General features: G+C 72.2%; 52 protein-coding genes and 1 pseudogene (1 of these 53 cut by a window edge). 28 read left to right on the top strand and 25 right to left on the bottom strand.

Annotation, left to right across the window (positions count from 1 at the left end):
* Window positions 1-1,232: the 3' portion of a sensor histidine kinase gene (locus tag ACIOD2_RS41400; protein WP_400550839.1), read on the top strand. 214 nt of this gene lie to the left of the window's left edge; the window shows 1,232 of its 1,446 coding nt (coding positions 215-1,446); its start codon lies beyond the left edge, outside the window; the stop codon is at window positions 1,230-1,232.
* Window positions 1,233-1,800: 568 nt separating this feature from the next.
* Here the strand turns inward: ACIOD2_RS41400 and ACIOD2_RS41395 are convergent.
* Window positions 1,801-3,030, bottom strand: coding sequence for a vanadium-dependent haloperoxidase (locus ACIOD2_RS41395; RefSeq protein ID WP_400550837.1), 1,230 nt, complete (start codon window positions 3,028-3,030; stop codon window positions 1,801-1,803).
* A 127-nt stretch (window positions 3,031-3,157) separates the two neighbouring features.
* Between ACIOD2_RS41395 and ACIOD2_RS41390 the strand changes: the two genes are divergently transcribed.
* Window positions 3,158-3,739, top strand: a complete 582-nt coding sequence (locus ACIOD2_RS41390) for an RNA polymerase sigma factor (RefSeq protein ID WP_400550835.1) — start codon at window positions 3,158-3,160, stop codon at window positions 3,737-3,739.
* Window positions 3,736-4,413, top strand: a complete 678-nt coding sequence (locus tag ACIOD2_RS41385; protein ID WP_400550833.1) for a ubiquinol-cytochrome c reductase iron-sulfur subunit — start codon at window positions 3,736-3,738, stop codon at window positions 4,411-4,413. Before ACIOD2_RS41390 ends, ACIOD2_RS41385 begins: the two co-directional genes overlap by 4 nt.
* A gap of 1 nt (window position 4,414) precedes the next feature.
* Here the strand turns inward: ACIOD2_RS41385 and ACIOD2_RS41380 are convergent, their stop codons facing one another.
* The gene (locus tag ACIOD2_RS41380; protein WP_400550831.1) at window positions 4,415-4,969 is read right to left on the bottom strand and encodes a TetR family transcriptional regulator; all 555 of its coding nucleotides are present in this window, start codon (window positions 4,967-4,969) and stop codon (window positions 4,415-4,417) included.
* A gap of 86 nt (window positions 4,970-5,055) precedes the next feature.
* On the opposite strand from ACIOD2_RS41380, the gene ACIOD2_RS41375 reads away from it, so the two are divergent.
* Genes ACIOD2_RS41375 through ACIOD2_RS41360 form a run of 4 tightly spaced genes read left to right on the top strand, consistent with a single transcriptional unit; the run spans window position 5,056 to window position 6,843 of the window.
* Entirely contained in the window at window positions 5,056-5,463 is a 408-nt protein-coding gene (locus ACIOD2_RS41375) for a nuclear transport factor 2 family protein (RefSeq protein ID WP_400550829.1), read from the top strand.
* A 50-nt stretch (window positions 5,464-5,513) separates the two neighbouring features.
* Window positions 5,514-5,852 carry a PadR family transcriptional regulator gene (locus tag ACIOD2_RS41370; RefSeq protein WP_400550827.1) on the top strand — a complete coding sequence of 113 codons (339 nt, stop codon included), beginning with the start codon at window positions 5,514-5,516 and terminating at the stop codon, window positions 5,850-5,852.
* Entirely contained in the window at window positions 5,849-6,562 is a 714-nt protein-coding gene (locus ACIOD2_RS41365) for a hypothetical protein (RefSeq protein ID WP_400550825.1), read from the top strand. The genes ACIOD2_RS41370 and ACIOD2_RS41365 overlap by 4 nt, the downstream gene beginning before the upstream one ends.
* Window positions 6,559-6,843, top strand: coding sequence for a hypothetical protein (locus ACIOD2_RS41360; RefSeq protein ID WP_400550823.1), 285 nt, complete (start codon window positions 6,559-6,561; stop codon window positions 6,841-6,843). The genes ACIOD2_RS41365 and ACIOD2_RS41360 overlap by 4 nt, the downstream gene beginning before the upstream one ends.
* Before the next feature lie 12 nt (window positions 6,844-6,855).
* Here the strand turns inward: ACIOD2_RS41360 and ACIOD2_RS41355 are convergent, their stop codons facing one another.
* The 5 genes from ACIOD2_RS41355 to ACIOD2_RS41335 form a co-directional block, all read right to left on the bottom strand.
* Window positions 6,856-7,176 (bottom strand): hypothetical protein, encoded by a 321-nt coding sequence (locus ACIOD2_RS41355; RefSeq protein ID WP_400550821.1) that lies wholly within the window; start codon window positions 7,174-7,176, stop codon window positions 6,856-6,858.
* 64 nt (window positions 7,177-7,240) lie between these two features.
* Complete coding sequence (locus ACIOD2_RS41350) at window positions 7,241-7,651, bottom strand: ankyrin repeat domain-containing protein (protein ID WP_400550819.1); 411 nt, start codon at window positions 7,649-7,651, stop codon at window positions 7,241-7,243.
* A gap of 12 nt (window positions 7,652-7,663) precedes the next feature.
* The gene (locus ACIOD2_RS41345) at window positions 7,664-9,694 is read right to left on the bottom strand and encodes a catalase (RefSeq protein ID WP_400551609.1); all 2,031 of its coding nucleotides are present in this window, start codon (window positions 9,692-9,694) and stop codon (window positions 7,664-7,666) included.
* 251 nt (window positions 9,695-9,945) lie between these two features.
* Window positions 9,946-10,734: a DUF1295 domain-containing protein gene (locus ACIOD2_RS41340; protein WP_400550817.1), complete on the bottom strand. Its 789-nt coding sequence runs from the start codon at window positions 10,732-10,734 to the stop codon at window positions 9,946-9,948.
* 33 nt (window positions 10,735-10,767) lie between these two features.
* Window positions 10,768-11,208, bottom strand: coding sequence for an SRPBCC family protein (locus tag ACIOD2_RS41335; RefSeq protein WP_400550815.1), 441 nt, complete (start codon window positions 11,206-11,208; stop codon window positions 10,768-10,770).
* 406 nt (window positions 11,209-11,614) lie between these two features.
* On the opposite strand from ACIOD2_RS41335, the gene ACIOD2_RS41330 reads away from it, so the two are divergent.
* Window positions 11,615-12,151 (top strand): EF-hand domain-containing protein, encoded by a 537-nt coding sequence (locus ACIOD2_RS41330; protein ID WP_400550813.1) that lies wholly within the window; start codon window positions 11,615-11,617, stop codon window positions 12,149-12,151.
* Here ACIOD2_RS41330 and ACIOD2_RS41325 read toward each other — a convergent pair.
* Together ACIOD2_RS41325 and ACIOD2_RS41320 are read right to left on the bottom strand one after the other, a co-directional pair.
* Window positions 12,118-12,681, bottom strand: coding sequence for a DUF4328 domain-containing protein (locus ACIOD2_RS41325; protein ID WP_400550811.1), 564 nt, complete (start codon window positions 12,679-12,681; stop codon window positions 12,118-12,120). The two genes, ACIOD2_RS41330 and ACIOD2_RS41325, sit on opposite strands and share 34 nt — an antisense overlap.
* A 179-nt stretch (window positions 12,682-12,860) precedes the next feature.
* Window positions 12,861-13,130 (bottom strand): hypothetical protein, encoded by a 270-nt coding sequence (locus ACIOD2_RS41320; protein ID WP_400550809.1) that lies wholly within the window; start codon window positions 13,128-13,130, stop codon window positions 12,861-12,863.
* A 176-nt stretch (window positions 13,131-13,306) separates the two neighbouring features.
* On the opposite strand from ACIOD2_RS41320, the gene ACIOD2_RS41315 reads away from it, so the two are divergent.
* Both ACIOD2_RS41315 and ACIOD2_RS41310 read left to right on the top strand, forming a co-directional pair.
* Window positions 13,307-17,056: a hypothetical protein gene (locus tag ACIOD2_RS41315; RefSeq protein WP_400550807.1), complete on the top strand. Its 3,750-nt coding sequence runs from the start codon at window positions 13,307-13,309 to the stop codon at window positions 17,054-17,056.
* Between the two features lie 130 nt (window positions 17,057-17,186).
* Window positions 17,187-18,041 carry a hypothetical protein gene (locus ACIOD2_RS41310; protein ID WP_400550805.1) on the top strand — a complete coding sequence of 285 codons (855 nt, stop codon included), beginning with the start codon at window positions 17,187-17,189 and terminating at the stop codon, window positions 18,039-18,041.
* Window positions 18,042-18,168: 127 nt separating this feature from the next.
* On the opposite strand, the gene ACIOD2_RS41305 is transcribed toward ACIOD2_RS41310, so the two are convergent.
* The gene (locus ACIOD2_RS41305; protein ID WP_392769023.1) at window positions 18,169-18,672 is read right to left on the bottom strand and encodes a MarR family winged helix-turn-helix transcriptional regulator; all 504 of its coding nucleotides are present in this window, start codon (window positions 18,670-18,672) and stop codon (window positions 18,169-18,171) included.
* Window positions 18,673-18,743: 71 nt separating this feature from the next.
* Between ACIOD2_RS41305 and ACIOD2_RS41300 the strand changes: the two genes are divergently transcribed.
* From ACIOD2_RS41300 to ACIOD2_RS41290, 3 genes are all read left to right on the top strand, one after another.
* Window positions 18,744-19,613, top strand: coding sequence for a helix-turn-helix domain-containing protein (locus tag ACIOD2_RS41300; RefSeq protein WP_400550802.1), 870 nt, complete (start codon window positions 18,744-18,746; stop codon window positions 19,611-19,613).
* 151 nt (window positions 19,614-19,764) lie between these two features.
* The gene (locus ACIOD2_RS41295) at window positions 19,765-20,703 is read left to right on the top strand and encodes an NADP-dependent oxidoreductase (protein ID WP_400550800.1); all 939 of its coding nucleotides are present in this window, start codon (window positions 19,765-19,767) and stop codon (window positions 20,701-20,703) included.
* Between the two features lie 100 nt (window positions 20,704-20,803).
* The gene (locus ACIOD2_RS41290) at window positions 20,804-21,580 is read left to right on the top strand and encodes a phosphatase PAP2 family protein (protein WP_400550798.1); all 777 of its coding nucleotides are present in this window, start codon (window positions 20,804-20,806) and stop codon (window positions 21,578-21,580) included.
* Here ACIOD2_RS41290 and ACIOD2_RS41285 read toward each other — a convergent pair.
* Genes ACIOD2_RS41285 through ACIOD2_RS41275 form a run of 3 tightly spaced genes read right to left on the bottom strand, consistent with a single transcriptional unit; the run spans window position 21,553 to window position 23,809 of the window.
* The gene (locus tag ACIOD2_RS41285; protein WP_400550796.1) at window positions 21,553-22,428 is read right to left on the bottom strand and encodes an ABC transporter substrate-binding protein; all 876 of its coding nucleotides are present in this window, start codon (window positions 22,426-22,428) and stop codon (window positions 21,553-21,555) included. The genes ACIOD2_RS41290 and ACIOD2_RS41285 overlap by 28 nt on opposite strands.
* A gap of 11 nt (window positions 22,429-22,439) precedes the next feature.
* Window positions 22,440-23,192, bottom strand: a complete 753-nt coding sequence (locus ACIOD2_RS41280; RefSeq protein ID WP_400550794.1) for an SDR family NAD(P)-dependent oxidoreductase — start codon at window positions 23,190-23,192, stop codon at window positions 22,440-22,442.
* Window positions 23,189-23,809 (bottom strand): TetR/AcrR family transcriptional regulator, encoded by a 621-nt coding sequence (locus ACIOD2_RS41275; RefSeq protein WP_400550792.1) that lies wholly within the window; start codon window positions 23,807-23,809, stop codon window positions 23,189-23,191. The genes ACIOD2_RS41280 and ACIOD2_RS41275 overlap by 4 nt, the downstream gene beginning before the upstream one ends.
* A gap of 194 nt (window positions 23,810-24,003) precedes the next feature.
* On the opposite strand from ACIOD2_RS41275, the gene ACIOD2_RS41270 reads away from it, so the two are divergent.
* Window positions 24,004-24,465, top strand: a complete 462-nt coding sequence (locus tag ACIOD2_RS41270) for a DUF2690 domain-containing protein (RefSeq protein ID WP_400550790.1) — start codon at window positions 24,004-24,006, stop codon at window positions 24,463-24,465.
* Between the two features lie 19 nt (window positions 24,466-24,484).
* Entirely contained in the window at window positions 24,485-24,907 is a 423-nt protein-coding gene (locus ACIOD2_RS41265; protein WP_400550788.1) for a hypothetical protein, read from the top strand.
* Here the strand turns inward: ACIOD2_RS41265 and ACIOD2_RS41260 are convergent.
* Window positions 24,901-25,515: an NAD(P)-dependent oxidoreductase gene (locus ACIOD2_RS41260; RefSeq protein ID WP_400550786.1), complete on the bottom strand. Its 615-nt coding sequence runs from the start codon at window positions 25,513-25,515 to the stop codon at window positions 24,901-24,903. The two genes, ACIOD2_RS41265 and ACIOD2_RS41260, sit on opposite strands and share 7 nt — an antisense overlap.
* A pseudogene (locus tag ACIOD2_RS41255) lies at window positions 25,512-26,403 on the bottom strand (EamA family transporter). Before ACIOD2_RS41255 ends, ACIOD2_RS41260 begins: the two are co-directional and overlap by 4 nt.
* Before the next feature lie 78 nt (window positions 26,404-26,481).
* On the opposite strand from ACIOD2_RS41255, the gene ACIOD2_RS41250 reads away from it, so the two are divergent.
* A complete protein-coding gene (locus ACIOD2_RS41250) occupies window positions 26,482-27,360 on the top strand; it encodes a LysR family transcriptional regulator (protein WP_400550784.1) in 879 nt (292 codons plus the stop codon).
* A gap of 1 nt (window position 27,361) precedes the next feature.
* Here the strand turns inward: ACIOD2_RS41250 and ACIOD2_RS41245 are convergent, their stop codons facing one another.
* Window positions 27,362-28,126 (bottom strand): SDR family oxidoreductase, encoded by a 765-nt coding sequence (locus ACIOD2_RS41245; RefSeq protein ID WP_400550782.1) that lies wholly within the window; start codon window positions 28,124-28,126, stop codon window positions 27,362-27,364.
* Window positions 28,127-28,224: 98 nt separating this feature from the next.
* Here ACIOD2_RS41245 and ACIOD2_RS41240 point away from each other — a divergent pair, with 98 nt between their 5' ends.
* From ACIOD2_RS41240 to ACIOD2_RS41230, 3 genes are all read left to right on the top strand, one after another.
* On the top strand, window positions 28,225-29,067 hold the full coding sequence (locus tag ACIOD2_RS41240) for a helix-turn-helix transcriptional regulator (RefSeq protein ID WP_400550780.1): 843 nt from the start codon (window positions 28,225-28,227) through the stop codon (window positions 29,065-29,067).
* 61 nt (window positions 29,068-29,128) lie between these two features.
* Window positions 29,129-29,875 (top strand): ANTAR domain-containing response regulator, encoded by a 747-nt coding sequence (locus ACIOD2_RS41235; protein WP_400550778.1) that lies wholly within the window; start codon window positions 29,129-29,131, stop codon window positions 29,873-29,875.
* Window positions 29,876-29,954: 79 nt separating this feature from the next.
* Window positions 29,955-31,196, top strand: coding sequence for a prolyl oligopeptidase family serine peptidase (locus ACIOD2_RS41230; RefSeq protein ID WP_400550776.1), 1,242 nt, complete (start codon window positions 29,955-29,957; stop codon window positions 31,194-31,196).
* Between the two features lie 9 nt (window positions 31,197-31,205).
* Here ACIOD2_RS41230 and ACIOD2_RS41225 read toward each other — a convergent pair whose 3' ends face one another.
* The 4 genes from ACIOD2_RS41225 to ACIOD2_RS41210 all read right to left on the bottom strand — a co-directional run bounded on the left by ACIOD2_RS41225 (window position 31,206) and on the right by ACIOD2_RS41210 (window position 37,710).
* Window positions 31,206-31,712 (bottom strand): RICIN domain-containing protein, encoded by a 507-nt coding sequence (locus ACIOD2_RS41225; RefSeq protein ID WP_400550774.1) that lies wholly within the window; start codon window positions 31,710-31,712, stop codon window positions 31,206-31,208.
* A gap of 165 nt (window positions 31,713-31,877) precedes the next feature.
* The gene (locus tag ACIOD2_RS41220) at window positions 31,878-33,800 is read right to left on the bottom strand and encodes a LamG-like jellyroll fold domain-containing protein (protein ID WP_400550773.1); all 1,923 of its coding nucleotides are present in this window, start codon (window positions 33,798-33,800) and stop codon (window positions 31,878-31,880) included.
* Between the two features lie 177 nt (window positions 33,801-33,977).
* Window positions 33,978-34,700, bottom strand: coding sequence for a hypothetical protein (locus ACIOD2_RS41215; protein ID WP_400550771.1), 723 nt, complete (start codon window positions 34,698-34,700; stop codon window positions 33,978-33,980).
* The gene (locus ACIOD2_RS41210; protein ID WP_400550769.1) at window positions 34,693-37,710 is read right to left on the bottom strand and encodes a DEAD/DEAH box helicase; all 3,018 of its coding nucleotides are present in this window, start codon (window positions 37,708-37,710) and stop codon (window positions 34,693-34,695) included. Before ACIOD2_RS41210 ends, ACIOD2_RS41215 begins: the two co-directional genes overlap by 8 nt.
* Window positions 37,711-37,858: 148 nt before the next feature.
* Between ACIOD2_RS41210 and ACIOD2_RS41205 the strand changes: the two genes are divergently transcribed.
* The 3 genes from ACIOD2_RS41205 (at window position 37,859) to ACIOD2_RS41195 (ending at window position 40,489) form a co-directional block, all read left to right on the top strand.
* Window positions 37,859-38,638: a hypothetical protein gene (locus ACIOD2_RS41205; RefSeq protein ID WP_400550767.1), complete on the top strand. Its 780-nt coding sequence runs from the start codon at window positions 37,859-37,861 to the stop codon at window positions 38,636-38,638.
* A gap of 81 nt (window positions 38,639-38,719) precedes the next feature.
* Window positions 38,720-39,487, top strand: coding sequence for a polysaccharide lyase family 7 protein (locus ACIOD2_RS41200; protein ID WP_400550765.1), 768 nt, complete (start codon window positions 38,720-38,722; stop codon window positions 39,485-39,487).
* Between the two features lie 9 nt (window positions 39,488-39,496).
* Window positions 39,497-40,489 (top strand): hypothetical protein, encoded by a 993-nt coding sequence (locus tag ACIOD2_RS41195; protein ID WP_400550763.1) that lies wholly within the window; start codon window positions 39,497-39,499, stop codon window positions 40,487-40,489.
* Here the strand turns inward: ACIOD2_RS41195 and ACIOD2_RS41190 are convergent.
* The 3 genes from ACIOD2_RS41190 to ACIOD2_RS41180 all read right to left on the bottom strand — a co-directional run bounded on the left by ACIOD2_RS41190 (window position 40,486) and on the right by ACIOD2_RS41180 (window position 43,506).
* A complete protein-coding gene (locus ACIOD2_RS41190; protein ID WP_400550761.1) occupies window positions 40,486-41,310 on the bottom strand; it encodes a phosphoenolpyruvate hydrolase family protein in 825 nt (274 codons plus the stop codon). The two genes, ACIOD2_RS41195 and ACIOD2_RS41190, sit on opposite strands and share 4 nt — an antisense overlap.
* A gap of 7 nt (window positions 41,311-41,317) precedes the next feature.
* Window positions 41,318-42,556 carry a Tm-1-like ATP-binding domain-containing protein gene (locus ACIOD2_RS41185; protein ID WP_400550759.1) on the bottom strand — a complete coding sequence of 413 codons (1,239 nt, stop codon included), beginning with the start codon at window positions 42,554-42,556 and terminating at the stop codon, window positions 41,318-41,320.
* 239 nt (window positions 42,557-42,795) lie between these two features.
* Window positions 42,796-43,506: a methyltransferase domain-containing protein gene (locus tag ACIOD2_RS41180; RefSeq protein WP_400550756.1), complete on the bottom strand. Its 711-nt coding sequence runs from the start codon at window positions 43,504-43,506 to the stop codon at window positions 42,796-42,798.
* A gap of 102 nt (window positions 43,507-43,608) precedes the next feature.
* On the opposite strand from ACIOD2_RS41180, the gene ACIOD2_RS41175 reads away from it, so the two are divergent.
* Genes ACIOD2_RS41175 through ACIOD2_RS41165 form a run of 3 tightly spaced genes read left to right on the top strand, consistent with a single transcriptional unit; the run spans window position 43,609 to window position 46,172 of the window.
* Window positions 43,609-44,598 carry an ABC transporter substrate-binding protein gene (locus ACIOD2_RS41175; RefSeq protein ID WP_400550754.1) on the top strand — a complete coding sequence of 330 codons (990 nt, stop codon included), beginning with the start codon at window positions 43,609-43,611 and terminating at the stop codon, window positions 44,596-44,598.
* A gap of 3 nt (window positions 44,599-44,601) precedes the next feature.
* Entirely contained in the window at window positions 44,602-45,363 is a 762-nt protein-coding gene (locus ACIOD2_RS41170; RefSeq protein ID WP_400550752.1) for an ABC transporter permease, read from the top strand.
* Window positions 45,360-46,172: an ABC transporter permease gene (locus ACIOD2_RS41165; protein WP_400550750.1), complete on the top strand. Its 813-nt coding sequence runs from the start codon at window positions 45,360-45,362 to the stop codon at window positions 46,170-46,172. Before ACIOD2_RS41170 ends, ACIOD2_RS41165 begins: the two co-directional genes overlap by 4 nt.
* A 1-nt stretch (window position 46,173) precedes the next feature.
* Here ACIOD2_RS41165 and ACIOD2_RS41160 read toward each other — a convergent pair whose 3' ends face one another.
* Window positions 46,174-46,755, bottom strand: a complete 582-nt coding sequence (locus ACIOD2_RS41160; protein WP_400550748.1) for a GNAT family N-acetyltransferase — start codon at window positions 46,753-46,755, stop codon at window positions 46,174-46,176.
* Window positions 46,756-46,927: 172 nt separating this feature from the next.
* Here ACIOD2_RS41160 and ACIOD2_RS41155 point away from each other — a divergent pair, with 172 nt between their 5' ends.
* The 3 genes from ACIOD2_RS41155 (at window position 46,928) to ACIOD2_RS41145 (ending at window position 54,291) form a co-directional block, all read left to right on the top strand.
* The gene (locus ACIOD2_RS41155; RefSeq protein ID WP_400550746.1) at window positions 46,928-49,792 is read left to right on the top strand and encodes an ATP-binding protein; all 2,865 of its coding nucleotides are present in this window, start codon (window positions 46,928-46,930) and stop codon (window positions 49,790-49,792) included.
* A 124-nt stretch (window positions 49,793-49,916) separates the two neighbouring features.
* Window positions 49,917-50,114, top strand: coding sequence for a hypothetical protein (locus ACIOD2_RS41150; protein ID WP_400550744.1), 198 nt, complete (start codon window positions 49,917-49,919; stop codon window positions 50,112-50,114).
* Window positions 50,115-50,142: 28 nt separating this feature from the next.
* On the top strand, window positions 50,143-54,291 hold the full coding sequence (locus ACIOD2_RS41145; RefSeq protein WP_400550742.1) for a carboxypeptidase regulatory-like domain-containing protein: 4,149 nt from the start codon (window positions 50,143-50,145) through the stop codon (window positions 54,289-54,291).
* A 48-nt stretch (window positions 54,292-54,339) separates the two neighbouring features.
* On the opposite strand, the gene ACIOD2_RS41140 is transcribed toward ACIOD2_RS41145, so the two are convergent.
* A complete protein-coding gene (locus tag ACIOD2_RS41140) occupies window positions 54,340-54,492 on the bottom strand; it encodes a hypothetical protein (protein ID WP_400550740.1) in 153 nt (50 codons plus the stop codon).
* Window positions 54,493-54,662: the final 170 nt, after the last annotated feature.

The following is a 54,662-nucleotide window of genomic DNA, read 5'->3' as shown; positions in this document are numbered from 1 at the left end:
TCCTCGATCCCGCCCTCGACCTGTTCGGCACGCCGTACCTGGTGTACCTGGGCGCCGACGGCTCGGTGGCGGGCGGCATCCACTCCTCCCGGCTCGACGCCGCCGCGCTGCCCGCCCCCGGCGCGCTGCGCACGGTCCCCGCCGACGGCACCGCGGCCGACCTGCCGGCCGCCGACGGCTCGGGACGCTGGCGCGCCGTCGCCCGGCCGACCGTCGGCTGGAACGGGACGGTGCTCGCGGCCGCGCCGCGCACCGAAGCCGACGCCACGATCGCCCAGCTCCGGTCGAGCAGCCTGATCGGCGGCGCCGTGCTGCTCGTCCTGCTGACCGCGGTCGGCTGGTTCGCCCTCGGCCGCGGCCTGCGGCCGCTGCGCCGGATCGAGCACACGGCGGCCGCGATCGCCGAGGGCGACCTGACCCGGCGCGTGCCCGTCCTCGCGTCGCCGGGGACGGAGATCGGGCACCTCGCGGCGTCGCTCAACACCATGCTCGGGCAGCTCGAACGCGCCTTCGCCGACCGGTCCGCGTCCGAGGCCCGGATGCGCGCGTTCGTCTCGGACGTCAGCCACGAGCTGCGGACGCCGTTGTTCGGCATCAAGGGCTCGACCGAGCTGTACCGGATGGGCGCGCTGCCCGAGCGGGCCGACGTCGACGAGGTGATGAGCCGCATCGACCGCGACGCCACCCGGCTCACGGCTCTCACCGAGGACCTGCTGCTGCTAGCCCAGCTCGACGAGGCACCGGAGGGACAGCTCGACCGGGCCCCGATGGACCTGCGCACCCTCGCCGGCGACGCCCGGCACGACCTGCGCGCCCTCGACCCGTCCCGCCCGGTCGAGCTCACCGGCCCGGGCGGCACCGGCCTGCCGGGCCCCGCACCGGTCGACGCCGACGAGGCGCGGCTGCGGCAGGTCGTCACCAACCTGGTGGGCAACGCCGCCGCCCACACCCCGCCGGGCACCCCGGTCCGCATCGGCGTCGGCACGGTCGGCGGCCGGGCCGTGCTCGAGGTGGCGGACCAGGGGCCGGGCCTGAGCGCCGCGCAGGCGGGGCGGGTTTTCGACCGCTTCTACCGCGCGGACCGAGCCCGGACGCGCTCGGGCGGCGCGGACGCCGGGCTCGGGCTGGCGATCGCGCGTTCGCTGGCCCGGGCCCACGGCGGTGACGTCGAGCTGGAGACCGCGCTGGGTGAGGGGGCGTGTTTCCGGCTCACTCTGGCCCGCGCCGAGTGAGCGCGGACCCGGCTAGGTCGAGCTGCACACCGCCCCGCGCTTTCCAGCTCACCCTGACCCGCGCCGAGTGAGCGCCGATCACGACCGCAGCACGAAACCGGCGAGGTCGAGCTGCATACCACCTTGCGCGAAGGCGCCTGCTTCCAACTCACCCTGACCCGCGCCGAGTAAGCGGCGATCCGGACCTCAGCACGAAACCGGCGAAGTCGAGTTGCACACCGCCCCGCGCAAAGGCGCCTGCTTCCAACTCACCCTGACCCGCGCCGAGTAACCTCGGATCGCGACACGAAACCGGCGAAGTCGAGCGGCATACCGCCCCGCACGAAGGCGCGTGCTTCCAACTCACCCCGGGTTCGCGCCGAGTAACCCCGGATCGCGACCGCAGCACGAACCCGCGCCGATCGGGGACGTCGAGCTGCACACCACCCCGCGCGAAGGCGCATGCTTCCAACTCACCCGGCCCGCACCGAGTAACCCCGAGAACTGGACCGCAACACGAACCCGGCGAGGTCGAGCTGCACACCGCCGTGGGCGAAGGCGCTTAACTCCGCCCCCTCCCCCGCCCGGATCACGAGCGCAGCACGAAACCCGCGACGTCAAGCCCCAGCTGCTGCCCGGCTTCATGGTCGATCCGGGTGTGCACACCCGCGAAGATCCGGCTCAGACCAGCCTCCGAAGCCACGTCGGCGAACGAGCCGAATCGCCGGACCACGCCCGGCAGTGCCTCGGACGTCACCGTGAGCGGGCGGTTCGGCCCGTACTCCTGGCGCAGCACCAGCGCTCCCGCCCGCGAGATCACGCTGTGCGCGCCCGGGTACGACGGGTCGGCCGGGGTGACCGCGAGGCTCGACCAGTCCGGCACTGTGAGGCGGATCGCCGTGATGGGCCGCCAGATCCGGTAGTGGTACTTGGCTTCGTAGAACGCGATGACCGCGTCGGCGAAGGCGAGGTTCAGCCGGGCGAACACCCGCGCGGCGACGACCAGGTTGCTGCGCGAACCGGCTACGACCGACTGCGTGATCTCGTTCCAGTAGTTCCAGATCGGCGCCGCCCAGAACCGCGCCTGCTCGGTCTGGTCGGCCGTGCGGGTGGTGCTCACATCCCGTCCGTACGCCTCGACCTCGCCCAGCGCGCCGGTCAGCGCGGGGTAGGGGCCGGGCCGGAACCGGTCGGCGCGGTCGAGCACGAACGGCGTCACGGCCGGCCAGTGCGTGAACACCGCGGCCGCGAACGCGGGCGGCGTCGGCCGGTACTGCCCGGGTGCCGTGCCCGGCGGGAGGACCGGCGGGACCGCGGCCGAGCCGTCGCCGGCGCGCAGCCCCAGCAGGAGCCGGGCGACCAGGCGGCCGGCCCGCACGCCCGCGTCGCGCTCCGCCGCCGACCTGACCGCGCCCAGCTGCCCGGTGAGCAGGGCGTCGAAGTCCGCGGTCCGGGTCGGGTAGAGCGCGGCCAGGACGTCGTGGCCGGCCTGCGCCGCGGCCGCCTCCGCCGACGCCGGATGCGAGACCTCGACGGTGAACAGGTACGGACGGCCGATCCCGGTCGTCGCGACGACGGCGTCGTGGATCGCCGCGTGCAGCAGCGCGAAACTCCGGGTCGGGTGCACGGTCGCGGGCTGCAGGCCGGCCGTGCGCACGATCGCCAGCAGCTCCCGGTTCCAGGCCAGGACGACGTCCCCGCCGCTCCGCACGGGCGCTGTCGTGGCCGCGGCGGCCGGGAGCCGGGTGGCGGCGAGCACGGCGGCGGCCGCCCCGCCCGTCACGAGCAGCAGTTGGCGGCGGGACACCGGTGTGGTCATGGGTGCGCTCCTCGGGTCTTCGAAGTGGTCACCCCGGATACGGTGGGCGGTTACAGCCCCCGGCCGGTGTAACCCGTGCGCGTATCCCTCAGGCAGCAGGAAAGAATCGGCGGGGAGAAGGCGGGCGGTGCCGGTGGCACAGCGGTTCCGGCGCAGGCGCGCCGAACGGGAGGACGCGGACGGGACACCGCCCGCGCGGCTGCACGTGGTCGGCGCGGACGCCTACCCGGACTGGGAAGCGGTCTACCGCGACAACGTCGACCGCGTCTTCCGGCTGATGTTCTCGAAGGTGGGCAACCGGCCCGACGCGGAGGACCTCACCACGGAGGTGTTCCTGACCGCGTTGCGGCCGTTGCGCGTCTCGGCGAGCGTCGGCGAGGTCCGGGCCTACCTGCTGGCGACCGCCCGGACGGTGCTCGCCGGCCACTGGCGGCGCACGCTCGGCCGGGAGATCACCACGCTCGACGAGGAACGCGACATCGCCGCGTTCGAGGCCGACGTCCCGGACCCGGGCACGCTGGCCCGGGCCGAGGCGATCCTCGCGCAGCTGCCGGAACGCTACGGCCGGATCCTGCGGCTGCGGTTCCTGCAGGCGTGCTCGCTCAAGGAGGCGGCGGCCGAGCTGGGCACGACGGTCGGCAACGCGAAAGTCCTGCAGCACCGCGCTTTGCGCCAGGCGGCGCAGCTGGCGGAAGGGATGGAGACGTGAGCACTCGGGGCGTCCGCCGGTTCGTCAAGGACCTCCTGCGCCGGCGCCGGCCGCACCCGTTCGCGGCCGGCCCGGGCGACGAGGCCGAGCTGCGGACGGCCGTGCTGCTGCGCGCCGCCCGCCCGGGTTCCGGGGCGGCGGGCGAGGAGTTCGTCGCCGATCTGCACCGGCGGCTCGCCGCGGAGCTGGGAGAGCCCGCGCGGCCCGCGCCGGGCGGCAACCGGCGCCGGTTCATCCAGGTCTCGTCGGCCGCCGCGGTGGCGGCCGCGGCGGGCGCGGGCGTCGAATACCTCGTGACGTCCGGTGCCGAACCAGCGGCGGCCCCGGACACCACGCTCCGGCCGGACGGCGGCGAGTGGCGCACCGTCGTCGCGGCGCACGACCTGCCCGAGGGAGCGGTGCTGCCGTTCGACTTCGGGGCCGTGGCGGGGTTCGTCCGGCGCTCCGGCGGGCAGGTGCTCGCGGTGTCGGCGACCTGCACGCACCTGGGCTGCCGGCTGAACCTGGACGCGCCCGCGCGGCAGCTGAACTGCCCGTGCCACCGGACGTCGTTCGCGGTCGACGGCGCGGTGCTGCGCCACCAGCTCCCGGTGAAACCCGCGGCACTGCCCCGGTTGGTCGTCCGGGAGTCCGGTGGTGTGGTCGAGGTGCTGGTGCCGCCGGCCGGGGCGTGACCTACTTTTCCGGCGGTGGCGTGGCCAGGCTCTGGAAGCACGGCCGCAGCAGGTCGACGATCTGCTCGGGCGACGCGTCCGCGAGGTGCGTGAGGCGCAGCAGGTAGCGCTCGGCGATCACGCCGTGGACGATCGCGCTGAGCAGGCTCGCGCGCAGGTCGGCGTCGGACGACGGGATCGCCTCGGTGAGCTGGTTGAGCTGCGGCTCCCCCGCGGCCCGGTAGCGATCGGCGGCGTCGGCGTTCGTGAGCATCGAGCGCAGCACCGCCAGTGACGCGGTCGGCTCGTCGGTGAGTCGCCGGCCCAGCGACGTGAGCAGCGCCTCGGCGACCTCGTCGGCCGTGCCGCCGGGCAGCTCGTCCGCGGGGATCTCGGAGGCGCGCGCGAAGAGCAGGTCCTTGCTGCCGAAGTAGTGCATGACCAGGCCGCCGTCGACCCCGGCGGCCGCCGCGACGGCCCGGATCGTGGTCCGGTCGTAGCCGAGCTCGGCGAAGATCCTGCGGGCCGCGGCGAGGATCCGCTCCTCGCTCTGGCGGCGCTGCTCTGCTCGGGTCACCCGTTCATTCTACGGGTGTTGACCCGGCGGACCAGTTCGTTCTACAGTCGTTCAATCAACGAGCGTTCAACGAACTGGGAGCAACCATGACCGCCACGTCACGCGAAGTCGTCGAGCAAGTCCTGCGCGCGGGCCTCGAAATGGACACCGACACGTTCGTCGGCCTGATCGCCCCGGACGGGTACATCGAGTGGCCGTACCACCCGGCCGGCGTCCCGGACCGCCTGGAGGGCCGCGAACAGATCCGCGAATTCCTTACGGCGCAAGCGAAAGGCCTCGTCAAGTTCGACGAGTACCGCAACACGGTGATCCACGAGACCACCGACCCGGAGGTCGTGATCGTCGAGTACGACGTCCACGGCACGGTCGTCCCCACGGGCGCACCCTTCCACCAGACGATCATCGCCGTGATCCGGATCCGGGACGGCCTGGTCGTCTCGTACCGCGACTACCTCAACCCGTTGGTACTGGCGGAAACCCTGGCCAGCGCTTAGTCACAACGGCGGGTACCCCTATATCGAGAACGAGTGCTATCGTTCACGACATGGCCGTCCGCATGACGCTCCAGACGCGTCTCGTCCTCCACGCACTCCTCCAAGTGCCGGAGAGCGAGCTCTACGGACTCGACCTGATCCGGGCGACCGGGCTGGGGCCGGGCACGGTCTACCCGATCCTGCAGCGCCTGGAACGCGCCGGCTGGCTGACGAGCCGGTGGGAGCGCGTGGATCCGTCGGACGAGGCGCGGCCGGCGCGGCGGTACTACGCCCTCACCGGCGAGGGCGTGCGAGACGGGCTTCGCGAACTCGCCGCGGCGGAGAGCCGGAGCGGCTCCCTGACCAACCTGCTCGGCTCCCTCCCCAAGGAAGCCAGAGGCCAGGCATGACCGGCCTGCCGCTGGTCTTCGCCGCCGTCGCGGCGACTCCGCTGCTCGTGCTGTTCCTGGCCGGCCGGCGACGGCGGCTGAGCGCATCCCGGCTCGACCTGTCCCTGCTCAGGGTCACCGAGGCGGACATCAACCGCTACTGGTGCCTGGCCCTGATCAGCACGCTGCTGCCGCCCGCGGAAGGGCCGGCCTGGTTCGCCAGCCACGTCGGTTACCTGTACGACCTGAAGGGCCGCGAGAAACGACGGCACCTGCTCAACCTGGTCGGCACCTTTCCCCGGCAGCTCGCGGTGAGCTGGTGCTTCGACGCCGAAACGCGGCGGTCGCTCGCCCCGCGCCGCCTGCTCGGCCGGTTGTCCTACGGCGGATTGCGCTGCGCCGAAGTGGTCCTGGGTTCGGCCGGCACAGTGATCTTCCTCGCCCTGCGCGTCGACCGCGGTCAGGCGCTGCGGCTGTGGTGCTGCCGCTGCGTCGTCGAGGAGCGCCACGGGGACGTGGTGCGGCGACGGACGGTGCGGCTGCGCGAGCTGCCGCACCACGAGCGGTTCGTCGCCGAGATCACGCGACCCGATCCGGGCCTGGCGTACGACTTCCTGCGGGGCGAGCGGGTCCTGGCCTATCCGGCGGCGCGGTCGTCGATCCCACCGCGCGGCAGGCACCGGATCGTGACGGTGCGGGTCGACAGCCGCGCGACCCGGAGGGATTCGTGACGTCCCGGCGCCCGCCCGTCAGGCAGGTACCACCCGGGGCCCTGCGCGAGGATCCGGCCGCCTGGCGGTTCGCGTTCCTCCTCGTGGAGACCGCGCGGCGCGACGACAGCGCCACGGTGAGACGCGTCCTGCTCGTCGCGTTCGCCACGATGCTGGCCGTGCTCGTCGTGGTCGCCGCCACCGTCGTGCTGATCCACCTGTTCGGCATCTGGCCGGCCGTGACGGCCACGGGCGTCGGGGCGGTGTCCCTCGGGACGGCCGCACTCAGGCGACGCCGCTGACCTGTCCGCCGGTCAGGCCGCGGGCACCGCGCCCGGCCGGGAGTCCATCAGGGACACGACCAAGCTCCGGACTTCCTCGGGCATCATCGCGTTGCCGCCGCTGGTCCGCACCAGCGGAAGCCGGAACCAGAACGCCTCCGCCAGCCAGTTCACCGCGCCGATCTCCTCGAGCTCGGCCCGGGTCACCGGGTGCGGGCCCGGTGCCGACAGGCGCCGGAGGAGGCGCGCCTGCCGCTTCGACAGCTGCACGAGAATGAGGTCGAGGTCGTGGCGGACTTCGGCGGTGTCCAGCCAGTCCCTCGTCCCGGCCATCACCCTGTCACCCGGCACCATGCGATCCCTCCTCGGTTCCTGCCACGAGTACGTGTGCGGCCCTGGTACCCCGCCCGGCCCGCTCTCATACATCCGGATTTCCGCCCGGGCCTTCGAGCAGCTGCAGCATCCGCGGCAGCTCGAAGAACCGGGCGATGTCGAGCGCGGAACGCGGGCCGAGGGCGGGGTCCGCACCGGCGGCCAGGAGGCAGGTGACGCCCGGCTCGGAGCGGCGGAACACCGCCGCCCCGAGCGCGGTCTGGCCCCGGTCGTTGACCCGGGCCGTGTCGGCGCCCCGGGCCAGCAACGCCCGGACCGTGTCCGGGTGGTCGTGGTACGCGGCGAGCATGAGCAGGGAGTCGCCGGTCGCGGTGGTGAGGTTCACCGGGATCCCGGCGTCGATCACCTCCGCCAGCCGTCCGGTGTCGCCGGTGCGGGCGAGGTCGAACAGCGAGCGGAGGTAGTCGAGCTCCTCTTCGGTGAGTGCTACGGTCACGACCGGCCCTTCTCAGGAGGCCGACACGGGGAACCGCTCCCACACGCGGTGGGCGCCGAGCAGCTTCGTCGTCTTCGTGAGTGCCCTCGCCGGATCGTCCTCGAGGACGATCCCCGGTCCGCTCGCGCAGCCGGCCGCCTCGAGAGCGGTGCGGCCGCTCCCCCAGGCGCCGATGACCTTCGCGTGGCGGAAGCACTCCTGGATCATGAGGACCACGCGCGGATCGACGTCGGCGCCGGCTTCGGGCCCCTCGACGGGCAGCACGTCCGCACCGGGCGGCGGGCTGCCCGCGAGCAGCAGGGCGTCGAACTCGACCGAGCGAGCGGTGAGGAACGTGCGCTGGGCGACCAAGCCGCTCTCGGCGTCCAGCGGCCCGCCGGTCGGCGCGATCAGCAGCGGCACCATGCCCTCGGCCAGGATGGTCTCGCGGACCGTGCGCACCCCGTCGAGGTCGGCCGGGTCGACCACGATGCCGATGATGCGCCCGTCGGTCGGCCACGTCCCGCCGATCTGCGACAGCGCGGGGCTCGGCGTGACCCTCTTCTGCCGCCCGGGAACGGCCGGGGCGGGAAGACCGAGACCCAGCGCCACCAACCGGCACAGCTCACGGTCCACATTGGCCAGCACGAGCAGCTCGCGTTCCTTGATCGCCTGCTCGTAGCACTTGCCGAGCTCGAAGGTGAACGCCAGCACCACGTGCTGCTTCTCGACCGGCGACAGGCTCAGCCAGAACAGCCGCGGCTGCGTGTAGTGGTCGGCGAACGACACCGGTGACTCCCGGACCTTCGCGGACTTCGGCAGCGGCTGCGCCACCTCGACGAAGGCCCGGTCGTCGGGCCCGGCCTCGAACGGGTTGCCGCCGTCGAGGGTGTTCGGCTTGTACGGGGCCACGCCGCCGTGGATCGCCTGCTGGTGGAAGCCGTCGCGGGTCAGGTCGTTGACCGGCACGTGCGGGCGGTTGACGGGGATCTGGTTGAAGTTGGGGCCCGCGAGCCTCGTCAACTGCGTGTCCAGGTAGGAGAAGAGCCGCGCCTGCAGCAGCGGATCGTCGGTGACGTCGATGCCGGGCACCAGGTTCCCGACGTGGAACGCGACCTGCTCCGTCTCGGCGAAGTAGTTCGTGGTGTTGCGGTTGAGCGTCAGCATCCCCACCGGCTGCACCGGCGCGAGCTCCTCCGGCACCATCTTCGTCGGGTCCAGCAGGTCGATGCCCTCGAAGGTCTGCCTCGGGGTGTCCGGGAAGATCTGTACACCGAGCTCCCACTGCGGGAACGCGCCGGACTCGATGGCGTCGGCGAGGTCGCGCCGGTGGAAGTCCGGGTCGACGCCGTTGAGCAGCTGCGCCTCCTCCCAGACCAGGGAGTGCACGCCCAGCTTCGGCTTCCAGTGGAACTTCGCGAGCGCGGACTCCCCCTCGGCGTTGACCAGCCGGAAGGTGTGCACCCCGAAGCCCTCCATCGTCCGGTAGGAGCGGGGAACCGCGCGGTCGGACATCTGCCACAGCACGTGGTGGGTGGCTTCGGTGTGGGTCGAGACGAAGTCCCAGAACGTGTCGTGCGCGCTCTGCGCCTGCGGGATCTCCCGGTCCGGGTGCGGCTTGGCCGCGTGGATGACGTCGGGGAACTTGATCCCGTCCTGGATGAAGAAGACCGGGATGTTGTTGCCCACCAGGTCGAAGTTGCCTTCCTGGGTGTAGAACTTCGTCGCGAACCCCCGGGTGTCGCGGACGGCGTCGGCCGACCCGCGCGACCCGACGACCGTGGAGAACCGCACGAACACGGGCGTCTCGACGCCGCGGGCCAGGAAGCCGGCCCGGCAGACGTCCGAGGCCGCGCCGTACCCGACGAACACGCCGTGCGCGCCGTAGCCGCGCGCGTGCACGACCCGCTCCGGGATGCGCTCGTGGTCGAAGTGCATGATCTTCTCGCGCAGGTGGTGGTCCTGCAGCAGCGTCGGGCCCCGGTCCCCCGCTTTCAGGGAATGGTCGGTGTCGGGCAGCCGGGCACCGGCCGTCGTGGTGAGGTACTCACCCTGCTGTGCCATCGACGTTTTCGGGGCACCGGTCGGCGCACCCGTCGGGGTCACCGTCTCCGGCCCGTCCTGGTCCGGTTTCGGTGGCAGCGGCGGACGCGGGTCGACCGGTTCTTCGAGGGACGGCGGTGCGCTGCCGGGCGCACCGGGAATCGGCGGGTTCGTCAGCTCGGTGACCTTTTCCACCGCCTTTTCGAGTGCGGCTTTGACGAGCTTGCCGGGGGTTTTCGGGGCCACAAAGTCCTCCTGATGACGGAAAAGCGTTAGTTCGACGGTGGCCGGGGAAAGAAGAAGGCCACGCGCTTCTGGTAATCGCGGTAGCCGGGCCGGTCCTGCATGCGTTTCTCGGTGCGCTTGGCGCCCGTGGCGAACATCAGGAGGTAGCTCATCAACGCCGGCGCCGGCAGCGTCCACAGCCCGGGTGCCGAAGCGGCCGCGGCGAGCCACGCGCCGTCCCACACCAGTGAGTCGCCGAAGTAGTTCGGGTGCCGCGACCAGCCCCACAGGCCGGTGTCGAGCACGTCCGGCCGGTCGTCCTCGTCCCGCTTGGTGTACCCGGACTTCTGGTGGTCGGCCAGGGCCTCGACCACGGCCCCGCCGGCCATCACGGCCAGCCCCGCCGGGGCCAGCCACCGGCGTCCGCCACGCGGAAGGGCGCTGGCCGCGGCCAGCTGCACCGGGAGCGAGACGAGCAGCTGGCTCAGCCCTTGGGTGACGAAGACCTTGCCCACGACCGCGGGCGTCGAGGCACCGTCCAGGAATTCGGTGTAGCGCGGGTCCTCTTCGTCACTGCCGCGCAGGCGGCCGAGCATCTGACGCTCGAGCCGGGCGGCCCACGCGACGGTGGCGGCCGCCAGCGCCCAGCGCCGCCGGGCGTCACCGCGGCCGGCCAGCGCGCTCACGACGGCGACGGCGGCCAGGCCGGGGCCCCAGACGGCGTCAGCGTAGTCACGACGTCCCTTCCGGAGCGCCACGACCGCGGTGGCGGACTGCGCCGCGGTCACGACCGCGGCCGACAGCCCGGCCACCCGCCGCAGGTTCGCCGTGTCCACCGTCCGGCGCCGCTTCGACCTCGTGGACGGCACCTAGCGGGCCAGGCCGTTCAGCACCTCGGTCAGCTGCCGTTCCGTGTCGTTGCCGAGCTTCTCGAAGACCACCTTGCCCAGCGGCGCCGCGACCTTGGCCAGTCCGTTGAACTGCAGCTCGTTCGTGTAGGTGACGCTCGACCCGGTGCCGCCGGCGGTGACCTCGATGGTCTCGGTGGAGGTCGCGGTGTCGTTGCGGCCCACCAGCACGACGCGGTCGTCCGCGAGCTGCTCGAGGGTGTAGGTCAGCTCGGTGCTCACACCGGCGATCTTCGACGTGTTGTGCCACGACGAGCCGACCCGGACCGGGCCGCTGTCGTTGCGGGTGCAGCGCTCGGTACCCGGGTCCCACTCCTCGGCGTGCCCGAAGTCGGCCAGGTAGGCGACGACGACCTCGGGCGCGGGCTCGACGGTGAACGTGCGGGAGACGGTGGTGGTCATGGGAGGAATCCTTCGGCGCCGCGTGGTGGTCGGGCCCTCCGGCTACCCCGCTGCCGGTGCCGGAAACCCCTTGCGCGGGTGAGAACCGATCTGAAAGGTGTACCTCCGAAAGCGTTTGCCGCGGGGCGGAATGGGTAGGCGGAATCAGCGGTTGAGCTGTACGGAATTCCCCGGTCAGCACCGCGGCGAACCGCACCAGCCCGGGCAGCTGCTCACGCGAGAACTCTTCGAACTGCACATCTCTTAAGATGCCGCTGCCCGGGCGATCTGTTGCAGTTGTCTTCGAGATCGTTCACGGCCTCACCGTGGGTGACCCGCCGGGCCCCGCCGGAGGACCACGACCGGTGATCCGGTCAGCTGTTCGTGCGACTGTCCGATACCGGGCACCGGTCCTAGGTTCGTAGCCATGACCACCGCCCTGAGGACCGAGCACGACGTCCAGCGCTTCGAGAAGTGGGACGCCGACGGTGACGGCCGCATCGACCGCACCGACTACGACGCCGAGGCCCGCCGCATCGTCGAGGCCTTCGGCGAGACCACGACCAGCGACCGCGGCCGCGCCGTCCGCGACGCCCTGCTCGCGATGTACCAGCGCCAGGCCGAAGCCGCCGGTGTCGGGCCCAACGGCGCCATGACCCGCGAGCAGTACCTGTCCGCCAACCGCGAACTGATGTACCACCACGGCGACAGCGGGTTCGAAGACCTGCTCCGCCCGACCATCGCGGCCATCGCCGACCTGTGCGACACCGACCGCGACGGCTACGTCGGCAAGGTCGAGCTGCGGCGCTGGCTCGGCCCGGCGGTGGGCCTGAGCAACGCCGACTCCGACGCGGCGTTCGACCGCATCGACCTCGACGGCGACGGCCGCCTCTCGGTCGACGAGCTCGTCATCGCCGTCCGCGAATTCCACTACGGACGCTCGGACATCCCCCTGCTCGGCTGAACCGGCCCGGCGTGGACCTGGGGTGGCGTCTGCCAGGCGGTGATCCGGGCGCCGATCTTGATGACCAGCACGGCGGCAGCGACCTGGGCCACGGCCGCGACGGTGTCGACGTCGCGCATGACCGCCGCATCCTCGGTGAGGCGAGCGCCGATCGTGGACAGCACCTGGTTCACGAGGAAGGCGGCCCACCACCAGGAGATCAGCTCGCCGCCTGGTGTCGGGTACAGCATCCCCGCACCGCGCGGCCGCTGGGGGTTGCTGGCGTTCCAGACGTCCCGGACGACCATCTGCGGGAACCAGAAGCTGACGATCGGCACGATCCAGCCGAGCACGACCCACATGGGCGAGTGCCGGTGCCGGGCGAGTTCGATCACCTCGGCATTGGTGCGGGCGAGCCACAGCCACCGCACGAAGACGATCCCGGTGACGGCCTGGATCCCGATGTAGGTCCAGTCCACGGCCATCCAGACGGAATCGGAGAAGGCACCCCACTCGCCCGCGACGTCCGCGAGGCCGACCGCGGTGGTCACGATGATCAGGATCGCGGACGCGCTCTGCCATCCGGCGAGCGGCCGGACTCGCTGAATCGGTCTCTCCGGAACGGGCGCGTAGAAGTGTGGCTGCATGGGTCCTCCCCAGTCCATTGCGTGAATCATGAGAAAAGCAAGTGCCGCGATGCGTGTCAAGCGATCTTTACCCGCCCCCGGATCTAGCTGTCGACGCACCGGGTGGCCCTGACGGAGCAGCCCGCCGAGTACGAGATCTTCCCGATCGTCCCGGTCACGATGATGATCACCGGCTTCGTGCCACCCGGCGTAGACATCACCACCTGGCGATGGAAGACCTGAACCACGATGGTGCTCCGCCCCACGACCTGCTCCAGGGGGAACACCGAGCCGGCCGACGCGACACCAGTCGTCGTCGCGGCGATGGCCGCGATCAGGACCGAGGACACTCCCAGTCGAGCAGCGCGTCGCATCACACCGTTCCCTTCCGACGGACCGGGCGGCCCGCCCGGCAGCGCCTTGGTCCCCCCTCGGGATCAAGGCGCTGCCCTCGGTGTAGTGCGGCGGGGTTGTCCGGCGCCGGGGGCTGGACGCCGGACAACAACGTCAAGACAATGAGCAACCGACCTTGGGGAGGGGTGGGGGGCCGATGCCGCGCCAAGAACGACCGCTGGCCGAAAGCGACGACAAGCTCACGCAGTTCGCTGCAGGGCTGCGCCGGCTGCGGGACAAAGCGGGCAAACCGACTTACCGGGAGCTCAGCACTCGCGCGCACTACTCGACGTCGGTGCTGTCCGACGCGGCAGGCGGGCGCAGGCTGCCCAGCCTGGCGGTGACACTGGCGTTCGTGCGCGCCTGCGAAGGCGACGTCGAGGAATGGGAACGGCGGTGGCGTGAAGCCGCCGAGGAACGGCACGCCGTTCCCGAAACGGCCGGGGACACGACCGCGCCCTACGCCGGGCTCGCCGCGTTCGAGATCGCGGACGCGGGACGGTTCTTCGGCCGGGACGCTCTGGTCGCCGAGCTGGTCCAACAGGTCGGTGAACGCCGTTTCCTCGGCGTGTTCGGTGCGTCCGGGACGGGGAAGTCGTCGCTGCTGCGGGCGGGGATGGCGGCAAAGCTGGCACCCCGTCCCGTGGTGGTGCTGGTACCGGGTGCCCATCCGTTCGAAGCGTGCGCCGCGGCCTTGTCCGCGTTGTCCGGCGAGCCGGCGGAAAGGGTGCGCGCGGACCTGGAGGCCGCGCCGGAGAACCTGCACACCCACGTCCTGCGGGCGTTGGCGAACGAACCGGACGACGGTGATCTGGTGTTCGTGGTCGACCAGTTCGAAGAGACCTTCACCCAGTGTGAGGACCCGGGTGAGCGGGACCGGTTCGTCGCCGCGCTCGTGTCCGCCGCCGAGGCCGGCGGCAGCCGCATCCGGGTGGTGCTCGGCATCCGGGCGGACTTCTACGGCCGGTGCGGCCAGTACCCGCTGCTGGTGGCGGCGCTCAAGGACGCGCAGGTCATGGTCGGGGCGATGACCACCGAGGAGCTGAGGCAGGCGGTGGTGCGGCCGGCCGCGGCCGCGGATCTCAGCGTCGAGTCGGCGCTCGTGTCGAGGGTGATCGCCGACACCGCCGGGCAGCCCGCCGTGCTGCCGCTGGTGTCGCACGCGCTGCTGGAGACCTGGCGGCGGCGCAGCGGGATGACCCTCACGCTCGCCGGGTACGAGAAATCCGGTGGTATCCAGCACGCGCTGGCCCGCAGCGCGGAGGACGTCTACGCCGGGCTCGACGAGACACAGCGGGCAGCGGCCAGGAACCTGTTCCTCCGGCTCGTCGTGGTGGGCGACAGCACCGAGGACAGCAGGCGCAGGCTGCGGCCGAACGAACTCGAGAGTCTCGGCCCGGCCAGTGGCGTCGTGCTGGACCGGTTCGTGCGTGCCCGGTTGCTGACCGTCGGAAGGCACGGCGTCGAACTGGCGCACGAAGCACTGATCCGGCATTGGCCGAGACTGCGGGACTGGCTCGGCGAAGACCGCGAAGGGCTGCGCGTCCACCGTCAGCTCACCGAAGCCGCACTCGACTGGCAACGGCTGGGCCGCGACAAGGAGGCCTTGTACCGCGGCATCCGCCTCCAGGCCGCGCGTGATTGGCTGGCGGGCAACGAGCAGGCGGCAACGCCCGCCGAACGAGCCTTCCTGGACCTGAGCTCCGCGGCGGATCGCCGCAGGCTCCGGCGGTCCCGGCAGATCATCGCCGTGCTCTGCGTTCTCGTCCTGGTCGCGGCCACCACCACCGTGGTCGCCTTGAAAGCCCAGCGAACCGCGGCGGACCAGCGCAATGTCGCCGTCGCGCTGAACATCGTCAGCCGGGCCGATTCGCTGCAGTCCACCGATCCGGTGCTGGCGGCCCAGCTGCGGCTTTCCGCCTACCGCCTGGCGGCCAACGCGGACACCGCCGGCTCGCTGCTGAGCGCGTTCTCCACGCCGTACGCCGGGCGCCTCGACGGGCACGGCGGGCCCGTGGTCACCACGGCGGTGAGCGCGGACGGCAGGCTGCTGGCGACCGGGAGCGAGGACAAGACCGCGCGGCTCTGGGACTTCTCGTCGCCCGAGCACCCGCGGGAACTGGCCAAGATCGGCCAGGAAGACGGAGTGGCGAGCCTCGCCATCAGCCCGGACGGCAGGTTCCTCGCCACCGTCGGCGATCTGTCCGGGCGAACCCAGCTGTGGACGATCGCCGATCCGGCCGACCCCGCGCTGGTGGCGACGGTCGACGGCGAGGGAGTCACCTGGACCGGCTCGATCCTCACGACCCGGAACACCGGCTTGTTCGGAGCGGGTGACCAGGTCACGTTGTGGAACGTCGCCGATCCGCGCAAGCCGGTGCGACTCGCGTCGATCCCCGGCAACGGGCTGCCGGTCTTCAGTCCCGACCGCCGGCTGCTCGCGGTCGCACCGGCAGCCGGTGGCGCCTTGCTCTGGGACGTCTCGGACCCGGCCGGCCCACGCCCGCTGGAGGCGCCGGCGGCCGATCCCGAGCAGCTGAAGAGCGTCGCGATCAGTGTGGACGGCAAGACGCTCGCCACCGGCAACGGCGAGGCCATCCGGCTCTGGGACATCAGCGATCCGGTGCACCGCAAGGAGTTGACGCTCCTGCCGGGCAAGGGCGGCACCGCGGCGTTCGGCCCGGACGGGCACTCGCTGATCACCTGGTCACAGGCCGAAGAGCCGCGCCTGTGGGACATCGGAGACCTGGCACACCCGCGCGAGGTCCGCGTGCTGAAGTTCAACGAAGGACTCGTGGATTCGGTGTCGTTCAGCCGGGACGGCCGATGGGCGGTCATCGCGGGCGACGAAGTCCGCCTGGTCGACCTCGCCGGGTTCACCTTGGACGGCATGCGCGGCGAGATGCCGTCAGTGGAGTTCTCCGGCGAAACGCTCATCGCCGGCGCCGACGCGAAGAACGTCAAGTTCTGGGACGTCTCCGACTCCGCCCACCCGGCGGCGGCCGCCGGGTCGCTGCCGATGCCACCGAAGACCGACGTCGCCGGGGTGACACGGAGCCAGGACGGGCGGACCGCAGCGGTCCAGGGCATGTCGGGTAGCACGTACCTGTGGGACATGACCACCCGGCCGCCACGCCAGGCCGCCGTGCTCACCGGCACCGGCCTGGGCACGACCTTCAGCGCGGACGGGCAGCTGCTGGCCACGGACTTCCCGATGGAAGCACTCGAGGACGACCCGTTGCTGCTCGACCCGGACCTCGACACGGACCCCGAGGCCGGACTGGCCGGACTCGTCTCCGACCGGACCCAGCTCTGGAACGTCACCGACGTCGACCACCCGTCGCGGCTCGGCGTCCTCCCGAACACCGGCGGGGTGATCACGTCCCGCGCCTTCGCGAACCACGGCACGACCCTGGCGATCGCCACCCACGTCGGTGTGGTGTCGCTCTGGGACGTGACCGATCCCCACCTCCCGAAGCAGGGACCGACGTTGTCCGGGCAAGGCGGCGCCGTCGCCGCAGGACCCGGTGACCTGCTCGCCTTCGCCGGAGCCGACGGCACGGCCCAGCTCTGGTCGCTCACCGACCCCCACCCGATCGCGACGCTGACCGGTCACAAGGGGGACATCAGCAACCTGGCCTTCAGTGCTGACGGCCGACTGCTCGCCACCGGTGGCAACGACGGCACGATCCGCCTCTGGGCCACGGATGATCCCGGCGCGCCGCGCCTGCTCGGCGCGCTCACCGGCCACAGCGGCCCGATCAGTGGAATCGCCTTCAGCCCGGATGGCCGCACCGTCGTCACTTCCAGCGACGACAAGACGATCCGGCTCTGGGAAACCGACCCGGAGCGTGTCGCCGAGCGGATCTGCCACACCGCCTATCCCCGGCTCAGCGAAAAGGACTAGATGCGCTACATCCCGGACACCGATTTCCAGCCCCCGTGCCGCTAGCATCTCGTGCTCCTGATCCTGACGCGAGCGAGTCAACCTTTCCGCCGTCTCGCGCGTGTACTCCCCGAAGTGAGGGAGGGGTTTCATGGCATCGACCCGCGGTGAGACGGCGCAGGCCGCGGTCTGGCTGGGCCGGCACGGGGTCCGGGTGCAGGCCCCGACCCGGCTGCTGGCGACCAGGCTGGGCGTGCGCGTGACCCCGTGGCGGCGTCCGATGATCCTCTGGCAGGCCGCGATCTACGTGGCCGCGCTCGCCTGCGGCATCGGCTACCAGTGCCTGCAGTACCTGCCCGGCGTGCGCGGGGTCGAAATGACCGAGAGCAAGATCCTGTACTTCATCCTCTTCGGGTTGCAGGGAGCGATCTGGTTCGCCTTGCGCCGACGCGACCGCCAGGCCGCGGCGGCGCTGGGCGGCCGGGCGCTCGACCGCCCCCGGCCGCCGTGGCGCGCGGTGACGGACGGCTGGTACCTCGCGTCGGCCGTGGTGACCTTCGCCGGTGGTGCCGCGCTCGGGCTGACGATGTACTTCGCCACCGGCTACCGGACCTACGCCTGGAGCTGGCTCGGTGTGCTCGGGCTGAGCGCGGTCGTCTTCGTGGCGGCCTTCGCCGGGGTGGTCCGCCGCCCGGTGATCGCCGAGGACGAGCCGTCCCTGGCGATCGACGCCCTCCTGCGGACCGAGGACCTCTACGCCGCGTCGCCGTCGATGTACGCGTTCCCGATCCTGCTCGACCTGCTGACCACCCACCGGCAGCCGCCCGGGTTCGCGCCCTGGCTGGCCGGTTACGCGGCACTGGCCATCGCACTGCAGGCCGTCGGCGCGATCATCCACCGGCGACGGCGGACGGCCCTGCCGGACGGCGACTACGGCCGCCCGCTGCCGGCCCCGCTGCACGCGCCGGCCGCGGTGAACTGGTCTCCCCCGCAGGCGCCCCGGTGATCATCCGGCCGGTCCGGGAGAAGGCGGCCGTTCACCGGCTCGAGCGGCGCGGGGTCGAGCCGGCATCTCGGTCTTCCGCGTGACGGCTGGGCGCGGTGGATCGTCCTGCCCCTGCGGGCTCGGGTCCTCACTCCCCCTTCGCGCGGCGGCGCGGGGCCGCCGAGCGGGGTGGGGTCGAGCGCATGTGGTCGCGCACCGGGGCCAGCAGGCCGGCGAGAGCCTCGACGTTCTCGCGGGAGAGCGGCTCGAAGAGCAGGCCGCCGACCACCTCGATGTGGCCGGGCAGCACGTCGGCGAGGCGGGCGCGCCCGGCGTCGGTGATGGTGACCGTGATGCTCCGCTCGTCGTCCGGGGACGGGGCGCGCACCACCAGGCCCGCTTTCTCGAGCAGGCCCGCCTGGTAGGTCAGGCCGCTGCGGCTGTAGACGACGCCGTCGGCCAGGTCGGTCATGCGGTGGCTGCCCGTCGGCGAGTCGCCGAGCCGGGCCAGCAGCTGGAACTGCACGTAGCTGAGGTCGCCGGCTTCGCGCAGCTGCTGCTCGACCGCGTGCCGGAGCAGGCTGGTCACCTCGATGAGGTCGAAGTAGACGCCGAGCTGCACGGGGTCGAGCGACAGGGGTGCGTCGGGCATGACCGCAGCCTACTGCTTTGAATTCGAAGGGGTTCCGCGGAAGCGGGCACCCGCTGGGGCACACTGGCGCCATGTCCCTGTCCGACCTGGGCGCCGCGGTCCGCCGGCTGCGCGAACACACCGAGCCCGCCACCGCCGGGCTGCCGGCCGGCGGACTGCGGCACACCGGGCGCCGGGTCCGCGGCCTGCGCCGCGAGGAGCTCGCCGAGCTGGCCGGGGTGTCCGCGGACTACGTCCGGCGGCTGGAGCAGGGACGGCGGCACCCGTCGGCGGGTGTGGTGACCGCCATCGCCCGCGCGTTGCGGGTGGGCCGCGCGGACTACGAGCGGCTCTGCGCCCTCGCCGGCTACGCCGCGGTCGACGGGCAGGTGCCCCGCGAAGCCGGGACGGCGGCGATGCGGCTCCTCGAGCGCTTCGACGGCACCCCGGCGTTCCTGACCGACGCGGCGTGGAACGTCGTCGCCGTCAACGGTGCCTGGCTGGCACTGGGCGGTGGGACGACGGCCGGGTCCGCCCGGGACTGGAACGTCGCGTGGCGCACGTTCTGCGACGCGCGCGCGGAGATCGGCCGGACCGACGAGCACACGGCCCGTTTCCAGGCCTCGCTCGCCGCCCGGCTGCGTGACACACACCTGCGCTACCCGGCGGACGCGTCGCTCGCCGAGCTCGTGGACGAACTGCGCAGCACCAGCCGTCCGTTCGACACCCTGTGGCGCACCCCGAAAACGGTGTCCGCCTACGAGAACCGGGCCGCGTTCCGGCATCCGGACGGGGACGACATCACCCTCGACGGCACTCTGCTCGACGTTCCCGGCGACGGCCTGATGGCGGTGGTCCTCACCGCGGCACCGGGCTCGGCCGACGCGGCGCGGCTCGCTGAGGTCGTCCGCGCCTCGGGCGCGCCGGCCGTGGTGAAGGTGGGCCAAACCGGCCCAGGCTGATCGGGCCCGGTGCCACGACCCTGAGGTCCGTGTGGATCAAGGGAACCTCCGGTGACCGGTATCACTTGCTTCGAATTCGAAGCAGCAGTACCTTGGTCCTCAGTTGCTTCGAATTCGAAGCAAGTAGACCTCAGCAAAGGTGAGAACTCCGATGAAGGCAGTGCGTTTCCACGAGTACGGCGCCCCCGAAGTCCTGCGCTACGAGGACGTGGACCAGCCGGTTCCCGGCGCCGGGCAGGTCCGGATCCGCGTCGCCGCGACGTCGTTCAACTCCGTCGACGGCAACATCCGCGGCGGCTTCATGCAGGGCCCCATCCCGGTGGCGCTGCCCCACACCCCCGGCATCGACGTCGCCGGCACGGTCGACGCGCTCGGCGAGGGCGTGACCGGCCTCCAGGCCGGCGACGAGGTCATCGGCTTCCTGCCGATGGACGGTGACGGCGCCGCCGCGGAGTACGTCCTCGCACCGGCCGAGAGCCTCACGCCCGCACCGAAGGACGTCCCGCTGGCCGACGCGGCCGCGCTGCCGCTGGTGGGGCTGACCGCGCGGCAGGCGCTGTTCGACCACGGCGAGCTGAAGTCCGGGCAACGCGTGCTGATCAACGGCGCCGGCGGCGCGGTCGGGGGGTACGCCGTGCAGCTGGCCAAGGGGGCCGGGGCGTACGTCATCGCCACGGCGAGCCCGCGCAGTGGCGACGCGGTCAAGTCGGCCGGCGCCGACGAGGTCGTCGACCACACCGCCACCGGGGTGACCGCGGCGGTGACCGAGCCGGTCGACCTCGTGCTCAACCTCGCGCCGGTCGACCCCGCAGAGCTGGCCACGCTCGTCACGCTGGTCCGGCCGGGCGGGGTCGTGGTGAACACGACGGTGTGGATGCCCGCACCGTCCGACGAGGAACGCGGCGTCCGCGGCATCAACCTGTTCGTCCGCAGCGACGCCGGGCAACTGGCGAAGCTGGTGGCGCTGGTCGACCGCGGCGAGCTGCGCGTGGACGTCGCCGAGCGGGTCGCGCTGCCCGAGCTGCCGGCACTGCACGCCCGCGCCGCCGAAGGTGCGGTGCACGGCAAGGTCGTGGTCGTCCCGGCCTGACGCCCCGCCGATCCCGTGTTTCGCGGTGTCGCGCCGAACGACGACCTTCCGCCTCACCTGTTCCGCCTAACCCGGAACCGCGTTCGGCTAGGGTGGCCGCGTGAATCCGCAGTCCGCGGTGGCCCGTGCGCTCTTCCGAGGTACCGGTGGGCGGCCCGCTGTGCTCGTCGAACTGGTCCTGCTGCTGCTCTGGTTCCTGCTCTTCGCACGGCTCGATGCCTTGGTGGGCAAGGACTTCGCGGCCGCCGACGCACACGCGCTGGCGCTGCAGTCCGCCGAGCACGCGGTGCACATCGACGTCGAGCGGAGCGCGAACGCCTGGCTGGCCGGGAATCCCGTGCTCGCACACCTCGCGGTGTACCTGTACCGGCTGTACTACGTGGTGGTCGCCGGCGTGCTGCTGTGGGTGTTCGCCCGGCACGCCGGCGTCTACCGCCGGGTCCGCCGGACGATGGTCGCGATGATGGCGCTGGTCCTGCCGGTCTACTGGGCGGTGCCGATGTCCCCACCGCGGTTCGCCCTGCCCGGTGCCGTCGACGTCGTGGCCCGGTACGACATCCTGGGGCAGGCCGGCCGGGAGAGCTGGACGCACCCCGATCATTGGACGGCCATGCCCAGCATGCACGTGGGCTGGTCGCTGTGGTGCGCCTACGCCGTGTGGACCGCGCTCCGGGGCACGCGGCCGCGCCTGGCCCTGGTGGCGTGGCTGTTCCCACTGCTCATGACCGCGGACGTGCTCACCACCGGGAACCACTACGTTCTCGACGTCGCGGGCAGCGTCACGCTGCTGGCCGTCTCCCTCGGCGCCGCGTCGCTGTGGGGCCGCCTCGCCGGAGCCGGGACGGCCGGTCAGGACACCGCGGCCGCCGTGCGGTAGAACTCCCCCGCCGTAACGGTTTCCGGCACGCCGAGCTCGGCGGCGACCGCGGTGATCGCCGCGGTCCCGGTGCTGAGGTCGGGCTGCCCGCCGGTGGTGAAATACGGTGCGATGAAGGAGTTGTAGTGGGCGCGGGCCTCGTCCGCGGTGTGGCCGCCGAGGAACGCACCGATGTGCCGCACGGTCGTCCCGGGATCCTCGTGGATCACGCGCAGGGCCCGCCGGTGAGCGCGGACGACGGCCTGCACGGCCGGGTCGTCCGGCGCGATGTATGTCGGGTCGACGGCCACGCCCACGGTCGGGATCCGGAAGTGGTCGCCCACCCAGGCCAGTACGCGCCAGCCGTGCTCGGCGGCGACCGACTCCGGGGCCATGGTGCTACCGACGAAGGCCGCGTCGATCGTGCCGTCGCTCAGGTGACGCAGGTCCATGCCGTAGTCGCCGGGCTGCCGCACGACGCACCGGACGTCCCGGTCGGGATCGAGGCCGGCCCGGCGCAGCACGATGCGCGCGAAGCACCCGGGCGCGGTGTGCGGGGCGTGCACCGCCAGTCGCTTGCCGGCCAGGTCCGCCAGGGAGGTGCCGGACCGGGCGAGGAACCAGAACAGCGGGCCGTCGGTGTTGACGGTGAGCGCGACCCAGGGAATGCCGTCGGTCAGCCGCGACAGGAGCGCGCGGCCGAGCCCGATGGTGGCGCCCCGGCGGAGCCGTTCGGTGTCCCAGTCGCAGCCGTCGCGCAACGCGACGTGCACGTTCTCCCGGGCGTAGAAGTCTTCCTGGTCGGCGATGTAGGCGACCAGTTCTTCGTGGAGGCCCCGGCCGACGTAGGCCAGATCGATCGTGTGCATGACGTCCTTCCTCAGTACATCGCCATGCCGCCGTTGACCGCGGCGGTGGTGCCGGTCATGAAGCCGTTGTCCTCACTCGCGAAGAACGCGACCGCGGTGGCGACGTCGGCCGGGACGGCCAGCCGGCCCAGCGGGGTGGCGGCCACCTGCCGCGCCTTCTGCTCGTCGTCGAGCACCTGCGAGATCCGGGTTTCGGCCACCGGCCCGGGTTCGACGACGTTGACGGTGACGCCCCGCGGTCCCAGCTCCTGCGCGAGGTAGCGGGCGAACTGGGCGAGTGCGGCCTTGGCCGTGCCCAGCGCGATCATGCCCGCGCGCGGCTGCCGGCTCAGGCCGGTGCCGAGGTAGATCAGCCGGCCCCGGCCGCGTTCGGTCATGGCGGGCAGCACGGCCTTGGTGACCACGAACGCGGCGCGCAGCTCGTCGTCGAGCTTGCCGCCCAGCTCGTCCCACGTCATGTCCTGGAACGGTTTGATCGCGTACGGCGTGAGCGCGTTGTGCACCAGCACGTCGACCCCGCCACCCCAGGTTTCCCGGACGCGCTCGAGCAGGGCGTCGACCGCCGCCGCGTCGCGCACGTCGGCCTGGACGGCGATGGCTTCACCGCCCGCGGCCGCGATTCCGGCGACGACCTCCTCGGCCGCGTCGGCGCTGCGCAGGTAGTTGACCACCACCCGCAGGCCGCGTTCGGCCAGCAGGCGCGCGGTGGCCGCGCCGATCCCGCTACTGGACCCGGTCACCAGTGCGACCCTTGCCCCGGTCATGACGTGACCTCAATTTTGTTGCCAGGGCGGCTGATCGCCCCGTAGAGGACGGTGTCGACGGTCGTGCGCAGCAGATCCGCCGCCGTGTAGTCGAGCTCGCGCGGGAGCGGCGAGTTCAGCAGCCGCTCCACCGCGCCGCGGGTGATCTCGCCGAGCAGCCGGGGCGGCGCGGAGAGCAGCCCCCGGCGGTGCCCGTCGTCGAACATGGCGTCCAGCCGCTGGTAGACGACGGTGTCGATGCGCTGTTCCACGTGCCGGCGCAGGACGGCGTCACCACGCCCGGTCGCGAGCTGGGCGGCGCCGATCCGCTCGAGTTCGGCACCCGCGGCGACCAGGAACCGCCGCACCTGCTCACCGAACGGCCGATCGCGGGCCTCGTCGGCCGCCGCGGCCAGGGTGCGCTCGATCGCGCCGAACTGCCGGTCGAGCACGGCGGTCATCAGGCTGTGCTTGCCGGGGAAGTGCCGGTAGATCGTCTTCTTGGCCATCCCCAGGTCCCGGGCCAGATCGTCCATGCTCACCCGACCCGGGCCGAGGAACAGCCGGCTCGCGGCGTCGAGGATCAGCTCGGCCCGCACGTCCTCCTCGGAAACCGAGGAAACTGATTTCGTTTCCATAGTTTCCACGGTGCCCAAGTGCTCACCCACTGTCAAGGCAGGAGGGCAGGTAAGTGGCGGCGGACACTTCCGGGCCGAGTGTGAGGGCGAACCGTAGAGGTTGTCGCTGTTCGTCTCGGCGGCCGGTGGCCAGGCTGGCAGCACGCGCCGGGGGCCTTTGGCGCGGGCTACTCACCTAGGGAAACGAGGGGAACGTGTCCGTACGCACGAAGGTCGCCGGGGTGATCGCCGCCGGGCTGCTGCCGCTGGCCCTCGCCGTCCCGGCCGAAGCCGCGAACTACGCCTACGACGGCCAGGACCCGATCGCGACGGGCTGCGCGAACGACGCCACGACAAAAGCGACGTCCCACCTGCACGCCGGCAACGACTGGAGCCGGGCCTACGTGGAACTGCGGTACAGCCTCAAATGTCACACCGCGTGGGCCCGGTTGAGCAACGCCTACGGTCCCATTCCGTTCCAATTCACCGGTGGCTCCGCGCTGATCCACCGGAATTCGGACGGAAAGCAGTACGAGTGCGGCCTTTACGACCAGGACGACACGACCTGCTACACCGCGATGGTCTACGACAAGGACCCGATCACGTCCAGCGCCTACGGAGAAGACCACGACTGGACGCTTCTCCATTGGGTCTCGGCTTGGACTTCCCCGTACTGATCCGGGGATACCATGGGGCATGGATACGGGGGAATCCGCGGCGGAAAGACAGATTTTCGGTTACGCGGGCACCAGTCTGCTGGCCATGCTGGCGATCTTCGGGGCGGTGTTCCTGGTGCCCGGGATCCGCGAGGTCGCCGACCAGAACCGGTCGGCGGGCGTGTTCGCGGCCCAGGTGCTGGTCGCGCAGAAAGCGCCGGAATACGAAGTGGCCTTCACCGGGCCCGACGGTTTCGTGCGCGCGGACGTCAAGGTCGGAACCCGGGAGCGGTACCGGGTCGGCAGCCTGGTGAACGTCCGGTACTGGCCGGCCGAGCACCGGATCGAACGGGCCTCGAGCGCCGCGCGCGTCTTCGTCGTGTTCGGCTGCCTGATGGTGGTGATCGGGGCCGGCGGCGCGACGATTCGCATCGTCCTGGCCAGGCGGCGGAAACGTCAGTAGCCGACCGTGAAGTGCCGGTCCTGGCCCGCGTTTTCGAGCTCGTCCACGACGGCCACGGCGAGGTCTTCGGCCGAGACGCGGGACGTTCCGTCCGGCCGGGTGAGCAGCGTCGTCGTGCCGCGGCGGTACGCGCCCGTCCGGGAACCGGGCGCCAGCACCGCCGGCGGGCTGAGGTAGACCCAGTCGGCGGCCGGGTGCGCCCGGCACGTTTCCAGCTGCGCGGCACTGGCCCCGGCGATGGCGCGGTACTCCGGCGGGACATACCGCGGGTCGTCGAGGACCAGGCCGCCGCCCGGAACCCGCAGCGGGCCCGCGCCGCCGACGACGAGGATGCGGGTCCCCGCGGCCGCCGCCGCGTCGAGCAGCGCCGTCGTCGTGGCGGGGACGGTGTGCTCCTCCCCCGGCGCGGGCCGGGCCGCGGCCACGACCGCGTCGGTGCCCTCGAACAGCGCGGCCATCCGGTGCGGGCCGGCCTCGGCGATGCGGACCCCGGGGACGTCGGGACGTCGCGTCCGCACGATCGCGACGAGGTCGTGGCCGCGCCCGGCGGCTTCGGTGAGGACGCGGGAGCCGACCATGCCGGCGGCGCCGACGACGGCGATCTTCACTGGGGACGTCCTTTCCGGGTGAACGGGGCGGGGAGCTGGCCGGCGACGAGCGCGGCCAGGGCGAGGGCGAACCCGGCGAGCTGGACCGGGCCGAGCGTCTGGTGCAGGACGACCGCGCCGAGGATCGCCGCGACCAGCGGCGACAGCAGCGCGAGCACGGCCGCCGACGCGACCGGCAGCGTGGTGACACCGCGGAACCACAGGGCGTAGGCGAGCAGCCCGCCCACCAGGCCCAGCCAGACGTAGCCCAGCACGGCGCGGCCGTCGATCGGCGGTGGCGCGCCCTCGAAGACGGCCGTGAGCGGCAGCAGGAACAGGCCGCCCGCGGTGAGCTGCCAGCCGGCGAACGCCGTCGGGCCGCCCCCAGCGCTTCGTCAGGGTCACGCCGAGCGCCATCGTGGCCGCGCCGGCCAGTCCCGCGGCGACGCCGACGCCGTCGAACGCCGCGGCCGGGCCGAGCACCACCAGGCCGACGCCGGCCACGCCCGCCACGCCCCAGCCCAGCCGCCACCCCGACAGCCGCGCGCGGAGCAGGGGCACGGACAGCACGGCGACGACGAGCGGCTGCCCGGCACCGAGCGTCGCGGCCACGCCGCCGGGCAGGCGCTGCGCGGCGATGAACAGCAGGGGCAGGAACAGGCCGATGTTGAGCACGCCGAGCACGGCGGCCTTCCCCCACCACGCGCCCCGCGGCAGCGTCCGGGTCAGCGCGAGCGCGACGATCCCGGCGGGCAGGGCGCGCAGCAGGCCGGCGAACAGCGGGTGGCCGGCCGGGAGGAGCTGGGTGGTGACGACGTAGGTGGTGCCCCACACCGCCGGCGCGAACGCCGTGAGCGCGACGCGCGGCAGGTCGACACCGCGGGTTTCGTGGTGGAGCTGCTTGGTCATACCGGAATCTCACCCGAGCGCGATCGATGAGTCCAACACATGTTCGTCAGCTCAGCGATCGTGATCCAAGATGGATGCATGGAACTGCAGCAGCTGCGCTACGTCGTCGCGATCGCCGAGACGAGCAGCTTCACCCGCGCCGCCGAGCGGTGCCTGGTCGTCCAGTCGGCGCTGAGCCACCAGGTCGCGCGGCTGGAGCGGGAGCTCGGCGCGCGGCTGTTCGAGCGGACGAGCCGCCGGGTGCGGCTGACCCCGGCGGGCGAGGCGTTCCTGCCGTCGGCGCGCCAGTGCCTGGACGCGGCGGAGCGGGCGGCCGCCGAGGTCGCCGCGGCCGTGGGCGAGGTGCGCGGGCGGCTCGCCGTCGGCCTGATCCCCACGGTGACCGCGGCCGACGTCCCCGGCACGCTGCGCGAGTTCCACGACCGGTTCCCGCAGGTGCGTGTCAAGCTGCGGGTGGGCGCGAGTGACGACCTGATCGAGCAGGTCCGCGACGGCGCCCTCGACGTGGCGTTCCTCGGCCTGCCCACGACCGCCCGCCCGCGCGGTGTCGCCGTCCGCGAACTGGCCCGCGGCCGGCTGATCGCGGTCGTGGCGCCCGACCACCCGCTGGCCGGCGAACCGGCGGTCAGCCTGCGGCGCCTGGCGTCGGAGGTGTTCGTCGACCTGCCGGCGGGCACGGCCGGGCGGGCCCAGTCCGACCAGGCGTTCGCCGCCGCGGGCCTGGACCGCGACGTCGCCTACGAGGTGAGCAGCGCCGACTACGTCGCGCGCCTGGTCCGCCCGGGCCTGGGCGTGGCGATGCTCCCGGCCGGGTACGCGCCCCAGCTCACCGGCGTGGTGACGATCGAGATCACCGACGCCCCGGCCCGCGTCGAGTACGTCGTCTGGGCGGAGGCGAACCCGACCCCGGCGGCGAGCGCGTTCCTCGGCCTGCTGGGCGTCGACGCCGGCCGGTGACTCACTTCCCGTGGGGATCGGTGCCGTTGAGCGTCGCGACGACCTGGTCGTAGTCCCCGCGGGCTTCGCCGTAGCGCAGGAACTTGACCCGCTCCACCTGGATCTCCTTGACCTCCGGCTGCGTCTCCACGATGCCCAGCACCTCGGCGACGAACTCGTCGAGCGGCATGGCCTGGTCGTTCTCGGCCTGGCCGGGCATCAGGTCCGTCTGCACCGACGGCGGGACCAGCTCCACGACCCGCACCGAGGTGTCGGCCAGCTGCAGCCGCAGCGACTCGCTGAGCATGTGGATCGCCGCCTTCGACGCGTTGTAGCTCGGGGTCACCTTCAGCGGGGTGAACGCCAGGCCCGACGAGACGGTCACGATCGTGGCGTCCGGCCGCGTCCGCAGGTGCTCGACGAACGCGGCGATCAGCCGGATCGGGCCGAGCACGTTGGTCGTCACGACGTTTTCGGCCGACTCCAGGAACGTGCCGGGCTGGTGCCAGTCCTCGGCGCGCATGACCCCGGCCATGGTGACGAGCACGTTCAGCTCGGGGTAGCGGGCGAGCACGTCCTTCGCCGCGGCCTGGATGCTCGCGGCGTCGGTGGTGTCGATCCGCACGGTGCCGATGCCGGGGTGCTCGGCGGCGACCTGCTCCAGCAGCTCGGTGCGCCGCCCGCCGACGACCACGGTGTTGCCCCGGTCCTTGAGGGCGACGGCCAGGGCGAGGCCGATGCCGCTGGTCGCGCCCGGGATGAAGATGGTGTTTCCGGTGATGTCCATGTCCCCAGTTTCGCCGTTCCCGCGGCTATTGGCAGAGATCGCTCATCGGGGGATCGGCGATCCCTGGTTGCGGCCGCGCCGGGCGCGATACTGGGGGGATGGATCGAGCGGAACTGGCGGCCTTCCTGCGACGGCGGCGGGAGGAGCTGCGGCCGGAGGACGTCGGGCTGCTGCCGGGCGCGCGCCGCCGGACGGCCGGGCTGCGGCGGGAGGAGGTCGCGTCGCTGGCGGCGATGTCGACGGACTACTACACCCGCCTGGAGCAGCAGCGCGGCCCGCAGCCGAGCGAGCAGATGCTGGCCGCGCTGGCCCGCGCGCTGCGGTTGAGCAACGACGAGCGCGACTACCTGTTCGTGGTGGCCGGCCGCACGGCCCCGTCCCCCGTGGCGACCGCCGCGCACGTGGCCCCGGCGCTGCTGCGGGTGCTGGACCGGCTGTCGGACACCCCCGCGCTCATCATCTCCAACCTGGGCGAGGTCCTCGTGCGCAACCGGCTCGCCGAGGCCCTCTACGGCGACGCCGAGCACACCGGGCTCGCACGCAGCGAGATCTACCGCTGGTTCACCGAACCCCGGGAGCGCCTGATCTACCCGGAGCACGACCGCGACCGGCAGAGCCGCGCCCTGGTCGCGAACCTGCGTGCCGCGCACGGCTCGATGGGCCCGCAGTCCCGGGCGGGCGAGCTGGTGCGGGCGCTGACCCGCGAGAGCGCGGAGTTCGCGCGGCTGTGGGAGCGGCACGAGGTCGCGCGGCGGTTCGAGGACCACAAGGTGCTCGTGCACCCGCAGCTCGGGGAGATCGAGGTGGACTGCCAGGCGCTGTTCACCGAGGACCAGTCGCAGACCCTGCTGGTGCTCACCGCACCCCCGCGCACGGAGGCGTTCGAGAAGCTGCAGCTGCTGGGTGTGCTGGGCAACGAGCGGTTCGAAGACGCCCGTTAGGTTCCCGCCGGGCCTCTCGGGGTACGCATAGTGTGGCCGCCGGAACCCGAGGGAGCACCACATGGACGAGAACCTGCTTGCCGAGCGGGACGCCGTGCGGCGCGTGGACGAGGTCACCACCGCGCTGGACCGGCTGGCCGGCACCTTCCAGGAGGAGGAGACGCTGGCCGAGGTCCTGCAGCGGGTGTGCCAGCAGGTCGTGCACGCGGTGCCGGACGCCGAGATCGCCAGCATCACCCTGCTGCGCGACGGCTCGCCGTACACCGCGACGGCCACCGGCGACAGCGCGCACCACATCGACCAGGCCCAGTACACCGCCGGGGAGGGCCCGTGCCTGGAGGCCGCCCGGACCGGTGAGCTCCAGCGGGTCAAGGTGGCCGAGGCGGCCCGGCTGTGGCCCGAGTTCGCGGCGGCCGCGGCCGACTCCGCGGTGCTCGGCTACCTGTCCGCGCCGTTGTTCGTCGACCGCGAGTACCACGGTTCGCTCAACCTGTACGACACCGGCGGCAACAGCTTCGGCGCGCTCGACGCGGCGCTGCTGGAGCTGTACACCAGCGCCGCCGAAGCCGCCCTGCGCAGCTCCCGCCGCCACCAGGCCGCGCGCGAGACCATGGCCCAGCTGTCCACGGCCCTGACCTCCCGCGCGGTGATCGACCAGGCGAAGGGCATCCTGATGGCCCTGCACGGCATCCCCGCCGACGAGGCCTTCGACCTGCTCGTCAAGGCGTCGCAGGAGCGGAACGCGAAGCTGCGCGAGGTGGCCCAGGACTTCGTCGCCACGGCCATGGGCGCCAGCAAGTCCACTTAGGACTCGCATTCGCCGGTGCCCGTAAACCCGATCACGTGTGAAACTGGACATCGCTGATACCCACGACAAAGGAGTCCGCATGGGTAAGGTGTTCAGTCGCCGCACTGTCCTCGTCACCGGCGCGAGCGTCACCGCCGGCCTGACGGTGCCCGGCATCGCATCCGCCGGCGGAACCGACCGCGCCGGATTCACCCTGGACGCGCAGACGCTCGACGGCGGCGAGCAGATCACCTCGGTCACCCTCGCCACCTCCCGGTTCGGCCCGCTCGACCCGGCGAGCCTGACCACCGGCACGTTCAGCGTGCACGCGAAGGCCACCAGCCCGATCGACACCGGCGGCCAGGACATCGGGTACGACCTCGACCGGCCCGTGACGGCCGCGCGGCTCGACCACCGCGGCAACGTCGTGCTCGACCTGAGCTACGGCGAAGGTCAGCCCGGCGGCGGCACCCTGGGCTACATCAACAGCAAGGGCCGCAACGTCCGGCTCGACCTCGTCTACACCGTCACGCAGCACGAGCCGCTGCGCTCGCGGCACGGCCGGCCGGTCACCATCACCCGGTTCACCCAAGGCCGCCTGGTCAACCCCGAGGTCGACGTTTTCGATTACCACACCTCACGTTCCGGCATGAAGTACCGGCTGTACTCCCCCGCTCACCGAAACGGCAAGCGGCCGCTGGTCGTCTGGCTGCACGGCGGTGGTGAAGGCGCTTCCCTGCCCGACAACTACTACGACAACGAAACCACGTTGCGCGCCAACCGCGGCGCGCTGGGTTTCGCCACCGAAGAGGCCCAAGGGATCTTCGGTGGCGCCTACGTCGTCGCCCCGCAGAGCACGTCCGCCTGGATGGACGACGGTCCCCGGTTCGCGCCGCTCATCAACGAGATCGTCCGGGACGTGGTGCGCACGCGGCCGGTCGATCCCGCGCGCGTCTACGTCGTCGGCTGCAGCAACGGCGGCTACATGAGCGTGAAGATGACCACCGTCTACCCGCGCACGTTCGCCGCGTCGGTGCCGATCTGCGGGGTCGTCGCCGCCCGGGAGGCGGGCGGCCCGCCGCTGGTGCCCGACGCCGAACTGGCCGCGATCAGCACCCCGACCTGGCTGGTCGCCTCCCGCGACGACGACACGGTCGACCCGCAGGCCAACACCGTCCACGCCCACGAGCTCATCCCCCGCTCGGCGATGACGCTCTACGACCACGTCGTCCGGGACGGCCACCAGTTCCCCGGCCACTGGTCCTGGATCTACGTCGCCCGCAACGACCCGAGTTTCGGCGGCACCCACGTCTGGCAGTGGATGGCACGCAAACGCCGCTGAAGCCCGGCGTCAGTGCCACCGCTGGTCGACGTGGTAGTGGCAGTCCCACAGGACCAGCCGGGTCCCGTTCGCCGTGCTGCCATTGTCGGCCAGGCCGACGCACTTGCCGGAGGGGGTGTTCTTCCACGCCCACCCGCCGGCGGGCACGGAGACCCAGCTCCACTGCTGATCGGGATTTCCGTGGCAGTCCCACAGAACCAGGTCGGTCCCGTTCGCCGTGCTGCCGTTGTTCGCCAGCCCGACGCACTTCCCGTTCGGATAACCGGAGGCGGTGCTGCGCACCAGCGGACCGTTGCCCCAGTACCAGTACTGATCGACGTTGTAGTGGCAGTCCCACAGGACCAGCCGGGTTCCGTTGGCGGTGCTGCCGTTGTCGGCCAGCCCGACGCACTTGGCAGCGGGCGAGGCCAGACTGCGGATGGTGGTGCCTTCGACGGCGTTCGCGGGAACGACGACACCGGCCGTCAACGCCAGTGCCCCGGCGAGGGCCAGCACCGCTCGAGAGAATCCGCGCATGAGTGAGACCCCTTCGTCGCGTGCGGTCCGGGTGGACCGGGCATCGCACGCACCAGCATCACGGGTCACGCGCCGCGGCAGACCCGCCGAGGGGGCGGCGGAAGGGGCAGCACAAGGGACACCCGCGGCAGCGGGAGACCACCCGGTCCCCCGCTGCCGCATGGGTCACTTCGTCAGGAACTCGTCCAAGCGCAGCGCGCGGTTCACGATCCGGACGTCGCCGATCCAGCCGTGGAACACGTTGTCGAGTGCGCCGCCGTACTCGTGGCCGCCGAGGAGCCACGTGAGACCGAGGGAGGCGATGCCCACGGAGTCGGTGAAGGGGTTGTCGGCCACCGGGGCGCTTTCGACGTAGACCGTGGTGCGGTGGCCGTCGTTGACGACCGCGATGTGCCACCACTGGTCTTCGGCCAGGCCGTGGCTCCAGTTGGTGGTCGGGTAGGTCTGGCTGAGCGGGTAGCAGTTGAACTGCACCTCACGACCGTTGTTCGTGGTCATGAGCTGGGCCACCGGCTCCTTCGGGTCGGTGTTCTTGCCGTGCTTGCCCGCGTCGCCCGACGCGCCGCGGCGGACCAGGACGGGCATGTTGCCGTTGGTGCCGCCGTCCCAGTCGCGCGGGATCTTGACGAACGTCTCGATGGTGTAGCCGCGCTTGAACGTCTCGGTGTTCAGCGGCGCGCCCGCACCCGTGCTCAGGTACGCGCCGTGCAGCGGGCTCCGGCCGCCGGCAAACCGGAGGCTGGCGTGGCCCGGCTGGTCGGGGTGGTGGTCGTCGGTCCAGGTCAGGGCGTCGGGGGCGGTGCCGGCGACGGACTGCAGCATGAGGTCGTTGCCGTGGCCCGACAGGTCGCGCACCTTCTGGCCGGCCGTGACGGGGCTGCCGTTCGGGCCAACGTTGTCGAAGCGCCAGTACGCGAGCGTGCCCGGCACGAGCACCTTGCCGGCCGGGCGCGCCGGGCGGACCGGCACCGGGATGAAGCCGGAAAAGCGCTGCTCGAAGTCGAACGGCGTCGAGAACCGGTCGACGGACGTGGTGAGCCGCGACTCCAGCACCTCCATGCGGTTGCGCTTCGCGGGGTCCTTCTCGAGGATCCACGGCGAGATCGTCTCGACGTCGATCGTGTTGCGCTCGAGGTCGAAGTGGTACAGGCGCAGCATGCCGCCGCCGCTCATGTACCGGTTCTGGTAGTTCGTGATGTGCAGGTGCACGTCGTGGCCGGCGGTGTTCTTCTTCGTCACGCGGCCCGAGGGCCAGTAGTGGCCGTTGAGGGTGAGGAAGATCTGGTCGTTGTCCTTGATCAGCGAGTCCCACACGGTCTGGCCGTAGTCGGTGATCCCGGCGTTGTTCTCGGGGTCGCCCGACTCGTACGGGTAGACCTCGTCGCCGTAGGTCGGCGCGACGATCTCGTGGCAGGTGAGGATCACCGGCAGCCGCGGGTTCTTCTTGATCACGTCGTTGGCCCAGGCGAAGCCCGCGGCCGACGTGCGCCAGTCCATGGCCAGCAGCAGCCATTCGCGCCCGGCGGCGCGGAAGACGTGCGCGGTGTTGTAGCCGCTCGCGTCGGAGCCGAGGAACGACTTCTGGCGGCGGAACCGCTGCGGGCCCATCGTCTGCAGGTACGGCGTGGTGCCGCGGGTGTCGTCACCGGAGACGTCGTGGTTGCCCGCGAGCACGCTGTAGGCGACGCCGGCCGAGTCGGCCGTCTTGAACGTCTTGTCCACGGCCTGGAACGACGTGACGTCGGCGTCCTGCGTGAGGTCGCCGAGGTGGGCCAGGAAGACGATGTTGCTGTCCGGTTTGCCGCTGTTCTGGATCACGTACCGCAGCGACGCTTCCTGCGGCTCCGGGTTGATGCTGTTCTGGCTGCCCCAGTAGAGGTACTGGGTGTCCGGCATCACGGCGACGGTGAACTGGAGGCTCTCGCCGTCCGGGTTCCACCGGCCGCCGCCGCCTCGGTTCGCGCTGTCCGCGGTGTCGGCCTGGGCCGGTGCGGCGCCGAGCGCACCCAGCGCCGTCGCGCCGACGCCGGCCAGGCCCGCGTTGCGCAGGAAGGACCGTCGGTTCGGGCCCGCCTGGTTTTCGCGCATGATGTGCCTCATTCGGTTTTCGGGAGAATCCTGCAACGGCCCGGACGCTATTCCCGCCTGCTTGAGCCGACACGAACACCAGATGGCCGACTCACGTCGGCTCCCTTACGTCGACGTCTTCCGGGTTGACAATCCTTGTCCTGCTTGACAATTCCTGTCCGGTGCGCGATTCCCGTGCTACTCCGGCGGCAGCTCTCCGGTGAGTGCCCGGTACACCGGCCGCAGCAGCTCGGTGACGTCCTCGCCGCCCGCCGTGATCGCGAACCGCGGCGCCTGGTCCAGGAGCGCGCCGGACGGCGGGCCGTGCAGCAGTGCCGCGCCGCTCAGGCCCGGGGCCGGGCCGCTGGCGAAGAAGGTGTCCATGACTTCGGTCAGGGGCGGGAACTCGGGATCGAGCGGTTCGGCGGAGATGAGCCGGTTCTTCAGCTCCTCCAGCAGCGTTTCGCGGTCCCGGCCGCGCAACGCGAGGACGGTGAACGGATCGTCGCCGACCCGCGCCACCAGCGCGGAGAACACGGCGTTCAGGTGCCCGCACGGCACTTCGGCGTCCGGGCAGGTGCAGTCCAGGGACACCTCCCGCGCCGACGACGGGAACAACGGCAGCCGGAGCGCCTTGAAGATCTGTTCGACGTCACGGGGCAGCTCGCCCCTGAGCAGCTGGACCGTCAACGACGCCTTCGCGGCGAGCGCCTGGGTGATCGCCGCCCAGTCCGCCTTCCCGAACGCCGTCAGCCCGATCCGCACCTGGTACGGGCGCCCGTCCCGCACCTCGGCGTCGACGCGCCCGGCACCGACCTCCAACGACACGACGCTCCCCCGGCCGTGCGCGGGCAGGAGGACGCCGACCGCTGTCAACGCGCGGATGAACCGGGTCGCCCACCACGGGAGCGGCTCAGTCATCGAGCGCCTCCTCCCCCAGGGCCAGCACCCCGCGCAGCGCATCCGCGGACAGTTCGGTGAGCCCGCTTTCGCCCTCGCCGACGACCAGGCCCGCGAGCGCGCGTTTCCGGGTGATCAGGGTGTCGATGCGGTCCTCGATGGTGCCCGGGCAGACGAACTTCCGGACCTGGACAGTGCGGCCCTGGCCGATCCGGAACGCCCGGTCGGTGGCCTGGTTCTCCACGGCCGGGTTCCACCAGCGGTCCAGGTGCAGGACCTGGCTGGCGGCGGTCAGCGTGAGCCCGGAGCCGCCCGCCTTCAGCGACAGCAGCAGGATCCGCGGCCCGTCGCCGGCCTGGAAGCGGTCCACGATCGCGTCCCGCGCGCCCTTTGCCAAGCCACCGTGGAGAAACGCGACCTCGGCGCCGAGCCGGTCCCTCAGATGCGGCACGAGCAGGTGGCCGAATTCGGTGTACTGCGTGAAACACAGCACCCGGTCACCCGACGCCAGGATTTCCGCGAGGATCTCTTCGAGGCGGGTGACCTTGCCGGAGCGGTGCCCGATCGGGGAGCCGTCGTGCAGCAGGTGCGCGGGGTGGTTGCAGACCTGCTTGAGTTTCGTGATCGCGGCGAGGATGTTGCCACGGCGCTTGATGCCCTGGCTGTTCTCGATCTTCTTCATCATCTCGTCGACGATCGCGCGGTACAGCGTGCCCTGTTCGCGGGTGAGCCGGTACTCCTGCCGGATTTCGATCTTCTCGGGGAGCTCGGGGACGATCACGGGATCCGTCTTCACTCGGCGCAGCAGGTACGGCTGCGTGAGCCGGCGCAGCGTGGCGGCCACGGCGGTGTCGCCCCGGCGCTCGATCGGCGCCGCGAACCGCTGCCGGAACTCGAACCGGCTGCCGAGCAGCCCGGGGTTGAGCAGGTCCAGCACCGACCACAGGTCCGCCAGCCGGTTCTCCACCGGGGTGCCGGTCAGCGCGAGCCGGTGCCCGGCGGTGAACCGCCGCACCGCCTTGGCCGTCGCGGTGTCGGCGTTCTTGATGGCGTGCGCTTCGTCGAGGACCAGGCGCCGCCAGGTGACCGTCTCGAGTTCGTCGGCGTCACGGGCAGCGGTGGCGTAGGTCGTGACGACGAGGTCGGCCGCGGCGACCTGCTCGGCGAGCGTGTCCCCGTGTGCGCGGGCGTTGCCGTGGTGAGCGAGGACCCGCAGGCCCGGCGCGAAGGTGGCCGCCTCCCGCTGCCACATGCCCACCAGCGACATCGGGCACAGCACCAGCGTCGGCCGTCGATCGTCTTCGTCCCGCTCGAGCGCCTCCAGCGCCAGCGTCTGGACGGTCTTGCCGAGGCCCATGTCGTCGGCCAGGCACGCCCCGAGCCCCAGTCCCGCCATGAACGCCAGCCAGGCGACACCCCGCCGCTGGTACGGGCGCAGCGTGGCGCGGAACGACGGCGGCAGCTCGACGGGCCGCAAACCCTCGTGGACGCGCTCGGCCAGGACGTCCCCCACCCAGCCGTCGGCGCTGACGTCGGTGACCTGGAGCGGCGCCTCCCGCGTCAAGTTGACCAGCTCCAGCAGCTCGGCCGCGGTGGGAGGCTGGGTGTGCCGGTGCGGGTCGCGGCGCAGGAACTCGAGACCGGCGCGGAGCCTCTCGGCGTCGACGCTGATCCACCGGCCCCGCAGCCGGACCAGCGGTGTCTTCGCCGCCACGAGCCGGGCCAGCTCCTCCTCGCCGATTTCGGTGTCGCCCACCGCGATCGACCAGCGGAACGCGGCCAGCTCGTCGCGGCCCACCCGGCTGCGGGTGACGACCTGCTCCGACGGCGTGCTGCTGACCGACAGCCGCAGCCCGAGCCGGCGCCTGCCGTCCCAGGTGGCCGGGAGCTGCACTTCGAACCCGGCCTCGAGCAGCCGGGTCGCACCTGAGGTGAGGAACCGTTCGGTCTCTTCGACGGTCAGGTCGTACTCGGACGGCTGGGTCCGGCGCAACGCCGGCGCCAGCATCGGCTCGATCAGCGCGGCCCGGCCCAGCTCGGCGACGAACAGCCCCCGCGGGTCCCGGACCAGCCCGTTCGCCTCACCCGACCAGATCTGCCCGGCCGAGAGCAGCAGGCTCGGATCGGCCGTCGCGCGCAGGAGGAACTGCAGCTGCCACTTGGTGCCGTCGCCGGTCTGGTCGTCGGGATCGTCCACGTCCGGCCGGCGCAGGGTGCCGACTTCGGCCAGCCGGAAACACGCCCGGCCGTCGACGACGTCGGTGTCGGCGACCTCGTCCCACTTCGCGACGGCCTCGGCCAGCACACCGAGCTCACCCAGCGGCAGCTCGACGCGGGCGGCGCCGCCCTGCAGCGCGGACAGCCACACGCCGACCGCTCCCCGGCCCCTGTGTAGGTCGACGGGCGGATCCGCCCGGGCCAGCCGGTCCCGGACCGCCGTGTCGACCAGGGTGTGGAGGGCGTCGGTGACGAGCGCGCGTGGCGAGGCCCCGGTGAGCGGCGCGATCTGCTCGGCCCGCCCCACCGGCGGCATGGCCGTGACCAGTGCGTCGAACGCGACGAAGTCCACACCCTGCAGCACCGGGCGCCACCGGGCCTCCGCCGCGTCGCCCTGGCGGACCAGCGTCGGCAGCACCCGCCCGCGCCCCACCAGGTCCGCGGCCAGGCGGGACACCGCCCGCAGGTAGGTGACCGAAGCGCCGTAGGAGGCCGAGTCGTCGAGGTCGTCCAGCTCGGTCGTGTCCACGATCAACGCCGGCACCGACCACGGCCGCACCGTCGGCGCCGGGCCACGCCGGCCCGGAGCAGCTTCGGAGGAGGCGAGCGGCCGGTTCGCCCGCGACGGCAGCAGCAGCGTCGCCGACGTGGGCTTGCCGGGGTGCAGCGTGGTCAGCTGCGCGCTGGAGACCGCGAACGGATGCGGCAGCGCGATCTGCGCCGAGCGGCTCGACGTGCCGGTCGGCCCCCGGTCGTGCTCCGCCCACAGCAGCAGCCCCCGGCCCGGAGACCACAGAGCGTGCACCAAGGGCAAGGTCTGGAGCTCCTTCGTCCGGTCCGGCTTCCCCGCAGATCGTCGCACGGCGGCCGGGGCGCTCGCCCGCGGTTCCCGGGAGGGCTCCCGAGCCGGCCTGGTTACGGTCCGCTTGCTCGGCTTCCGACCGGTCGAACCAGGAGCAACGATGGACGGACTCGCGCCCGGCGCCCGGCTCACCGAGCTGCCCACCCTGATCCGCACCGACGCCGGCTACCGGGTCTTCGACCCGCGGCTGCTGGCCGGCGGCTACACCCTGACCCCGGCGGGCGGCGTGAACCACCGGGTCGACGAGATCCTCGGCGGCCTCGCCGTCCTGCTCTTCCTGGCGCCGACGATCGCGCTCCCGATCCTCTTCGCCGACGGGTTCTGGCCCGCCGTCCTGTGGGTCGCCCTCGGCGCGGTCGCCGGCCTCGTGCTCGTCGGCGTCGAAGTGTCCTTCGGACCCGGCGACGCGCTGGAGCGCTACCGCAAGCAGACCGGGGAAGAGCCCGGCGTCGACGTCACCGGGGAAAACGGCCAGGCCGTGCGCCTCTGCGCATTGGGCGAGCGGATCGCGAAGTCCGCGGCGTGGCGCACCGGTGCCTTCGACCGGGGCCGGCGGCTCGAGCACGTCGTCTGGGGCGCGGTGCGCCGGGCGCTCCGGCTGGAGACGGCGAAAGCCGAGTACACCGCGGACAAGCGGCACGGCTTCGACGGCGCGGCCCGCGCCGAAGCACGCCGCGGCATCGCGGACGCCGAACGCGAGCTCGCCCTGATCGAGGAGCGGCTCCGCACGGTCAAGATCGCGGCCGACGCGCTCGAGTTCAAGGTGGACCCCTCCCCCCGCGCGCCCCGCCCGGCCGCCACCGCGGCGCACTGGGCCGACCCGCTCCAGGACGCCGAACTGCTCGTGGTGGAAGCCACCGCGATGCGCGACTACCTCTGACGAGTCAATGAATCACACCGTTGACGCACTGCTTGGCGAAAACTTACGATGCGTCCGCAGCCGCATACACAGGGGGAACCGATGACGGTCAAGCGCGGGATGATCGCGGCGGCGGTCCTGAGTGCCGTGGCGGTGCTCGCCGGGGGTGCGACGGCGATCGCGGCACCGAGCGGAACGGCACCGGCCTGCAGCTCTCCGGCCGACGTGCTGGACCTGCACAACTGGTACGAGGGCCTGCCGATCGGCGAGGCCGAGAACCCCAAGAACGTGAAGCAGCCCGAGCTGGCGACCTACCGCGCCGACCCGTGGTTCACCACCACGGCCGACTGCACCGGCGTGCAGTTCCGGGCCGCGGTCAACGGCGTCACCACGAGCGGCTCGGGTTATCCGCGCTCGGAGCTGCGCGAGACCGACGGGTCGAAGAACGCCAGCTGGTCCTCGACCTCGGGCACCCACACGATGGTGGTCAAGGAAGCGGTCACCCACCTGCCCGAGGACAAGGACCAGGTGGTCGCCGGCCAGATCCACGGCTCCGACGACGACCTGACCGTGTTCCGCCTCGAGGGCACCAAGCTCTACGTCACCAAGGGCGACGACACCCACTACAAGCTCGTCACCGGCGACTACCGGCTCGGCACCGTGTTCGAGGCCAAGTACGTCGTCTCCGGCGGGAAGGTCAAGGCCTACTACAACGGCGTGCTGCAGACGACCATCACCCAGAAGTTCAGCGGCGCCTACTTCAAGGCCGGCGCCTACACCCAGGCCAACTGCGACAAGTCCGCGCCGTGCTCGGACGGCAACTACGGCGAAGTCGTCATCCGCGGCCTGACCGTCACCCACTCCGGCTGAAGGCGGATCATGACTCTTCGACGGCGACTGCCGGTGCTCATCGCGGTGCTCTTGACCGCCTGCGGCTCGACGGCGGTTCAGGCGCAGGCGGCGGCCGCCTGGCCGGGCAGCGCGTCCGTGCAGGTCGCCGACGACGCGAACGTGTTCGGCGAAAACCTCAGCGGCCTGTCGTTCGAGAGCGCGGGCGTGCTCTGGGCGGTGAAGAACGGTCCCGGTTCGCTGTACCGGCTCGTCCCCGACGGTCCTAAGTGGACACCAGCGGACGGCTGGCAGGACGGCAAAGCCCTCCACTACCCCGGCGGCAGCGGCGACGCGGACGCGGAAGGCGTCGTCGTCACCGCGGACGGGATCTTCGCGGCCACCGAACGCGACAACGACCACAACAGCAAGAGCAAGCAGGAGATCCTGCGCTTCGACCCGGACGGCGGCAGCGATTCCCTCGACGCCACCGGGCAGTGGGACCTCACCCCGGACCTGCCGAAGTCGGACGCGAACACCGGCATCGAAGCGCTCTCCTGGATCCCGGACTCGTACCTGACCGCGCACGCCTTCGCCGACCAGAAGACCGGCAAGGCCTACGACCCGGCCGCGTATCCCGGGCACGGCACCGGTCTGTACTTCGCCGGCCTGGAGTCCAACGGGACCGTCTACGCCTACGCGCTCGACCTGAACGGCACGGGCTACACCCGGGTCGCGTCGTTCAAGAGCGGCTTCCCGGCCGTGATGGACCTGGAGTTCGAGCCCGGAACCGGGCACCTGTGGGCCGCGTGCGACGACACCTGCAAGGGCCAGACCACGACGCTCGACGTCCGGCAGGGCGCCTTCACGGTCTCGGCGACCTACAACCGCCCGAGCGGAATGTCCAACTACAACAACGAAGGCTTCGCGATCGCCCCGCAGTCCACGTGCGCCGGCGGCCGCAAAACCGTGCTGTGGTCGGATGACGGCAACGACGACGACCACGCCCTGCGCAGCGGCGACCTGCCCTGCGCGACGCCTTAGTTCACCACGATCGCCTTGAAGCTTTCGGTCTGTTTGCGGATGCCTGCCTCCGTCGGCAGCCGCTCGATGGAGGAAGCGCCGAAGAACCCGGCGATCCCCTTGGTGTTGTCCAGCACGTACTTCGCGTCGTCGGGCTCGGCGATCGGCCCGCCGTGGCAGAGGCACAGGATGTCCGGGTTGACCCGCTTGGCGGCGTCGGCCAGGGCCTGGACCCGTTCGGCCGCCTCCTGGAGCGTGATGGCCGTGTGCGCCCCGATCGTGCCGGCCGTCGTGAGTCCCATGTGCGGCACCAGGATGTCCGCGCCGGCCCGGGCCATGTCGGCCGCCTGCTCCTCGTCGAAGACGTACGGGGCGGTCAGCAGGTCCAGCTCGCGGGCGGCGCGGACCATGTCGACCTCGAGGCCGTACCCCATCCCGGTCTCCTCGAGGTTGGCGCGGAAGGTCCCGTCGATCAGGCCGACGGTCGGGAAGTTCTGCACCCCGGCGAACCCGGTTTCCTTGACCTGCTTGAGAAAACGCGGGATGACGCGAAACGGGTCGGTGCCGCACACCCCGGCCAGCACCGGCGTGGTCTTGACGACCGGCAGCACCTCGGCGGCCATCTCCATGACGATCGCGTTGGCGTCGCCGTAGGGCATCAGGCCGGACAACGAGCCCCGCCCGGCCATCCGGAACCGCCCCGAGTTGTAGACGATCAGCAGGTCGATCCCGCCGGCCTCGGCGGACTTCGCGGTGATGCCGGTGCCGGCTCCCCCGCCGATGACCGGCTTCCCGGCCGCCACCTGCGCGCGGAACCGGGCGAGGATCTCTTCGCGGCTCATCTCGGTTTCAGCGCTCCTTCGAGGTCGGGGCAAGGTGGCGGTGCAGGGTGTCGGCCATGGCCGCGCCGAAGCCCGGGTCGTTGAGGGCCAGGTCGTGCTCGTGCACGGTCACCGCCGAGCCGTCGAGGCCCGCGCGCAGCGCCTCGAACAGCGCGGCGTCGGCATCCGCGTCCCGGAACGGCGCTCCGTCGACGTCGACCACGCTGACCCCGCGCAGCGGGATGAACAGGTCGGTGGGCCCGGTGGCCGCGGCCAGCTTGCGGGCGATGCGACGGCCGAGTTCGGCCATTTCGCCGGCGGTTGTGCGGACGAGCGTGACCGTGGGGTTGTGGACGAGGACGTTGCGGCTTTCGAACCGCGCCGGGAGCGTCTCCCGCGGGCCGAAGTTGACCATGTCCAGCGCGCCGAGGCTGACCACCTGCGGCACGCCGAGCCGCCCGGCGATCTCCAGCCGGTCCGGACCCGCGCTGAGGACGCCGCCGACCAGGTCGTCGCAGAGTTCCGTGGTGGTCAGGTCGCAGACGCCGGCGAGCATGCCGGACGCCACCAGCTTCTCCATCGCGCGGCCGCCGGTGCCGGTGGCGTGGAAGACCAGTACCTCGTAGCCCAGCGCGGTCAGCCGCTCGCGCGCTTCGTCCGCGGCCGGGGTCGTCACGCCGAACATGGTCAGCCCGACCAGCGGGGCGTGCTCGTCCGTGCCCTGGTCACCGATCCGGGCCTCGTACGCCCGGGCCATCGCGGCGATGCCGGCCGCCGCGTTCCCGAGCACCGCCGCCGAGACGGAGTTGATCCCGGCGACGTCGACCACGGAGTACATCAGCGTCGCGTCGACCTCGCCCACGTACGGCTGGACGTCGCCGCTGGCCATCGTGGACACCAGGAGCTTGGGCACGCCGACCGGCAGGGCCTGCATGGCCGGGGCCGCGACCGAGGACCCGCCCGACCCGCCGACGGCCAGGAGCCCGTGCAGGCGGCCCTGCCCGTGGAGGTCGCGCACCGTGGCGGCCGCGCCGTCCGCCAGCACGGTCATCATTTCGCCGCGGTCGCGCCGGTCCCGCAGCTGCCCGGCGTCGGCCCCGGCGGACGCGATGACCTCGTCCGAGGACACGTCGGCGAGCGGGCTGTCGGAGAACGACCCGGCGTCGACGGTCAGGACGTCGACGCCGTGCCCGGCGAGCCGGTCCCGGAGCCAGGAGTACTCCGCACCTTTGGTGTCCAGCGTTCCCAGGAGAACCACGGTCGCCATCAACAGCCCCTTCCGTCACCTCGGACCGTCTCACACCAGGCCGGCCCGGGCTCGACTCTAGGGCGATTCGCCGGCGAGAGCCTGCGGTCACAGCGGCGGCGATCATCACGGGAGGTCGAGCTGTCCCGGCTGCCGGGGCCGGGTCCGCACGCGGGTCATCGCGCTCGGCCTGGCCAGCGCCGGCTACGTCGGCCGCCACCCCCGTGATCGGAGCCATGACAACGATCGCTCGCCCGGCACTAGTCGTGGCCGGCCGGCCTGATCGTCATCATGGCGTCGCCGCCGCGCTGGAACTCGTAGTCCACCGGCCGGACGGTCGTGTGCAGCCCGGCGGCCGCCAGCTCGGCGCGCACCGGTGCCAGCTCCGGGTTCTCGGCCAGGCCCATCGGCACCAGCGGGAACACGCGGACCTCGCGCCCGACCCGCGCCAGCTCGCGCAGGCTCGCCACGTGGAACTCGCGGTCGAGGCGGTCGGCGTAGCTGAACAGCAGGTGTGAGCTCAGCACCAGGTCGAACTGCCGGTCCGCGAACGGCAACGCGGGCAGCTCGGCGTGGACGTAGTTCTCCGGGCGCGCGGCGCGGTCGGCCGCGAACAGCTCCGCCGACCGGGTCCGCGACTCGAGGTAGTGGTCCGGATCGCGGAAGTACGTCCAGACGTACTCGTCCGGGTTGGCCTGGTGGTAGGCGTACCCGCGGCCCAGGCTCTCCAGCGCCGCCTCCCGCACCTGCTCGACCGGGCGCTCGTACACCGGGTCGCACGCCAGCGCGTGCCCGCCCGCCGCGGTGACCTCCGCGGTCAGGCTCGCCGCGCCGCCGGGGCAGTCGAGGACGCGCCCGGCGAGGTCGGCGTCGGTGAGGGCGAACATCCGGCGGTACTCGTCGAGCGAGCGCGAACTGACGAGAACCGCGCCGATGCGGTTCTCGGGGCGGAATTCGTCCGTTTTGGGCATTACTGTCCCCCCGTCGATCAGGTCGGTTATTTTCGCATTTTCTCCCAGCCGGGCGACAACAAACCGGTATTCTCCCCTCTCGGGATCGAGGGAGGGGTGGAAATGCGCACATTCCGGCGGTGGATCACCGCCACGGTCACGGTTGCCGCGGTCACCGCGCTGGGCGGGTGCGGCCTGCTCGGCGGGTCGGACGACAACGCCGGCGGCAACGACAAGGTCGAGAAGGCGACCGTCAAGGTCGGCATCATCCCGCAGCTGCTCGACATCGCCGGCTTCGAGCGGGCACGCAGCGCGGGCTACTTCACCGCCGCCGGCCTCCAGGTCGAGCTGGTCACCATCAAAAGCGCCACCGAGGCGGTGCCCAAGCTCAAGACGGGCGAGCTGGACTTCGCCTTCGGCAACTGGTCGTCGTTCATCGCGGCCCAGGCGGAGGGGGCGGTCGACGTGCGGACGGTCGCCGACGGCCTGCAGGCCAAGCCGGGCATGACCGCGCTGGTCGCGATGCCGCAGTCCCCGATCACCTCGGCGAAGGACCTGCCGGGCAAGTCGGTCGGCGTCAACGCGCTGGTCGGCAACGTGACACTCACCAGCAAGGCGGTCATCAAGGCCGCCGGTGCCGACCCCGGCCGGGTCCAGTTCAAGGTCATCCCGACCGCGGACGCGCTGAACGCCCTGCAGACCGGGCAGATCGACGTCATGTCGCTGCAGGAACCGAACCTGACCATGGCCAAGCAGAAACTCGGCGTCAAGGTCGTGGCCGACCGGGCGACCGGGCCGGTCGCGGACTTCTCGATCAGCGGTTACGTCGCGCCGGCGGACTTCGTCAAGAACAACCCCAAGACGACCGCCGCCTTCGCCGGCGCCATGGCCAAGGGCCAGGGCGACCTCGCCGACCAGCAGACGGTCCGCAAGACCCTGCAGGACTACGCCAAGATCGACCCGGGCGTCGCGCAGGCGGTCGGCACCGGCGTCTTCCCGACCGCGATCGACCAGGCCAGGCTGCAGAAGGTCGCCGACCTGATGCTGACCTACGGCGACCTCAAGAAGAAGTTCGACGTCGGGCCGATGATCTACCAGGCGCCGGCGTCGTAGGTCATGCGCCGGATCCTCCGCCGCCTCGCCGGAGTGGCGGTGCTCCTCCTCGGCTGGGAGGGGTTCAGCCGCTCCGGCGTGATCACGCGGGAGTACTTCCCGCCCCCGTCCGAGGTCGTCGTCGCGCTGGCGCGGATGCTGGGCGAGCGCGAGTTCCTGCTCGACCTGATCGCGACACTCCTCGCGTGGCTGATCGCGGTGGGCGTCGCCGTGCTGGTCGCCGTCCCCGCCGGCCTGCTGCTCGGCAGCATCCCGCTGGTGCGCACGGCGGTCGGCGCGGTGATCGAGTTCCTGCGGCCGATCCCGGCGATCATGTGGTTCCCGCTGTTCTACATCATCCTGATGGACGGCGCGGAAACCAAGATCATGCTCGCCGCGTACGCGGGTGCCTGGCCGATCCTGTTCAACATCGTCTACGCACTCGGCGAAGTCGAGCGCGGGTACCTCGAAACCGCGCGGTCCTTCGGCCTCGGCCGGCTGGCGATCCTCCTGCGGGTCAAGCTGCCCGACGTGGTGCCGTTCGCGATCACCAGCCTGCGCATCGCGGCGACGTTCGCGTTGCTGGTGGTGGTTTCCACGGAGCTGGTGTTCGGCGGCGACCGGGGCGTCGGGATCTACCTCATCAAGTACGGCGAGGAGAGCGGACGCCTGGACGTCGTGCTGGCCGGCGCCGTGGTCGCCGGGGTCCTCGGCTACCTGAGCAACAGCGCTTTCGCGGCGCTGCAACGGAAGTTCGTCGTGTGGGCGCCGGGTGAGGTGCGATGACCGGGCGGACCGAGGCGCCGGCCCGGCTCGTGGCCGGGGTCCTCCAGCGGTGGGCGGTGTTCGTCGCGTGCCTGCTCGTGTGGCAGGCGCTGACCGCGTACTTCGACGACACGTACTTCCCGACCCCGGTCGAGATCGCCGGGAAGATGCACGCACTGTGGTTCTCCGGCCCGGCGAGTCACCTGTTCCTGACGCAGGTGGCGCTCGAGAACATCGTGCCGAGCCTGGGACGGCTGCTGGCCGGCTGGCTCGTCGGCGGCGCGGCCGGCGTCATCCTCGGTCTCGTGCTGGGCCGCTCCCGCGCCGGGCTCGACTACGCCGACGCGATCGTCAACTTCGGCCGCGCGCTGCCGGCCCCCGCGCTGCTCCCGGTGTTCCTGGTGCTGTTCAAGATCGGCACCCCGGTCCAGCTGGCGACGATCGTGTTCGGCGTGATCTGGCCGGTGCTGCTGAACACCGTGCAGGGCGCGCAGTCGGTGGAGCCGGTCATGGTCGACACGGCGCGGGTGTACGGCACTTCCCCGGTGCGGCTGCTGTTCACCGTCGTCCTCCCGGCGTCGCTGCCCAAGATCTTCTCCGGCATGCGGATCGCGCTCGGCCTGTCCCTCGTGCTCATGGTGATCTCCGAGCTGGTGGGCGCCACGAACGGGATCGGCTACCAGTTCCAGCTGGCCAGCCAGAGCTTCGACCTGTCCGCGGTGTGGGCGTGGATCGCGCTGGTCGGCGTCCTCGGCAACCTGCTGAACTGGCTGTTCCTGCTGGTGGAGAACCGCGCCCTCGGCCGGCACCACGCGTCAGGGGTGGAGTAGCTCAGCGGCCGGGCAGTTCGAGCCGCATGTGCCAGCGGACCCGGCGGTCGGCTCGCGCCAGCGTCGGCCCGACCCGCTCGAACCCCGCCGCCTCGAACAACGTCGTCGTGCCCACGTGCGCGGCGCTCGAGCTGATCCGCGCACCCTCGGTGTCGACTGGGAAGCCCTCCACCGCCGGCGCGCCCTGCTCGCGGGCGTACTCGACGGCGCCGTCGAGCAGGGCCCGGGACACGCCTCGCCGCCGGAACGGCGACCGCACCACGAAACACACGACGCTCCACACCGGCCGGTCGTCGAGCGCCGGGATGGTCCGCGACCGCACCAGCCGCTCCATCCGCGAGCGGGGCGAGACCCCGCACCAGCCGACCGGCGTGTCACCCTCGTAGGCGACGACACCCGGCGCGGGCGAGCCGGCACACAGCTCCCGGACCCGCGAAGCCCGCTGTTCACCGCGCAAGGCGCTGTACTCGGCCGAGGTGATCCGGTAGGCGAGGCACCAGCAGGCACGCGGGTTTCCGCTGGGGTTGAGCAGCGCCGCGACGTCTTCGAACCGCGAAGCGGGACGAATCTCCCAAGGTTCCACGACGGTCACCGTGCCACACGCCGGGAGCCGGTTCCAGTACGCAGACCACCGTCCGTTTTGCCCGGACGCCGGGGCGGAGATGTGAAACGTGACCCGGAACGCTTGCCTGCCGGGTCCTTCCTGCCAAGAATCCGTCGAAGACGGACGAGCGGCGCGAGGAACGGGGAGACCGGTGACGGCTGACGCGCGTGACCTCACCGCCGTCGGCACGCCCCGGCTCGTCGGCCGTGACCACGAGCTCGGCCGGCTCACCGCCGCGCTCGGCGATCCGGGGGTCGTCCTCGTCGCCGGCGAAGCCGGGATCGGCAAGAGCCGGCTCGTCCGGGAGTTCCTCCCGGGGCCCGGCGTGCTCGTCGCGCGCTGCCCGCCGCTGCGGGAAGCGCTTACCCTCGGCCCGGTCGTCGACGCCCTCCGCCAGGCCCGCCCGGGTGTCGCCGGTCTCGGCCTGAGCCCGCTCGCCGGCACCCTGCGCCCGCTCTTCCCCGAGTGGGACCTGCCGCCGGCGCCGGACGGCCTCGCCGACGCCGGCGCGGCCCGCCACCGGCTCCTGCGCGCGCTCGCCGAGGTCCTCGACCGGCTCGAGGTCGGCGTGCTCGTGGTCGAGGACGTGCACTGGGCCGACGAGACGACGCTGGAGTTCCTGCTCTTCCTCGCCGCGCGCCAGGAGCGGCGGCCGGGGCTCGTGCTGACCTACCGGCCCGACGAGGTGGGCGACGGCAGCCTGCTGCCGCGCCTGTCGTCGCGCTACCCGCGCATCACCCTCGGCGCGCTCGACGTGACCGAGACCGCGGAGCTGGTGTCGTCGATGCTGGGCGGCGAGCGTGTGTCCGAGCCGTTCGCGCGGCTGCTGCACCGGCACACCGACGGGATCCCGTTCGCGCTCGAGGAGTCGGTCCGGCTGCTGCGCGACCGCGCCGACCTGATCCGGCAGGGCGGCGAGTGGATCCGCCGCTCGCTCGACGAGATCGCCGTGCCGCCGACGATCCGCGACGCGGTGGCCGAGCGGCTCGCCCGGCTGGCACCCGGCGCGCAGGCGGTGCTCCGGGCGTGCGCCGTGCTGGCGACGCCCGCGACGGAGGAGGACGTCGCCGAGGTCGGCGGGCTGCCCGCCGGCCGGGCGGGGCCGGCGATCGACGAGGCCGCGCGCAGCGGCCTGCTCGTGGAGGACGACCGGGGCCTGCTCGCGTTCCGGCACCTGCTCGCGGCCAAGGCCGTGTACGACGGCATCGGCGGGCGCGCGCGGCGCGAGCTGCACCGGCGGTCGGGCAAGGCGCTCGCCGCCCGCGACCCCGCGCCGATCGACGTGCTGGCGCACCACTTCCGTGAAGCGGGCGAGACGGCGAAGTGGTGCGAATACGCCGAACGCGCGGCGGATCTCGCGCTCGCGTCCGGCGACCACCACACCGCCGCCCTGTTCCTGCACGGCCTGCTCGCCGAACCCGGGCTGCCGCCGTCGGCGGTGGCGCGGCTGACGCGCAAGACGCCGCTGTTCGCGTTCACCGGCTACCTCGGCCGCGTCGACCTCGTGCGCACCGTGCGCGGCGTGCTGGAGAGCGCGGTGCTCGGACGCCGTGAGCGCGCCGAGATCCGCAGCCAGCTCGGCCGGTTGCTGATGCACGCCGGCGACTACGTCACCGGCGCCGCCGAGCTGGAACGCGCGATTCCCGACCTGGCGGGCAACCCGGTCGCGGCCGCGCACGCGATGTCGGTGCTCGGCCGTCCCGCCGGCACGGCGTGGCCCGCGCAGGCACACCGCGCCTGGCTCGACCGCGCGGAAACCGTCATCACCTCGGCCGTCCCGGCGGACGAACGGCTGTCGTTCGTCGTCGACCGCGCGACGGCGTTGCTGGAGCTGGGCGACGACACCGGCTGGGCCGTCGCCGCGACCGTCCCCGAAGACGACACCGCCGACCCCCTGCAGATCACCCGCGGCCTGCTGAACTTCGGGGACGCGGCCGTGCACTGGGGCCGCTACGGCGAGGCCCGGGCCCGGCTGGACCGCGCCGTCGAGCTGGCCGAGCGGCACGGGTTGCAGCGCCTGCGCGACATGACCCTCACGACGCTCATCCGCCTCGACTGGCTCACCGGTGCGTGGGACGGGCTCGCCGAGCGGGTCGCCGAGTTCGCCGACCTCGTGGAAGAACCGCTGATCCAGCTCGACACGACGCTGGTGGGCGCGCTGCTGCAGGCGGCCACCGCACCGGGTCCCGAGGTCGAGCGGAAGTTGACGCTCGTGCTCGGCGAAGCCCGCGAACGCGGGATCGCCGACATGCCCCTGGAGCCCGCCGCCGCGCTCGCCCGGCTGCACCTCGCCGCCGGCCGGGTCGGCGAGGCGCTCGAAGTCACCGAAGAGCCGATGGCCGTGGTGGCGCACAAGCAGATCTGGTTGTGGGCCCGGGAACTCGCGCCGGTGCGCGTGGAAGCGCTGCTGGCCGCCGGACGCGACGCCGAAGCCGGACAGCTCGTGACGGAGTTCGCCGCCGCCCGCAGTGGGGCTGCGGTCGCCGCCGCGGCGCTGGTCTGCCGGGCGTTGCTGGCGCGGGACGACCCCACCGCGTGGGCGGCGGCGGCCGCCGCGTGGGAGGCGCTGTCGCGGCCGTACGACGGATTACTGGCGCGCGAACGCCAAGCCGCTTGCCTGCTCGAGGGCAACCGGGAGGCGGGGCTGGCCCTTCTCGGCGAAGTGCTGCAAGGGTTCGAAGCCCTCGGTGCGGGCGCGGCGGCCGAGCGCGTCCGCGCGACCCAGCGCGAGCACGGCGCCGCCGCGGCCGTGTGGCGCGGCGGCCGACGCGGGTACGGCGACCAGCTCTCCCCGCGTGAGCTGGAGGTCGTGCGGCTGCTGCTGACGGGCCTGACCAACCCGGAGATCGCGCGGGAGCTCTCCCGGTCGCCGAAGACCGTCGCGGCCCAGCTGAACTCGGCGATGCGCAAGCACCACGTCAGCTCACGCACGGCCCTCGCGGTGAGCGCCACGCAAGCGGGAATCACACCCGCCACCACGGACAAGGTCACCCGCCGACCCCCCGGAAGTCCATGAGGGGCACCCTCATGGACTTAAGAGCCATGAGGGTGCCCCTCATGGACTTCGGCCGGGCCCGCGGCCGCAGATTAGGTCATCCGCCCAATCGCGAACGCGGTGCTCGCGCCCCGATACTTCGCCGGTGAACGCGACACGACCCGGCGATGACCACCCGGTGGACCGCACCACCGGCACCCTGCCCGCCGAGGCCGTCGCGGGAACCGATCCCCACCCCTCCACCCCGGACCCCGCCGATGCCGCACCGCGGCCCGGCGACCGGTCCGGCCGCGCGAGCGGAGCCGGCGGGCGCGACCTGCCCGCGGGGTACGAACCCCTCTGAGCTCCGGTCCGAACGGAAAGGATTCCCCTTGAGAGTCCCCCGGGGGCGCCTGCTGGCGCTCGTAGTCCCGGTGCTCGCCGGCTGCCTGGGCCTGGCCCTGGTCACCGGCAGCACCTCCCTCGACGGCCGCCCGGCGAGCACCGCCGCGGCCCCCGGGGTCACGGCGCCCGGCGCGGCCGCCACCTCCGGCGACGCGAAGGCCGCGGCCACCGCCGACGCGGCGCAGGCGAGCACCGGCAAGCCCGCCGCGCAGCCACCCAAGGCCCTGTACGCGCCGACCGGCTGCAACCCGGCCAAGCCCAAGCCGTTCACCGTGACCTGCAATTCGCTGCTCAAGGCGGGCCAGGACCTGCGCCCGCTCGGCAGTGCCGCGGCTCCCCTGCCGGACTCGCTCGGTCCGGCCGACATCCAGGCCGCCTACGACCTGCCCGCGGGCGGGGCGGGCAAGACCGTGGCCATTGTGGACGCGCTCGGCGACTCGCACGCCGAGGCCGACCTCGCCGTCTACCGCGCGCAGTTCGGGCTGCCCGCCTGCACCACGGACAACGGCTGCTTCCGCAAGGCCGACCAGCGCGGCGGCACCGCCTTCCCCGCCGACGACGACGGCTGGGCGCAGGAGACCTCCCTCGACCTCGACGCCGTGTCGGCCGCTTGCCCGGCGTGCCACATCCTGCTCGTGGAGGCGGATTCGACGAGCCCGTACGACATCGTCGTGGCCGTGGACACCGCGGTGCAGCTCGGCGCGAAGTTCGTCTCGAACTCCTACGGCATCGACGGTGAGGACCCGGAGCAGGGCACGCTCGACACGCACTACAGCGTGCCGGGTGTCGCGATGGTCGCCTCGACCGGTGACCACGCCTACGGCAACCAGGACTGGCCCGCCTCCAACCCGGACGTCGTCGCGGCCGGCGGCACCAACCTCTACCACGACCCGGCCAACCCCCGCGGCTGGAGCGAGCAGGCCTGGTCCGGCGCCGGCTCGGGCTGCTCCCTCTACGAGGCGAAGCCCGCCTACCAGCAGGACGTGGCGACCGGGTGCGCGAACCGCGCCCTCGCCGACGTCTCCGCCATCGCCGACCCGGCGAGCGGCTTCGCGGTCTACGACACCGGCAAGACCGGCGGCTGGGGCCAGGTGGGCGGCACCAGCCTGTCCTCGCCGCTGATCGCCGCGATGTACGCGCTGGCCGGCGACCCGCGGCCGGGCACGAACCCCGCGACCTACCCGTACTTCAACCACGGCAACGACCTCTACGACGTCACCGGCGGCACCAACGGCGCGTGCGGCACCGTGCTGTGCACCGCGGGCCCCGGCTGGGACGGCCCGACCGGCCTCGGCTCACCCCACGGCGTCGGGACGCTCGCCTACACTCCACAAGGGACGGTCGGCGGGCACGTCCGCGACACCACCGGCGCCGCGGTCGCGGGCGCCACGGTGACCGCGACGGGCCAGGTGACCGGCAACGTCTACCACGCGACGTCCGACGCGCAGGGCGCCTACCACCTCGCCGTCGCCGCCGACTCCTACCGGGTCCAGGTGACCCGCTTCGGCTACGAGTCCGGCAGCGGCTCTCTGTCCATTGTGGATGGCCAACAACTCACGGCCGACTACGCGATCACGAAGATCGCCACGCAGGCCGTGTCGGGCACCGTGACCGACGGCTCCGGCCACGGCTGGCCGCTGTACGCGAAGATCACCATCGACGGCTACCCCGGCGGTGCCGTGTACACCGACCCGTTCTCGGGCCGCTACACCGTCGACCTGCCCCAGGGCGCGGACTACCAGCTGCACGTCAGCCCGGTCCGGCCCGGCTACCGGCCGCTCGACCCGAAGGTGACCGTCGGCGGTTCCGCCGTCCGGCAGGACTTCACCGCCGCGGTGGACCCGGACGCGTGCACCGCCCTCGGTTACGGCCACGCCGCGCTGACCCGTTTCGACGGCTGGACCGGCGCCACGCCGAAGGACGGGTGGACCGTCACCAACACCGACCCGGCGTCGACCGGGTGGGCGTTCGACGACGGCAACGAGCTGTTCAACTTCATCGGCACCGGCAACTACGCGATCGCGAGCCCGATCACCCGCGGTGGCAAGGCGGAGGACACCACCTTCACCTCGCCGGTCCTCGACCTGACCGGGGACAAGACGCCGGTGCTGTCGTTCGGCGGGCTGTACCTGCCGGACGGGGACAGCGCGATGGACGCCGACCTCTCCCTCGACGGCGGCACCACCTGGACCTCACTGTGGCACCACACCACCGACCTGGTGCAGGCCACGGTGTCGATCCCGCTGCCGCAGGCCGTGGGCCAGGATTCGGTGCGCGTGCGCTTCCACTTCCAGGGTGGTGGCAACTCGCTCGGCGAACTCGACGACGTCGTCGTCGGCTCGTGCACGGCCCACGACGGCGGCCTGGTCGCCGGGGTCGTCACCGACGCCAACACCGGTCAGGCGCTCAACGACGTCACGGTGGCGGATGCGGCACACTCGGCGGTCAGCACGCCCACGCCGGACGACGTGGCCCTGCCCGACGGTTTCTACGAGCTGTTCGACACCACCGGCGCGCACCAGTACACCGCGACCTATCCGCGCTACGCGTCACCGGCGTTGTCGATCACCACGGCGCTGAACTCCGTGGCCCGCCAGGACGTCAAGATGAAGGCCGGGCGGCTGGCCGTCGGTTCGGCGGGCCTCGCCGTCAGCAAGACGATGGGGCAGGTCGCGACCCAGACGGTGAAGCTCACCAACTCCGGCACGGCGCCGCTGCACGTGTCGCTCGGCGAGCACGCCACCGGGTTCACCGCGGTCGACCCGTCGGCGGCGGCCGGCTGGCAGCCGATGGCGAACGTCCCGGAGTTCACCTACGAAAGCGCGCTCGGGGCGTACCAGGGCAAGGTCTACAGCGCGGGCGGCATGCCCATGCACATGCTCTCGCCCTCGGCCCGCAGTTACGTGTACGACCCGGTCGCCGCGGCGTGGTCGTCCATCGCGGACATGCCGGAGCCGGTGATGCGCGGTGCGGCGGCGTTCCTCAACGGCTCGCTGTACGTCGTCGGCGGGGCCGGGATGACCGGCGTCCTGAACACCACGTACGCCTATCACCCGCAGACGGACACGTGGTCGCGGGCGGCGGACCTGCCGGCCAAGCTCTACGGCGGCACGGCGGCCACCCTCGACGGGAAGCTGTACGTGGTCGGCGGGTGCGCGAGCGTGTGCGGCAAGGACCCGGTGAAGTCGGCCTACGTCTACGACCCGGCGCGCAACGCCTGGTCGGCGCTGCCCGACTACCCGGAGGCCCAGAGCGACGCGGCCTGCGCGGGTGTCCACAGTGGACTCGTGTGCGCCGGCGGGTACGTCGGCGGCGGCTCGAGCATCAGGTCGGCCTACGTGTTCAAGCCGGGAACCGCCGCGTGGACGAAGGTGGCCGACGCGCCGTACCAGGTCTCGCAGATGGCCTACAGCGGGGCGAACGGCCGCCTGCAGCTCGCCGGCGGGTTCACCGGCGACGGCGGCGTCACCTCGCCGCTGGGCGAGACCGCGCACACCATCGAGTACGACCCGGTGAGCGACCGGTGGTCGTTCCTGCCGGACCTGCCCCAGGAGTACTACGGCGGCGGCCGCGGCGCCTGTGCGCTGTACCAGGTCGGTTCGTTCGTGCCGGCGCTGCGCACGACGGCGGCGCTGCCGGGCTACGACCAGTGCGGTGACGACGACGCGGCCTGGCTGTCGGAGGCGGGCACCCAGCTGGACATCGCGCCCGGCGCCACGGCCAAGGTCACGGTGACGATCGACTCCGGCAAGGTCACCCAGCCCGGCAAGTACACCGCGACGCTCGCGATCGACACCGACAGCCCGTACGCCGTGGCGGCCCTGCCCGTCTCGCTGCAGGCCGCGCCGCCGAAGGCGTGGGGCGAGCTTTCGGGTGACGTGACCGACGCCGCGTCGGGCACGCCGATCGCCGGCGCCACGGTGCAGGTCTGCACCATGGTCCACAATGGAGTGTGCGGCGAGGTGTCGTACACCCTGAAGACCGACGCGCACGGCCATTACCGGCTGTGGCTGGACAAGGGCTACAACCCGCTGGTGGTCACGGTCGCCGCCAACGGCTACCAGCCCCAGTTCCGGCAGGCGAAGGTGCGGGCCGGCGAGGCCGCGGTGACGGACGTGGCGTTGCCGAAGATCTAGCAAGAGTGAGTCGACGCGGGCCCGCCGGGGAGATCCGGCGGGCCCTCGTCACGCGCGCAGGCGAAGCAAAGCCTTGCCCAGCTTGGTGCGCTCACGCAGGTACACGACCACCACCCCTGCGAACCAGCCCGCGAGGAGATCCGGCAGGCCCGCGTCACGCGCGCAGGCGAAGCAAAGCCCTGCCCAGCTTGGTGCGCTCACGCAGGTACACGACCACCACCCCTGCGAACCAGCCCGCGAGGAGATCCGGCAGGCCCGCGTCACGCGCGCAGGCGAAGCAAAGCCCTGCCCAAATTGGCGCGCTCACACAGATACACGACCACGACCAGCGGCGAACCAGGCCGCGGTGACCGACATGACGTTACCGAGCA

Source organism: Amycolatopsis sp. NPDC088138 (assembly GCF_044741685.1).
Taxonomy (GTDB): Bacteria; Actinomycetota; Actinomycetes; order Mycobacteriales; family Pseudonocardiaceae; genus Amycolatopsis.
Note: the sequence above shows the minus strand (reverse complement) of the source record. Positions and strands in the feature narration are given on the sequence as shown.

What these genes read in the sequence shown, in the direction of transcription:
- ACIOD2_RS41395 (WP_400550837.1), bottom strand. Translation starts at nt 3,030, where the DNA reads ATGACCACACCGGTGTCCCGCCGCCAACTGCTGCTCGTGACGGGCGGG.
- ACIOD2_RS41375 (WP_400550829.1), top strand. Translation starts at nt 5,056, where the DNA reads ATGACCGCCACGTCACGCGAAGTCGTCGAGCAAGTCCTGCGCGCGGGC.
- ACIOD2_RS41370 (WP_400550827.1), top strand. Translation starts at nt 5,514, where the DNA reads ATGGCCGTCCGCATGACGCTCCAGACGCGTCTCGTCCTCCACGCACTC.
- ACIOD2_RS41365 (WP_400550825.1), top strand. Translation starts at nt 5,849, where the DNA reads ATGACCGGCCTGCCGCTGGTCTTCGCCGCCGTCGCGGCGACTCCGCTG.
- ACIOD2_RS41355 (WP_400550821.1), bottom strand. Translation starts at nt 7,176, where the DNA reads ATGGTGCCGGGTGACAGGGTGATGGCCGGGACGAGGGACTGGCTGGAC.
- ACIOD2_RS41345 (WP_400551609.1), bottom strand. Translation starts at nt 9,694, where the DNA reads ATGGCACAGCAGGGTGAGTACCTCACCACGACGGCCGGTGCCCGGCTG.
- ACIOD2_RS41335 (WP_400550815.1), bottom strand. Translation starts at nt 11,208, where the DNA reads ATGACCACCACCGTCTCCCGCACGTTCACCGTCGAGCCCGCGCCCGAG.
- ACIOD2_RS41330 (WP_400550813.1), top strand. Translation starts at nt 11,615, where the DNA reads ATGACCACCGCCCTGAGGACCGAGCACGACGTCCAGCGCTTCGAGAAG.
- ACIOD2_RS41320 (WP_400550809.1), bottom strand. Translation starts at nt 13,130, where the DNA reads ATGCGACGCGCTGCTCGACTGGGAGTGTCCTCGGTCCTGATCGCGGCC.
- ACIOD2_RS41315 (WP_400550807.1), top strand. Translation starts at nt 13,307, where the DNA reads ATGCCGCGCCAAGAACGACCGCTGGCCGAAAGCGACGACAAGCTCACG.
- ACIOD2_RS41310 (WP_400550805.1), top strand. Translation starts at nt 17,187, where the DNA reads ATGGCATCGACCCGCGGTGAGACGGCGCAGGCCGCGGTCTGGCTGGGC.
- ACIOD2_RS41305 (WP_392769023.1), bottom strand. Translation starts at nt 18,672, where the DNA reads ATGCCCGACGCACCCCTGTCGCTCGACCCCGTGCAGCTCGGCGTCTAC.
- ACIOD2_RS41300 (WP_400550802.1), top strand. Translation starts at nt 18,744, where the DNA reads ATGTCCCTGTCCGACCTGGGCGCCGCGGTCCGCCGGCTGCGCGAACAC.
- ACIOD2_RS41295 (WP_400550800.1), top strand. Translation starts at nt 19,765, where the DNA reads ATGAAGGCAGTGCGTTTCCACGAGTACGGCGCCCCCGAAGTCCTGCGC.
- ACIOD2_RS41285 (WP_400550796.1), bottom strand. Translation starts at nt 22,428, where the DNA reads ATGCACACGATCGATCTGGCCTACGTCGGCCGGGGCCTCCACGAAGAA.
- ACIOD2_RS41280 (WP_400550794.1), bottom strand. Translation starts at nt 23,192, where the DNA reads ATGACCGGGGCAAGGGTCGCACTGGTGACCGGGTCCAGTAGCGGGATC.
- ACIOD2_RS41275 (WP_400550792.1), bottom strand. Translation starts at nt 23,809, where the DNA reads ATGGAAACGAAATCAGTTTCCTCGGTTTCCGAGGAGGACGTGCGGGCC.
- ACIOD2_RS41265 (WP_400550788.1), top strand. Translation starts at nt 24,485, where the DNA reads ATGGATACGGGGGAATCCGCGGCGGAAAGACAGATTTTCGGTTACGCG.
- ACIOD2_RS41250 (WP_400550784.1), top strand. Translation starts at nt 26,482, where the DNA reads ATGGAACTGCAGCAGCTGCGCTACGTCGTCGCGATCGCCGAGACGAGC.
- ACIOD2_RS41245 (WP_400550782.1), bottom strand. Translation starts at nt 28,126, where the DNA reads ATGGACATCACCGGAAACACCATCTTCATCCCGGGCGCGACCAGCGGC.
- ACIOD2_RS41240 (WP_400550780.1), top strand. Translation starts at nt 28,225, where the DNA reads ATGGATCGAGCGGAACTGGCGGCCTTCCTGCGACGGCGGCGGGAGGAG.
- ACIOD2_RS41235 (WP_400550778.1), top strand. Translation starts at nt 29,129, where the DNA reads ATGGACGAGAACCTGCTTGCCGAGCGGGACGCCGTGCGGCGCGTGGAC.
- ACIOD2_RS41230 (WP_400550776.1), top strand. Translation starts at nt 29,955, where the DNA reads ATGGGTAAGGTGTTCAGTCGCCGCACTGTCCTCGTCACCGGCGCGAGC.
- ACIOD2_RS41225 (WP_400550774.1), bottom strand. Translation starts at nt 31,712, where the DNA reads ATGCGCGGATTCTCTCGAGCGGTGCTGGCCCTCGCCGGGGCACTGGCG.
- ACIOD2_RS41220 (WP_400550773.1), bottom strand. Translation starts at nt 33,800, where the DNA reads ATGCGCGAAAACCAGGCGGGCCCGAACCGACGGTCCTTCCTGCGCAAC.
- ACIOD2_RS41215 (WP_400550771.1), bottom strand. Translation starts at nt 34,700, where the DNA reads ATGACTGAGCCGCTCCCGTGGTGGGCGACCCGGTTCATCCGCGCGTTG.
- ACIOD2_RS41205 (WP_400550767.1), top strand. Translation starts at nt 37,859, where the DNA reads ATGGACGGACTCGCGCCCGGCGCCCGGCTCACCGAGCTGCCCACCCTG.
- ACIOD2_RS41200 (WP_400550765.1), top strand. Translation starts at nt 38,720, where the DNA reads ATGACGGTCAAGCGCGGGATGATCGCGGCGGCGGTCCTGAGTGCCGTG.
- ACIOD2_RS41195 (WP_400550763.1), top strand. Translation starts at nt 39,497, where the DNA reads ATGACTCTTCGACGGCGACTGCCGGTGCTCATCGCGGTGCTCTTGACC.
- ACIOD2_RS41190 (WP_400550761.1), bottom strand. Translation starts at nt 41,310, where the DNA reads ATGAGCCGCGAAGAGATCCTCGCCCGGTTCCGCGCGCAGGTGGCGGCC.
- ACIOD2_RS41185 (WP_400550759.1), bottom strand. Translation starts at nt 42,556, where the DNA reads ATGGCGACCGTGGTTCTCCTGGGAACGCTGGACACCAAAGGTGCGGAG.
- ACIOD2_RS41180 (WP_400550756.1), bottom strand. Translation starts at nt 43,506, where the DNA reads ATGCCCAAAACGGACGAATTCCGCCCCGAGAACCGCATCGGCGCGGTT.
- ACIOD2_RS41175 (WP_400550754.1), top strand. Translation starts at nt 43,609, where the DNA reads ATGCGCACATTCCGGCGGTGGATCACCGCCACGGTCACGGTTGCCGCG.
- ACIOD2_RS41170 (WP_400550752.1), top strand. Translation starts at nt 44,602, where the DNA reads ATGCGCCGGATCCTCCGCCGCCTCGCCGGAGTGGCGGTGCTCCTCCTC.
- ACIOD2_RS41165 (WP_400550750.1), top strand. Translation starts at nt 45,360, where the DNA reads ATGACCGGGCGGACCGAGGCGCCGGCCCGGCTCGTGGCCGGGGTCCTC.